50 protein-coding genes, 2 pseudogenes and 1 riboswitch (1 of these 53 cut by a window edge) are annotated in these 57,671 nt (G+C 55.5%); of the genes and pseudogenes, 17 read left to right on the top strand and 35 right to left on the bottom strand.

The genetic code is table 11. The features are described 5' to 3' along the window. The 3 genes and pseudogenes from DB48_RS01355 to tkt form a co-directional block, all read right to left on the bottom strand. Window positions 1–822 carry the 5' portion of a phosphoglycerate kinase gene (locus DB48_RS01355; RefSeq protein ID WP_041508527.1) on the bottom strand. It extends 354 nt beyond the left edge of the window, so only the first 822 of its 1,176 coding nucleotides appear in the window; its start codon is at window positions 820–822; the stop codon falls past the left edge of the window. Between the two features lie 102 nt (window positions 823–924). After that, window positions 925–1,940 (bottom strand): annotated as a pseudogene (gene epd, locus DB48_RS01350) (erythrose-4-phosphate dehydrogenase). A 128-nt stretch (window positions 1,941–2,068) separates the two neighbouring features. After that, window positions 2,069–4,063 carry a transketolase gene (tkt, locus tag DB48_RS01345; protein ID WP_041508526.1) on the bottom strand — a complete coding sequence of 665 codons (1,995 nt, stop codon included), beginning with the start codon at window positions 4,061–4,063 and terminating at the stop codon, window positions 2,069–2,071. Window positions 4,064–4,575: 512 nt separating this feature from the next. On the opposite strand from tkt, the gene metK reads away from it, so the two are divergent. After that, the gene (gene metK / locus DB48_RS01340) at window positions 4,576–5,727 is read left to right on the top strand and encodes a methionine adenosyltransferase (RefSeq protein WP_041508525.1); all 1,152 of its coding nucleotides are present in this window, start codon (window positions 4,576–4,578) and stop codon (window positions 5,725–5,727) included. Between the two features lie 76 nt (window positions 5,728–5,803). On the opposite strand, the gene DB48_RS01335 is transcribed toward metK, so the two are convergent. From DB48_RS01335 to DB48_RS01325, 3 genes are all read right to left on the bottom strand, one after another. After that, window positions 5,804–6,205 carry a VanZ family protein gene (locus tag DB48_RS01335; RefSeq protein ID WP_041508524.1) on the bottom strand — a complete coding sequence of 134 codons (402 nt, stop codon included), beginning with the start codon at window positions 6,203–6,205 and terminating at the stop codon, window positions 5,804–5,806. Window positions 6,206–6,297: 92 nt separating this feature from the next. After that, window positions 6,298–6,762, bottom strand: coding sequence for a hypothetical protein (locus DB48_RS01330; RefSeq protein ID WP_152619072.1), 465 nt, complete (start codon window positions 6,760–6,762; stop codon window positions 6,298–6,300). Window positions 6,763–6,788: 26 nt separating this feature from the next. Beyond that, window positions 6,789–7,340, bottom strand: coding sequence for a GNAT family N-acetyltransferase (locus DB48_RS01325; RefSeq protein ID WP_041508523.1), 552 nt, complete (start codon window positions 7,338–7,340; stop codon window positions 6,789–6,791). 121 nt (window positions 7,341–7,461) lie between these two features. Here DB48_RS01325 and DB48_RS01320 point away from each other — a divergent pair, with 121 nt between their 5' ends. After that, on the top strand, window positions 7,462–8,427 hold the full coding sequence (locus DB48_RS01320) for a deoxycytidine triphosphate deaminase (RefSeq protein ID WP_041508522.1): 966 nt from the start codon (window positions 7,462–7,464) through the stop codon (window positions 8,425–8,427). Between the two features lie 210 nt (window positions 8,428–8,637). Then, window positions 8,638–9,582, top strand: coding sequence for a GGDEF domain-containing protein (locus tag DB48_RS01315; protein ID WP_041508521.1), 945 nt, complete (start codon window positions 8,638–8,640; stop codon window positions 9,580–9,582). A gap of 7 nt (window positions 9,583–9,589) precedes the next feature. Here DB48_RS01315 and DB48_RS01310 read toward each other — a convergent pair whose 3' ends face one another. Then, the gene (locus tag DB48_RS01310; RefSeq protein WP_041508520.1) at window positions 9,590–9,823 is read right to left on the bottom strand and encodes a hypothetical protein; all 234 of its coding nucleotides are present in this window, start codon (window positions 9,821–9,823) and stop codon (window positions 9,590–9,592) included. Window positions 9,824–10,003: 180 nt separating this feature from the next. Here DB48_RS01310 and DB48_RS01305 point away from each other — a divergent pair, with 180 nt between their 5' ends. Next, the gene (locus tag DB48_RS01305; protein WP_041508519.1) at window positions 10,004–10,417 is read left to right on the top strand and encodes an META domain-containing protein; all 414 of its coding nucleotides are present in this window, start codon (window positions 10,004–10,006) and stop codon (window positions 10,415–10,417) included. 79 nt (window positions 10,418–10,496) lie between these two features. Here the strand turns inward: DB48_RS01305 and DB48_RS01300 are convergent, their stop codons facing one another. Together DB48_RS01300 and DB48_RS01295 are read right to left on the bottom strand one after the other, a co-directional pair. Beyond that, window positions 10,497–11,795: a dicarboxylate/amino acid:cation symporter gene (locus DB48_RS01300; RefSeq protein WP_041508662.1), complete on the bottom strand. Its 1,299-nt coding sequence runs from the start codon at window positions 11,793–11,795 to the stop codon at window positions 10,497–10,499. Between the two features lie 152 nt (window positions 11,796–11,947). After that, window positions 11,948–12,253, bottom strand: coding sequence for a DUF4234 domain-containing protein (locus DB48_RS01295; RefSeq protein WP_052813598.1), 306 nt, complete (start codon window positions 12,251–12,253; stop codon window positions 11,948–11,950). 141 nt (window positions 12,254–12,394) lie between these two features. Between DB48_RS01295 and DB48_RS01290 the strand changes: the two genes are divergently transcribed. Continuing rightward, window positions 12,395–12,838, top strand: a complete 444-nt coding sequence (locus DB48_RS01290; RefSeq protein WP_041508518.1) for a GNAT family N-acetyltransferase — start codon at window positions 12,395–12,397, stop codon at window positions 12,836–12,838. Window positions 12,839–12,947: 109 nt separating this feature from the next. Here the strand turns inward: DB48_RS01290 and DB48_RS01285 are convergent, their stop codons facing one another. After that, window positions 12,948–14,315, bottom strand: coding sequence for an L-serine ammonia-lyase (locus DB48_RS01285; RefSeq protein ID WP_041508517.1), 1,368 nt, complete (start codon window positions 14,313–14,315; stop codon window positions 12,948–12,950). A gap of 56 nt (window positions 14,316–14,371) precedes the next feature. Then, a complete protein-coding gene (locus DB48_RS01280) occupies window positions 14,372–15,643 on the bottom strand; it encodes a serine/threonine transporter (RefSeq protein WP_041508516.1) in 1,272 nt (423 codons plus the stop codon). A 443-nt stretch (window positions 15,644–16,086) separates the two neighbouring features. On the opposite strand from DB48_RS01280, the gene yjjX reads away from it, so the two are divergent. The 6 genes from yjjX to DB48_RS01250 all read left to right on the top strand — a co-directional run bounded on the left by yjjX (window position 16,087) and on the right by DB48_RS01250 (window position 21,776). After that, window positions 16,087–16,659 carry an inosine/xanthosine triphosphatase gene (gene yjjX, locus DB48_RS01275; protein WP_041508515.1) on the top strand — a complete coding sequence of 191 codons (573 nt, stop codon included), beginning with the start codon at window positions 16,087–16,089 and terminating at the stop codon, window positions 16,657–16,659. Window positions 16,660–16,829: 170 nt separating this feature from the next. Then, window positions 16,830–17,798 carry a bifunctional helix-turn-helix transcriptional regulator/GNAT family N-acetyltransferase gene (locus tag DB48_RS19785; RefSeq protein ID WP_082035559.1) on the top strand — a complete coding sequence of 323 codons (969 nt, stop codon included), beginning with the start codon at window positions 16,830–16,832 and terminating at the stop codon, window positions 17,796–17,798. A 122-nt stretch (window positions 17,799–17,920) separates the two neighbouring features. Further along, a complete protein-coding gene (locus tag DB48_RS01265; RefSeq protein ID WP_041508514.1) occupies window positions 17,921–18,961 on the top strand; it encodes an NADP(H)-dependent aldo-keto reductase in 1,041 nt (346 codons plus the stop codon). 129 nt (window positions 18,962–19,090) lie between these two features. After that, on the top strand, window positions 19,091–20,302 hold the full coding sequence (locus DB48_RS01260; RefSeq protein ID WP_041508513.1) for a cysteine desulfurase: 1,212 nt from the start codon (window positions 19,091–19,093) through the stop codon (window positions 20,300–20,302). Between the two features lie 31 nt (window positions 20,303–20,333). Then, entirely contained in the window at window positions 20,334–20,822 is a 489-nt protein-coding gene (locus tag DB48_RS01255; protein WP_041508512.1) for a SufE family protein, read from the top strand. 141 nt (window positions 20,823–20,963) lie between these two features. Further along, window positions 20,964–21,776, top strand: a complete 813-nt coding sequence (locus tag DB48_RS01250) for a phosphatase PAP2 family protein (protein ID WP_235375310.1) — start codon at window positions 20,964–20,966, stop codon at window positions 21,774–21,776. A gap of 1 nt (window position 21,777) precedes the next feature. Here the strand turns inward: DB48_RS01250 and DB48_RS01245 are convergent, their stop codons facing one another. The 4 genes from DB48_RS01245 to DB48_RS01230 form a co-directional block, all read right to left on the bottom strand. Then, the gene (locus DB48_RS01245) at window positions 21,778–23,106 is read right to left on the bottom strand and encodes a diguanylate cyclase domain-containing protein (RefSeq protein WP_052813597.1); all 1,329 of its coding nucleotides are present in this window, start codon (window positions 23,104–23,106) and stop codon (window positions 21,778–21,780) included. A gap of 274 nt (window positions 23,107–23,380) precedes the next feature. Further along, window positions 23,381–23,851, bottom strand: coding sequence for a DUF6691 family protein (locus DB48_RS01240; RefSeq protein WP_041508511.1), 471 nt, complete (start codon window positions 23,849–23,851; stop codon window positions 23,381–23,383). A 9-nt stretch (window positions 23,852–23,860) separates the two neighbouring features. After that, window positions 23,861–24,295 carry a YeeE/YedE family protein gene (locus DB48_RS01235; protein WP_041508510.1) on the bottom strand — a complete coding sequence of 145 codons (435 nt, stop codon included), beginning with the start codon at window positions 24,293–24,295 and terminating at the stop codon, window positions 23,861–23,863. A 77-nt stretch (window positions 24,296–24,372) separates the two neighbouring features. Beyond that, entirely contained in the window at window positions 24,373–26,073 is a 1,701-nt protein-coding gene (locus DB48_RS01230) for an FAD-dependent oxidoreductase (RefSeq protein WP_041508509.1), read from the bottom strand. A gap of 248 nt (window positions 26,074–26,321) precedes the next feature. Between DB48_RS01230 and pyrC the strand changes: the two genes are divergently transcribed. Then, complete coding sequence (gene pyrC / locus DB48_RS01225; RefSeq protein ID WP_041508508.1) at window positions 26,322–27,350, top strand: dihydroorotase; 1,029 nt, start codon at window positions 26,322–26,324, stop codon at window positions 27,348–27,350. Window positions 27,351–27,456: 106 nt separating this feature from the next. On the opposite strand, the gene DB48_RS01220 is transcribed toward pyrC, so the two are convergent. From DB48_RS01220 to DB48_RS01140, 17 genes and pseudogenes are all read right to left on the bottom strand, one after another. Further along, on the bottom strand, window positions 27,457–28,830 hold the full coding sequence (locus DB48_RS01220) for a sensor histidine kinase (RefSeq protein ID WP_041508507.1): 1,374 nt from the start codon (window positions 28,828–28,830) through the stop codon (window positions 27,457–27,459). Then, window positions 28,830–30,341, bottom strand: coding sequence for a sigma-54-dependent transcriptional regulator (locus DB48_RS01215; protein ID WP_041508506.1), 1,512 nt, complete (start codon window positions 30,339–30,341; stop codon window positions 28,830–28,832). The genes DB48_RS01220 and DB48_RS01215 overlap by 1 nt, the downstream gene beginning before the upstream one ends. A gap of 120 nt (window positions 30,342–30,461) precedes the next feature. Continuing rightward, window positions 30,462–31,658 (bottom strand): FtsX-like permease family protein, encoded by a 1,197-nt coding sequence (locus DB48_RS01210; RefSeq protein WP_041508505.1) that lies wholly within the window; start codon window positions 31,656–31,658, stop codon window positions 30,462–30,464. Window positions 31,659–31,668: 10 nt separating this feature from the next. Next, window positions 31,669–32,979 carry an ABC transporter permease gene (locus tag DB48_RS01205; protein ID WP_041508504.1) on the bottom strand — a complete coding sequence of 437 codons (1,311 nt, stop codon included), beginning with the start codon at window positions 32,977–32,979 and terminating at the stop codon, window positions 31,669–31,671. An 11-nt stretch (window positions 32,980–32,990) separates the two neighbouring features. Further along, a complete protein-coding gene (locus tag DB48_RS01200; RefSeq protein ID WP_041508503.1) occupies window positions 32,991–33,713 on the bottom strand; it encodes an ABC transporter ATP-binding protein in 723 nt (240 codons plus the stop codon). Window positions 33,714–33,775: 62 nt separating this feature from the next. After that, complete coding sequence (locus DB48_RS01195) at window positions 33,776–34,012, bottom strand: hypothetical protein (protein WP_041508502.1); 237 nt, start codon at window positions 34,010–34,012, stop codon at window positions 33,776–33,778. Window positions 34,013–34,023: 11 nt separating this feature from the next. Continuing rightward, a pseudogene (locus tag DB48_RS01190) lies at window positions 34,024–35,285 on the bottom strand (efflux RND transporter periplasmic adaptor subunit). Window positions 35,286–35,605: 320 nt separating this feature from the next. Then, window positions 35,606–35,989 (bottom strand): MAPEG family protein, encoded by a 384-nt coding sequence (locus DB48_RS01185; RefSeq protein WP_041508501.1) that lies wholly within the window; start codon window positions 35,987–35,989, stop codon window positions 35,606–35,608. 28 nt (window positions 35,990–36,017) lie between these two features. Continuing rightward, window positions 36,018–36,842: a cobalamin-binding protein gene (locus DB48_RS01180; RefSeq protein WP_041508500.1), complete on the bottom strand. Its 825-nt coding sequence runs from the start codon at window positions 36,840–36,842 to the stop codon at window positions 36,018–36,020. Window positions 36,843–37,331: 489 nt separating this feature from the next. Next, window positions 37,332–37,949: a cob(I)yrinic acid a,c-diamide adenosyltransferase gene (gene cobO / locus DB48_RS01175; protein ID WP_041508499.1), complete on the bottom strand. Its 618-nt coding sequence runs from the start codon at window positions 37,947–37,949 to the stop codon at window positions 37,332–37,334. A 37-nt stretch (window positions 37,950–37,986) separates the two neighbouring features. After that, on the bottom strand, window positions 37,987–39,528 hold the full coding sequence (locus DB48_RS01170; protein WP_041508498.1) for a cobyric acid synthase: 1,542 nt from the start codon (window positions 39,526–39,528) through the stop codon (window positions 37,987–37,989). 97 nt (window positions 39,529–39,625) lie between these two features. Next, entirely contained in the window at window positions 39,626–40,162 is a 537-nt protein-coding gene (cobU, locus tag DB48_RS01165) for a bifunctional adenosylcobinamide kinase/adenosylcobinamide-phosphate guanylyltransferase (RefSeq protein WP_041508497.1), read from the bottom strand. After that, window positions 40,159–40,926 carry an adenosylcobinamide-GDP ribazoletransferase gene (locus DB48_RS01160; protein WP_041508496.1) on the bottom strand — a complete coding sequence of 256 codons (768 nt, stop codon included), beginning with the start codon at window positions 40,924–40,926 and terminating at the stop codon, window positions 40,159–40,161. The genes cobU and DB48_RS01160 overlap by 4 nt, the downstream gene beginning before the upstream one ends. Before the next feature lie 42 nt (window positions 40,927–40,968). Next, window positions 40,969–41,997, bottom strand: a complete 1,029-nt coding sequence (gene cobT / locus DB48_RS01155) for a nicotinate-nucleotide--dimethylbenzimidazole phosphoribosyltransferase (protein ID WP_041508495.1) — start codon at window positions 41,995–41,997, stop codon at window positions 40,969–40,971. Window positions 41,998–42,061: 64 nt separating this feature from the next. Continuing rightward, entirely contained in the window at window positions 42,062–43,105 is a 1,044-nt protein-coding gene (locus DB48_RS01150) for a FecCD family ABC transporter permease (RefSeq protein ID WP_052813596.1), read from the bottom strand. Further along, the gene (locus DB48_RS01145; RefSeq protein ID WP_052813614.1) at window positions 43,092–43,967 is read right to left on the bottom strand and encodes an ABC transporter ATP-binding protein; all 876 of its coding nucleotides are present in this window, start codon (window positions 43,965–43,967) and stop codon (window positions 43,092–43,094) included. The genes DB48_RS01150 and DB48_RS01145 overlap by 14 nt, the downstream gene beginning before the upstream one ends. 159 nt (window positions 43,968–44,126) lie before the next feature. After that, window positions 44,127–44,307, bottom strand: a riboswitch (cobalamin riboswitch). A 51-nt stretch (window positions 44,308–44,358) separates the two neighbouring features. Beyond that, window positions 44,359–44,970, bottom strand: a complete 612-nt coding sequence (locus tag DB48_RS01140) for a histidine phosphatase family protein (protein WP_041508494.1) — start codon at window positions 44,968–44,970, stop codon at window positions 44,359–44,361. 608 nt (window positions 44,971–45,578) lie between these two features. On the opposite strand from DB48_RS01140, the gene metH reads away from it, so the two are divergent. After that, complete coding sequence (metH, locus tag DB48_RS01135; RefSeq protein WP_041508493.1) at window positions 45,579–49,301, top strand: methionine synthase; 3,723 nt, start codon at window positions 45,579–45,581, stop codon at window positions 49,299–49,301. Between the two features lie 424 nt (window positions 49,302–49,725). Here the strand turns inward: metH and DB48_RS01130 are convergent, their stop codons facing one another. Continuing rightward, window positions 49,726–49,974, bottom strand: a complete 249-nt coding sequence (locus DB48_RS01130) for a hypothetical protein (protein WP_041508492.1) — start codon at window positions 49,972–49,974, stop codon at window positions 49,726–49,728. Window positions 49,975–50,463: 489 nt separating this feature from the next. Continuing rightward, window positions 50,464–52,308, bottom strand: coding sequence for a hypothetical protein (locus DB48_RS01125; protein ID WP_041508491.1), 1,845 nt, complete (start codon window positions 52,306–52,308; stop codon window positions 50,464–50,466). Between the two features lie 766 nt (window positions 52,309–53,074). On the opposite strand from DB48_RS01125, the gene DB48_RS01120 reads away from it, so the two are divergent. The 4 genes from DB48_RS01120 (at window position 53,075) to DB48_RS01105 (ending at window position 56,892) form a co-directional block, all read left to right on the top strand. Next, window positions 53,075–54,388, top strand: coding sequence for a hypothetical protein (locus DB48_RS01120; RefSeq protein WP_041508490.1), 1,314 nt, complete (start codon window positions 53,075–53,077; stop codon window positions 54,386–54,388). A gap of 213 nt (window positions 54,389–54,601) precedes the next feature. Next, window positions 54,602–55,429 carry an SseB family protein gene (locus DB48_RS01115; RefSeq protein ID WP_041508489.1) on the top strand — a complete coding sequence of 276 codons (828 nt, stop codon included), beginning with the start codon at window positions 54,602–54,604 and terminating at the stop codon, window positions 55,427–55,429. 163 nt (window positions 55,430–55,592) lie between these two features. Continuing rightward, window positions 55,593–56,072, top strand: coding sequence for a YbaK/EbsC family protein (locus tag DB48_RS01110; RefSeq protein ID WP_041508488.1), 480 nt, complete (start codon window positions 55,593–55,595; stop codon window positions 56,070–56,072). 142 nt (window positions 56,073–56,214) lie between these two features. Continuing rightward, window positions 56,215–56,892 (top strand): SDR family NAD(P)-dependent oxidoreductase, encoded by a 678-nt coding sequence (locus DB48_RS01105; RefSeq protein WP_041508487.1) that lies wholly within the window; start codon window positions 56,215–56,217, stop codon window positions 56,890–56,892. 82 nt (window positions 56,893–56,974) lie between these two features. Here DB48_RS01105 and DB48_RS01100 read toward each other — a convergent pair whose 3' ends face one another. Next, the gene (locus DB48_RS01100) at window positions 56,975–57,568 is read right to left on the bottom strand and encodes a hypothetical protein (RefSeq protein WP_041508486.1); all 594 of its coding nucleotides are present in this window, start codon (window positions 57,566–57,568) and stop codon (window positions 56,975–56,977) included. Window positions 57,569–57,671: the final 103 nt, after the last annotated feature.

Below are 57,671 nucleotides of genomic sequence, written 5' to 3'. Positions count from 1 at the left end.
CGCGCTCGCCGTTGGGCTGAACTCACCAGCCACAACCACATCGGTCGGTACTGGGATATCACCGCCACGGCTCTGGGCGTTAGCCACCAGACGCTTGGCTTCGTCGATAAGGTCTGCTTCATAGAGTGACTTACCCACGTTGTGACCGGCTGCGGCGATAAAGGTGTTGGCGATACCGCCACCCACGACCAGCTGGTCAACCACGCCAGAAAGGCTCTCGAGCACGGTCAGCTTGGTCGAGACCTTAGAGCCACCCACGATGGCTACCAAGGGACGCGCAGGGTTGTCCATCGCCTTAGCCAAGGCTTCCAGTTCACCGGCCAGCAGCGGACCCGCGCAGGCCACAGGGGCAAACAGGCCGACACCATGGGTCGACGCCTGAGCGCGGTGAGCGGTGCCGAAGGCATCCATTACATAGACATCACACAGGGCGGCCAGCTTCTTGGCCAGCGCCTCGTCGTTCTTCTTCTCGCCCACGTTGAAGCGCACGTTCTCGAATACCACGACTTCACCGACATTGGCTTCTACGCCGTCGAGATAGTCTTTAGCAAGACGTACCGGGCAGTCCAGCGCCTTGTCCAGGTAATCGACAACCGGCTGCATAGAGTACTCGCTGTTGTACTCGCCTTCGGTCGGACGACCCAGATGAGACATCACCATCACGGCCGCGCCTTTTTCGAGCGCCAGCTTGATGGTTGGCAGAGAGGCACGCAGACGAGCGTCGCTGGTGACCACACCATCGCTTACAGGGACATTGAGGTCTTCACGGATAAGCACGCGCTTGCCCTGAAGATCTAACGCTGACATATTGATAATCGCCATTTCACGTTTCCTTAAAGTTTAAAGTTAAAAATAAAAGTTAAAGCAAAACTGGATTTCCCACCACCGGGACGCTTCACCGGCACTAGGCTAAAAACATTCAAATCAGGCTCTTACGGCCTTTATCATCTCTAAACTGGTGTCCAACATACGGTTGGCAAAGCCCCACTCGTTGTCACACCACAAGAGTAATTTCACCAGGTGGCCGTCGCTCACCCGCGTCTGGGTGCCATCGACGATACTGGATCTGGGATCATGGTTAAAATCGCACGATACCAATGGCGCATTAGTATAGCCCACAACCCCTTGGTATGAGCCATTTGCCGCCTGAGATAATACCTGGTTCACTGTATCGATATCGACACGTTTATCTAAGGTGACCGATAAGTCAATTGCAGTCACATTAATTGTCGGCACGCGCACAGATATCGCCTCAAACTTATCCTTCATCTCGGGCAGGATACGCTCGATCCCTCTGGCCAGCTTGGTATCGACCGGAATGATCGACTGCCCCGCCGCGCGGGTACGTCTGAGGTCGTCATGGTAGGCGTCGTCACCTGTTGATCGTTCATCGCCGAGTGAATCGTGGTGATGGCGCCGCTGCGCACCTTAAAGGCGCGGTCGAGCACCTGGATAATGGGCACCAGGCAGTTGGTAGTGCAAGAGGCGTTGGAGACCACCTGATGCTCCGCCTTAAGATCTTGATGATTCACGCCATAGACTATGGTGGCGTCTACGTCGCCGGATGAGGGGTGGCTGATCAGCACCTGTTTGGCGCCCGCCTTGATATGGGCCTCACAGGCCTGACGGTCGATGAGGGCACCCGTGGCCTCATACACGATATCGATATCCAGGGATTTCCAGGGCAGCTTCTCGGCATCTTCCTCATGCAGCAGCAGGATACGGTCATCCCCTATGGTCATCGTATTGGCGTCGAGTGACGCGGGAGACTGAAAGCGACCATGGGTGGTATCGTATTGGGTCAGATGAAGCATGGCTTCGGGGTTGGCGAGTTCATTAATGGCGACAATCTGGATCTGATCCCGCTTGCCTGATTCATAGAGGGCACGAAGAATCGAGCGGCCAATCCGGCCATAACCATTAATCGCAACTTTAATCATTAATTGCTTCCACTCCTAACACCGTCCTGAGATAGGCTTCTTGATGCGACAACGGCCTATCGTCATCGATAAGCCGAGTCATCATGGCATAGGGCAAATGCTTACCCTATGCCCTTGGTGGCAATGCCTTAAAGTATGGCGTTAGCCTTGGCTACCACGTTTTCCACTGTGAAACCGAAGTGCTTCATCAGTGCGCCGCCTGGTGCAGACTCACCGAAGGTGGTCATGCCGACGATGGCGCCGTCGAAACCAACATACTTATGCCAGTAGTCCACGTGAGCCGCCTCGATAGCGACACGCTTAGTGACTGAAGCAGGCAGTACAGAGGCCTTGTAGTCGGCGTCTTGCGCGTCGAACACGTCGGTTGATGGCATAGAGACCACACGTACCGCCTTGCCCTGTTCGGTCAGCGCCTTAGCAGAATCCAGTGCCAGCTGCACCTCACTACCCGTAGCGATCAGAATAAGATCGGGTGTACCGGCGCAGTCTTGCAACACGTAACCGCCCTTGGCGACGTTAGCCAGTTGCTCTTCGGTGCGTGGCTGTGCAGCTAGACCCTGGCGGCTGAACACCAGTGAAGTCGGCGCGTTACGACGCTCGATAGCCATCTTCCATGCCACGGCGGTTTCAGCCGCATCACATGGACGCCATACCATCATGTTTGGTGTCATGCGCAGGTTAGCCAGCTGCTCAACCGGTTGGTGAGTCGGGCCATCTTCACCTTGACCGATAGAGTCGTGGGTGTATACGAAGATGTTTTGGATGCCCATCAGTGCAGACATGCGTACCGCGTTGCGCGCGTATTCCATGAACATCATGAAGGTCGCGCCATAGTTGATGAAACCACCGTGCAGTGATACACCGTTCATGATGCCGCTCATGCCGAATTCACGCACACCGTAGTAGATGTAGTTACCGGCAGGATCTTCCTGGATACCCTTAGAACCAGACCATAGGGTCAGGTTAGAACCGGCTAGGTCGGCAGAGCCGCCGAGCAGTTCAGGTAGGGCTGCGCCGAAGGCTGCGATGGCATTTTGTGATGCCTTACGGCTGGCAATGTTTTCGCCCTTCTCTTGGCACTCTTTGATGAAGGCCTGTGCTTTTTCTTCGAAATCGGCTGGCAGTTCGCCCGTGATCACGCGGCGCTTATATTCGGCAGCCAGCTCTGGATAAGCGGCTTCATAGGCAGCAAGCTTCTCGTTCCAAGCAGACTCGTTAGCCGCGCCCACTTCTTTAGCATCCCAACCTGCGTACACGTCGGCAGGGATCTCGAATGGACCATGCTCCCAACCCAGGAACTCACGGGCCGCAGCGATTTCGGCATCACCCAGTGGCGCGCCGTGACAGTCGTGGCTGCCAGACTTGTTTGGTGAACCGAAACCGATAATGGTCTTGCAGCAGATCATGCTTGGCTTATCGGTAACAGACTTAGCTTCTTCGATAGCCGCGCGAATCGCGTCGCTGTCATGACCATCGACGCCGGCAATCACGTGCCAGCCGTAAGATTCGAAACGCTTAGCGGTATCGTCGGTGAACCAGCCCTCGACGTGACCGTCGATAGAGATGCCGTTGTCATCCCAGAAGGCAATCAGCTTGCCAAGGCCTAGGGTACCCGCCAGTGAACAGGCCTCGTGAGAGATACCTTCCATCAGACAGCCGTCGCCTAGGAAACAGTAGGTGAAGTGGTCAACGATATCGTGACCAGGACGGTTAAATTGCGCCGCCAGAGTCTTCTCGGCAATCGCCATACCTACCGCGTTGCTGATACCCGCGCCCAGAGGCCCCGTGGTAGTTTCAACGCCTGGTGTGTAACCATACTCAGGGTGACCTGGGGTCTTAGAGTGCAACTGACGGAAGCTCTTTAGCTCATCCATCGGCAGTGCATAACCCGTCAGGTGAAGCAGAGAGTAAATCAGCATAGAGCCGTGGCCGTTAGAAAGGATGAAACGGTCGCGGTCGACCCACTCTGGGTTGTTTGGGTTGTGCTTCAGGAAATCATTCCACAACACTTCGGCGATATCGGCCATACCCAATGGCGCACCTGGGTGACCAGAGTTGGCTTTCTGAACGGCATCCATACTTAACACACGGATAGCGTTTGCGAGTTCTTTACGAGATGACATGCTCTCTCCTGCTGATTTGAATGTTGGGGATTTTGCGGGCCGAATTTGCGGGCAACAATGGGGGCATATTTTCCCCTACTCGCGGATGGGACGCAAATAAAATTCGCCCTTTAGCTTAGATTAAATCCTTCTAGACCCGAAAAACGGCGCTTCTGCCATCTCAGGTAAAACCTCGCTTACCGCCTTAGGGGGAGTCAGGATTTCACTTACCTGCGCCGGAGCAACCCGCACCTCTAGGCCACCCCTCTTGGGCGTCGCGGCGCTAAGCGGCCCTAAGCGATCCTTTGGCAATAAAAAATCGGCGGCTTATAACGGCAATTAAAACTCAACAATAACAACATTTTAAGATGGACTTTTATTTAAACTCATCCGAGGCATTAGAATAATTACCCGGTTTTACTCCACAATTTTCATCGAAAAGGGTGTTATCCGATCTGATTTCCACTAAAATGGCCGTCTAGATGTAGATACTTCTACACATTCGAATTGTTTAAAGACGAGATTTTTCCATTATGGCAAAGCACTTGTTTACCTCTGAGTCGGTCTCAGAAGGTCATCCAGATAAAATCGCCGATCAAATTTCTGATGCGGTACTCGACGCGATCTTAGAACAAGATCCTAAGGCACGTGTGGCGTGCGAAACATACGTCAAAACCGGCATGGTAATGGTCGGTGGTGAGGTGACCACCTCTGCATGGGTCGACATCGAAGAGCTAACCCGTAAGACGGTACGCGAGATCGGCTACACCCACTCGGACATGGGCTTCGACGCCGACTCTTGCGCGGTACTCAACGCCATTGGTAAGCAGTCTCCAGACATCAACCAGGGTGTCGATCGCGCCGATCCTAAAGAGCAAGGCGCCGGTGACCAGGGCCTGATGTTCGGTTACGCCAGCAACGAAACCGACGTACTGATGCCAGCGCCTATCACCTATGCCCACGCACTGGTGAAGCGTCAATCGGAAGTACGCAAAGACAAGACACTGCCTTGGCTGCGTCCAGATGCCAAGAGCCAGGTGACCTTCGCCTACGAAGACAACAAGATCGTCGGCATCGATGCCGTCGTGCTTTCTACTCAGCACTGCGACAGCGTCAGCCAGTCTGATCTGATCGAAGGCGTGATGGAAACCATCATCAAGCCAGTACTGCCTGAGCAGTGGTTGAACAAAGACACCAAGTACTTCATCAACCCAACCGGCCGTTTCGTTATCGGTGGTCCTATGGGTGACTGTGGTCTGACGGGTCGTAAGATCATCGTCGACACCTACGGCGGCATGGCACGTCACGGCGGCGGTGCCTTCTCGGGTAAAGACCCATCGAAAGTTGACCGCAGCGCGGCCTATGCGGCACGTTATGTGGCCAAGAACATAGTGGCAGCCGGTCTGGCGGATCGCTGTGAGATCCAGGTGTCTTACGCTATCGGTGTGGCCGAGCCAACCTCTATCAGCGTCGAAACCTTCGGCACGGGTAAGGTCTCTGAAGAAGTATTGATCGGTCTGGTGCGTCAGCACTTCGATCTGCGTCCATACGGCCTGACCGAGATGCTCGACCTGGCGCGTCCTATCTACAAGTCGACCGCCGCTTACGGTCACTTCGGTCGTAACGAATTTCCTTGGGAACGTACCGACAAGGCAGAGGCGCTACGCGCAGACGCCAAGCTATAAGACTGGTTTTGCCAGTTAGCAAAAAGCCGCCTTTTGGCGGCTTTTTTGTATCTTTGTCAATGAAATAGCATTAGCTTTAACTAGTCGACTCATTGCTAGTAAAGAATCGCTTCTCAAGATAGAGACTCAGCAGGCTAAACAGCATGATACCCACCCCGTCGGCCAGCAGATCATAGCCATCGAAGGTACGACTGGGAAAATACTGCTGACTGCACTCCTCGATAATCACCACAATCGTGACCACCACGGCCCCTAGATAGGGGCGAACCTTGCCGAGGGACACCCGCCTGAAATGACTGCCGACATTGGCAAACAAGGTCAGGGTGCCAAACAAGATCATATGTCCCAGCTTGTCACCGTAGGGAATCGAATGGGCCAACTCAAACAAGGGGTTGCTGCGCCCGGCATCGGCGCTGACGATAAGCCACACCAGGAAACCACCGAATAATACGCCCAGCAGGGCAAAGGTTTTCACCATCACGAAAGACTCATCCTTAACATTCTCACGCCGCTTGCCAGGCGCTCTTCTTGGCGGCTCGCACTCATGCTTAACTCACCCGAGCCAGCGGGCTAACAGTGGTCGAAGTGGGCATACTGCATACACATGAAGCTCAGCTGCTGGGCGTTGAGCAGCGGCACCTCGACCCTTCTGGCCGTCGCCAGTTGCGCCTCAACCGGCCGCGCCATGGGCCGAATCTCGGCGCTATAGGCGTTACTGAAACCACAATCAAACCAGTGCCCATCCCAATTCGCGACATAGATGGCGCGCGGCTCATTGCTCAGCTCGAGACACTCGCAGCCAAGCTCGGCCTGGGCCGCCAAGGCGGCTAACAACTTGAGGTTATCCAAGGCGCTGAGCGAGACGCCCTCATAGGAGGTCAGCAGCTCGGCAAGGCGCGGCGGAAACTCGTTGTTCTTGCTATCTATTGTCTTGCTATTTGTTATCTTGCTATCTGTCATCTTGCTATCTGTCATCTTGCTATCTGGCGTCTTGCTCTTAGGAGTCATCTTGCCCTTCATCTCTTTGCTTGCCATAAGGGTACTCGTTAGCCTCTCAAGGCCTAAGTTGTCGCTGTCGCCAGCAGATAGTAGCCACGGCCGTCGAATTCGAAGAAGTCCAGCACCTGCATGCCTCCCTTCTGGGTATGGGCGGCGAAGGAGCGTTCATTGTCTTCGGCGATGAAGGTAACCATGTAGGGATATTGAGGGGCGACTCGCGTCTTAAGCTCGGCCACCAGCTCGGCAAACAGACCCGTTCCACGCTGAGATGGTGCGATCCAGATGGGGCCATACTGACAGCTATTGCTGGCGCCGACCATGCCTTGGGGCATCTCGAAGCGGCTCGTCTCGAGCCGTTTCACCAGAGAGCGATACAGGGGCCAGTCCCCAAAGAAAGACCAGTGACCGGCGATCACATAGCCGGCGATCTCCCCTCCCCGTTCGGCCAGCAGCAACCAATGCTTCTGAATCAGCTCGGATAACTCCTGGCGACTAAAATGCTGGCCCGTCATCAAAGCGCCGCGTTGCCCTGGAGTCAACTCGGCCTGCCACTCCCTCGCCTCCAATGCGACGAGGGCATCGAGATCGGCACCTGTGGCCAAGCGGATAGTCATGACAGGCCCTCTATACTCAATTGAAACAAGGATATCCCCTTAAATATTCGGGCTATTTGCAAAATAGCTAATCGACGACCACACTTAACAAACTTGAAACACCAATAGGTTAGAGCCGATCATGCTGCCGGAAAACATTCATACGGGTGTGAGTATACTTGAAAACGATAACGCGCAAATCAACTTAGTCAGGTGGATGCATCAATGTGAGCTGATGAAACGCTATTTCGAGGCCGATGTCGCCTTCGTCGCCCAGCAGACGGATCTTGGCTTTGAAATCATCGTCAGCTCCATCAACGACACCCGCAAATTTCTCTCCGGCACCCTGTATAACGAAAAATTCGAGCTCTTCACCCGCCTGTCCAACAGTCAGCCCGAAGGGATCAACCTGGATCTGAGCCGAGAATCCAATGCCGAGCTGCCTAAGGATCTCGCCACCGCCAGCAGCTTGTTGTCCCGGCCAATTCTCTGGCCAGACGGCACCATTTTCGGTTGCCTCTGTGTGGTCAATCCCGGCAGCAGGGAAACCGCCAGCACTAACGCCTTCATGCTGGAACCCTTCCAAATCTTGCTGCAGCAAGATCTGGCGCTACTGTGTCAGAGTCAGCGTATCGAGTCGCTGTCGATGCGCGACCGTGACACAGGCATGTTGAATCACTACGGCTTTATCATGATGGCGCCCAGACAACTCAACCTGGGCAGACGCTTCGGTGCCCATGCAGGCATACTCTTCTTCGAGCTCTATCCCAATCCGCCTATGATAGATGAGATAGAGGACAAACATATCCGGCTACTGGGCAACATCATCCAGGACACCATACGCACCGCCGACATCGCCGCACACTACAGCCACAGCCAGTTCGTGGTGTTGGTCTTCGTCGATGCCGAGCGCGACCTTAGCCATATCAGCCGCAGGGTCGAAAAACTGCTGGCCCAGCAAAACGATCGCCTAAAGCTAGACTCGGGGCACTCCTTCTTCGCTCCCGATTCCTCGGCCAAGTTGGCGCCCATGCTGGAACAGGCCAAGCAGCAGCTCAAGTCCTATCATCAGAGCGAGGAGGCGGTGGAGACGGAGAGCAAGGGCTAATTTCGGCCGTTTCTGTTAGCAAACAGATACCTGCACAGCGGGGCAAAAGAGAAGAGAAAATAGATTTTGCTCGCAAAAATTGAAAATTTACATTCTCACAACATATGATTTTTGAGTATGATGTAAACACTTTGTGTCGTCAGTCTTTAGGCTGATCGACAGAGACTAGCGAGTTATGCAATTAAATAATAACAATAAGAGAGCACTACTATGCTATTAGAATGCGCCGATACCAGCCTCTGGCTCAGGGAAGCCGATCATCCCGCCATTACTCTGCCGCGTTGGCAGCAACAAGTTGATCTACTTAATGAATTTTATCAGGCTCAGGCCAGTGTGGTACTGCAAGGTATCGACGGCGAATATCAGGTCGTCTGTAGTCGCCAGCGCACGGATCTCAACCTTTATGCCGGCACCCAGTTTTATGATGCCAGCCTGACCCACGCTCTGAGCAAGCATACCGCCTACGGCCTGCTGGATCTCACCGAGAGCCAAGATCCCGAGAGTCATCTGGCCCGCTTCGACAGCCTACTGGCCCTGCCCCTCTACTGGTCAGACGGTCAGCCCTTCGGGGTGATGCTGATCTGTGACAGCCAGCGCAGCAAACATTTTCAGCGACTCCTGCCGCTTATGGAAAACGCCAAGGCCCTGATCCAGGCGGAGCTCAAGCATCTGTTCCTGATGCAGCAGATCCAGATGATGTCGGTACAAGACGACCTCACCTGCATGCTCAACCCCTATGGTTTCAACCTGATGGCGCCGAGACAACTCAGCCTCAGCCGTCGTTTCGGTTCCCATGCGGGTATCGTCCTGTTGCAAGATAATACCCAGTACAAGGGACAACTCGAGCAGAGTCATGGACTCAGACAGCTGGCGCGGGTGATACACCACAATATGCGAGATGCCGATGTCTCGGCCCGGATCGAGGATGGCCTGTTTGCCATCTTGGCCTTCGTCGATAGTCAGGCCAACCTCGAATCCCTCACCAAGCGTCTGCTCAAGCAGATCGCCAAGGAAGAGATCAAGGCAGAGATCAGCATAGGCGTGAGCTTCTTCACCCCTACCACACATCTGGCCATAGAACCTATGGTCGAGGCGGCGAGACAGAATCTACATGCCAACCAAAAGCTGACACAGCAGGGTGACGTAAAGGCTTAAGGCAAATTTAGCCTTGGTTATCTTGTTGTGTTTCCGCTTGAGTCTGATCCTGCGCCTTTGCCCATTGAATGAAGAGCACTATGGGGAAAGGCGACATCATCACCAGACCCAGACCTAGCAGGCTAGAGACCAGCAGTATCCCCTGCATCTGCTCAGTCCAAGAGGTCAGGCCATAGATCCCCAGGCCCACCATCACCATCGCGAGTCCCAGCCAGTGGGCCAGTTTTAATCCTGTCATCATCGCTTTATCTTTCCCATATCAGAAGAACTTGCCGTCGGCACAGCTTTTTGTCGGAACAGCAGGGCCGACAGTGGAAACAGCTTACCATGAACAAAATATCATGGAAAAACCCCGATTAAGGCTTTTTAATTAAGAGTAAGCTTGTCAAAATATCTGTCTCACAGAATTGGAAGTTTCCCCATGTTTAAGAAGTTTATTTTTATCGCCGGTACCTTACTCGGCTTATCTGCCTGCCAAAGTACATCTCTCATAGGCGGCGAGGATCTGGATATTTTAGGTAGCTGGCACATAGAGGTCGCCCAGGGTAAGGCCGCCATCGATTATAGCCCGGCTCAGCTGGTGTTTGCCGAAGATGGCGCACTCAGCGGCAATAACAGCTGCAACCAATTTTTCGGTAAGTATCAACTGGACGGCCAGGCGCTGACCCTCTCCCCAGCCGGTAGCACGATGAAAGCCTGTGTCGATGCCCTGATGCAGCAGGAGCATACCGTCATGCAGGCGATGTCTGAGGTGACCCAGGCCGAGTTGGCCAAGGGTAAGCTGCTGCTCAAAGACGCAGACGGTAAGACCCAGCTGGTACTCAGTAAGCAGTAATTGTCGAGATTACCTCCAAAAAAAAACCGCCTTTTAGGCGGTTTTTTTGTCTCTACAAGCTAGGCTTAGCTGTCCAAAATTAGCTATCAAGGCGCTCTGCCAGTATCTGGCTCTGCTCGGCGTTGGCGTTATAGTGCTCCAGGTCAAGCTCGTCCTCTGACTTGGCGATCACTGTGGTGGCCACCAGATCTCCCGACACGTTAACCACGGTGCGCGCCATATCCAGAATACGGTCGATACCCGCGATGATGGCCACCCCTTCCAGCGGCAGACCAACTGTCGTCAGTACCAGGGTCAACATCACCAGACCGGCACCAGGGACACCCGCGGTACCGATAGAGGCCAGGGTCGCGGTGAGAATGATGGTGATATAGTCGACCCAGGTGAGATCGATACCGAAGGCCTGGGCAACAAACAGGGCGGTAACCCCCTGATACAGGGCGGTGCCATCCATGTTGATAGTGGTGCCCAGGGGCAGGACGAAGCTGGAGATCTTCTTGTTGATCCCTAAAGACTCGCTGGCGCATTTCATGCTGGCAGGCAGAGTACCGGCACTGCTCGAGGTGGTATAGGCCACCGCCAATGCATTGCTGATCCCCTTGAAGAACTGCACCGGGTTAAGCTTGGCCACAAAGGTCAGCACCAGGCTGTAGAAGCCTATGATATGCAGGGCGCAGCCGATATAAACCGCCAGGATCACCTTGATGAGCGGCATCAACATGTCCATGCCATATTCGCCTGCCACCCAGGCCATCAGGCCAAATACCCCGTAAGGCGCAAGCTTCATCACCATATCGGTCAGCTTATACATGGCCTCGGCAAGGCTCTCGAACACCTTGATGGCGGGCTTACCGTGATCGCCAATCAACACCAGGGCGATACCCAGTGCCACGGCAAAGACGATCACCTGTAAAATCTGTCCACTGGCCAGCGCCGCGATGGGATTGGTGGGCACTATGTTAATCAGTGTCTCCATAATGGAGGGCACCTCTTTCACCGCACTGTGACTCTCCGCCGAGGTCATCGCCAGCCCGGCGCCGGGCTGCATGAAGTGCCCAACGGCCAGGCCGAGTGTGATGGCGATAGAGGTGGTCCCCAGATAGAAGGCGAAGGATTTAAAGCCGATTCGGCCCATCTTGGCCGTGTCTTGCATCGAAGTCACGCCGACAATCAGGGAACAGAACACCAAGGGGACGATCAACATCTTGATGGTGTTGACAAAAAGCGTACCTATCGGCTTGAGCAGTACCGCCTGCTCACCCAGGCCTAAACCGGTACAAATACCCAGGAGCATACCGATAAGGATTTGTAGCCACAGGGGCACAGACATCCAGCCAGACCAGGCACGGCCCAGCCAAGAAGAGGTTTGTTGACGCATCATTAATAACCTTGAATCGCGAGAGTGGTTTGGTCCTGCCGCCCTTATTCCTTCAGAGCAAGTTGCAATGCTGCAAGCGGCAGACGCAAATGGGAACGGGATAATATCAGAGAAACCTGCAGTAAGCTGTGATTCATATCAAGCGCGGCCCATCAGGCCTCGAAGTAAACTGATTCCTGCTTGGCGTCGACCCTAAAGGTATGTAGGGCGGCAGGGGGCTGCTCGCGCTCGATAAGGTGGCTCCAGTAGGCGTCGTCGAAGCCATGAAACAGGCGCTCCGCCTTGCCCTGGGATTTTAAGATCAGGTGCCACCAGACCAGCCCCCAGACGCCGAGGGTGGCCAGGGTCAGCAGGAAATGTAGCAGATGGTTCACCCTATCCAGCTCCTGACCACGAACCAAGCTATCACGCTGATTTTGATTGATTTTACTAGACTCTCTCTGCTCAGAATCACTCATCTTCTCACCCCATAGACACTTCGCAGCCCCATCTTCAAAGCATAGCAGAGTTAGACTTTAGTCTAAGAGCCAATCGAAAAAATTCTGCCCCGACTCAGCAGAGAAGCATGCTAGAGTATGGCCAAATTTAAGGAGGCGATAATGCAAATAAGAAAAGGCCAACAATCAGATCTCGGCGCATTGGTACAGTTTAACCAGGCCATGGCCAACGAAACCGAGGGGCTCAGCCTAGATCAACAGATCCTCACCCAGGGTGTACAGACACTACTCGAAAACCCTGCCCGCGGCTTCTATCTGGTGGCCGAGGAGGCTGGCGAGATCTTGGGCTCACTCATGGTCACCTTCGAGTGGAGCGACTGGCGCGCCAAAGACTATTACTGGATCCAGAGCGTCTATATCCGCCCAGAGAATCGTCGTCAGGGGATCTACGCCAAACTGTATCAGTCGGTGAAGCAGATTGCCGAGAAGGCTGGCGGCGCCGCCAGCTTCAGACTCTATGTCGAGCAAGAGAATCACAAGGCGCAAAAGACCTATGAGGCCCTCGGCATGAAGCAGAGCTACTACCTGATGTATGAGGAAAAGTAGCGGCTAAGCAAATACCTCACTCAATAAAAAACGCCCCTGAGGGCGTTTTTTTATGGCTCATTTACAGAGATGATGCGCAAGGCTTAAGCAAAAGGCTCATACACAAGCCTTATGCACAGATGCTAGTGACCTTGATCGCCAGGCCGCCCTGGCTGGTCTCGCGGTATTTCACATGCATATCCTTGCCGGTCTCATACATGGTGGCGATCACCTTGTCCAGGCTGACTCTGGGCTCGCTGTTACGGCGTAGCGCCATGCGCGCCGAGTTAATCGCCTTCACCGAGGCGATGGCATTGCGCTCGATACAGGGCACCTGTACCTGACCCGCAACGGGATCGCAGGTCAGCCCTAGGTTGTGCTCCATGCCGATCTCGGCGGCGATACAGACCTGGGCCGGATTACCGCCCATCAGCTCCGCCAAGCCGGCGGCCGCCATAGAGCAGGCAACCCCCACCTCACCCTGACAACCCACCTCGGCGCCAGAGATAGAGGCGTTACGCTTATACAGGCCACCAATTGCCGCGGCGGCGAGGAAGTAGCGGCTGTATTCCTTGGGGCCGACAGGCTGAATGAACTTGTCGAAATAGGCCAGCACGGCCGGGATAATCCCCGCCGCGCCATTGGTGGGCGAGGTCACCACACGGCCACCGGCGGCATTTTCTTCACTCACCGCCAGGGCAAACATGTTGATCCAGTCGACGATCATCATAGGATCCGCCGACAGGCGCTCACCCGTGGCCAGCTGGCGATACAGCGCCGGCGCCCTGCGCGGTACCCTTAACGGGCCGGCCAAGACTCCTTCGGTCTGACAACCGCGTTCGATCGCCTCCTTCATGGTGTGCCACACCGCCTCGAACCCCTCGGCAATGTGGGCCTCGCTATGGAGCGAGCGCTCGTTGGCCATCATGATGGCGCTGATGCTCATGCCCGTCTCCTGGCACAAATCCAGCAGCTCGGTGGCATTGGCAAAGGGATATGGCAAGACCACTTCGTTGGCCGCCGTCATCCCAAAATGCTCCTCGTCGACGATGAAACCGCCGCCGATAGAGTAATAGGTCTTCTTGTAGACGCACTGGGAACCGATGTAGGCGCTCAGGGTCATGCCATTTTCATGCAGCGCCAGCGCCTCGCGATGAAACACCACGGCCTCGGGCGGAAAGTCGACCCCGTGGGCCTCGCTGCCCAGCGGCAGACAGGAGGTCAAGGCCACCTGGCGAATAAACTCGGGCGTCAGGTCGATATCCACCGACTCAGGACTGTTACCCGCCAGCCCCATGATGATGGCGCTATCCGTGTGGTGGCCCTTGCCGGTGAGCGACAGGGAGCCATAGATATCCACCTTGACGCTGGTGATATTCAGCAGTTCTCCACGCTGACGCAGGTCGTCAACAAATCCTTTGGCGGCCTTCATCGGCCCGACAGTGTGCGAGCTGGAGGGACCCACACCTATCTTAAAAATATCAAATGCGCTAACCATAAATACTTCCACAGAGATTCGCCCGACGGTCTACTGCCGGGCGCAACATGAGTCGATTAAGAGAGCATGCCGAAGAGGATGGCCGTCATCGCCAGCAAGCCTGCCAGGATCACGAAGATGTTACTGATGCGACCACGGTAGGCCTTCAGTGCAGGCACCTTATAGACGGCATACATAGGCATGAGGTAGAGGATGGCGGCAATAATAGGACCGCCCAGGGCCTCAATCATCCCCAGGATGCTCGGGTTAATCACGGCAACGCCCCAGATGGTCAGGAACATGAAGCCGAGAATAAACTTATCGACCTTGGCATCAGACACCACTTTGTTGCTGCTGCGCAGCTGCTTGGTGATGATCCCCCTCAGACCCTCGGTGGCACCCAGATAGTGACCGAAGAAAGAGGAAACGATGGCGATCACCGCGATGATAGGGCCGAAGTAGCTCACGAAACCGCTGGCGTGTACGTTGGCCAGGTAAGAGAGGATCGGCAGGTTCTGCGCCTTGGCCTCCGCCAGCTGCGCCGGACTGAGTGACAACACGCAAGAGAAGACGAACAGCATCACGAAGCCCACCAACATCATGCTGGTGTTACGCAGGATCACATCGGCCTTCTTGGCGGCATGGCTACCGTGTTGCTTCTTCAGCGAGACCGAGAACTGCGAGATGGCCGGCGAATGGTTGAAGGCAAACACCAATACCGGAATGGTTAGCCAGACGGTACCTAAGAACTCACCGGCGGCAGGCACTTCCATCAGGGCGTCCATCTTCCAGCTTGGGATCAGGTAGAGCGACATGAAGGCCAGAATCCCCACCAGCGGATACACCAGCAGCTGAGTCACCTTGAGCATAAACTTCTCGCCAGACACCATCACAGACATCATGCCCAGCACTAAGATACCGGCCAACAGGAAGCGTGGCGGCGATGCCATTCCCAGCTGGTTAACGATGAAACTGTCTACCGTGTTGGTGATCCCCACGCCATAGATGAGCACTATGGGGTAGATGGCGAAGAAGTAGAGTAAGGTGATCGCCTTACCGGCGCCGACACCGAAATACTCCTCGACCACATGGGTGATGTCGCTGCCCTGACGCTGAGAGGAGCAGACGAAACGGGACAGGCCCCTGTGAGCCAGATAGGTCATTGGGCCTATGATGACGGCCATCAACACCAGTGGCCAGAAGCCGCCCATGCCCGCATTGATGGGCAGAAACAGGATCCCGGCGCCCACTGCGGTGCCGAAAAGACTCAACATCCAGGTTGTATCGCTGCGAGTCCAACCTTGGCGCTGCGTGAGATTAACATCAGAGATTGTCGCTTCGTTTTGCATAAAATAACCTTATCGATGCTATAGCATCTGAGTGGTCCGACGCCCCGCCATACCGCGCTTTTGCGCCCGGCGAGCACGACTAAAATTCGGGCACAGCATATAGCAGCCGGGTCGCCAGAAATTGATCTGACACCCTTTTTTGTAATGAATTTTCAGAATGAATCGGCTTTGTGAGCCAAATCGAAATTATTACGTTATAAATTTTCATAACGGCAATCTCGCGCTAACCAAAGCGAACCAGAACATCACATCCGCGTTACCCTTTTTCACATCTGTTAAACTAAGGTCATTCAGGCCCAGCCCAGCGCCAGCGGCTTTCGTCGCCACGGGCTGGCATTAACGGGTTAAGGAATTCGCCGCACGCCCAACCTCCGCCGCCATGCATCCCGAGGCGCTTTATGGCAAAATGGCGCCCTGTCGATTCATTCACTTTTGGAATACCCATGCCCAGCGCTCTCAGCCAACAAGCTATCCTTCGCATCACGGTCGGCTCGACCAACCCCGTCAAGATAGGCGCCGCCCGCAATGCCCTCTCCCTGCTGTTTCCCGAAGCCGAGATCCTCTGCCAGGGCATACACGCTCCCTCGGGGGTTGCCGCCCAGCCGATGACGGATACTGAGACCCGCGAGGGCGCCATCAACCGCGCCCGCTACTGCGAGCAACAAGGTACGAAGGATGAGGCATTGGCGGCCGATCTTTATGTTGCCATGGAGGGCGGGGTCGACCTGTTCGATCACGGCGCGGCCACCTACGCCTACATGGCGATCATCCATAGGGGACAACTCAGCATAGGTCGCAGCGCCCAGCTCCCCCTGCCTGCAAGGGTGTACGATGCCCTGGTGGCCGGTGAAGAGCTTGGCGATGTGATGGACAGGCTGTTCAACACGGTCAACATCAAACAGAAGGGGGGGGCTATCGGTCTCTTTACCCAGGGTAAGGCCAGCCGTGAGAGCGTCTATACCCAGGCGATAGTGCTGGCGATGGCTCCGCTATTAAACCCGGCGATCTTCGCCTGATCATCCCTCAGGTGGCGCCACAAGTCTTAATCCAGGTAGGGTGAAACGAGGCAGGTTAGCACCAAGCCGAACCTGCCCAGATGATTACATTAGCAAAAGCTTGCATTTCTCTTTTTAGGGATCTAAGTTAGATGTATATCGCAACTATATAGCTCACTCGGATCCTAACCATGTCACCATCTTGCCCTTCGATAAACGAAGAAGCCTGTCTCCCTCAGGCTGTCGAACTGCCCCAGACCTGCTCTTCGCTGCGCAGCCTGTCGAGGCAATTGGTGAGGCAACTGGGCATGCTCAACTCCGCCTGTGGCGATCAGCCACTGTCGCCGGTGCAGGCCCACGCCTTGATCGAACTCGGCACTCAGGAGCTGTCGATAAAGCAGCTGGCCCTGGCCCTGAATATCGACAAGTCCAATGCCAGCCGCGCCGTGAGCCAACTCTGCGACAAGGGCTTTGCCAAGAGTCGCAACAACCCCAGAGACAGCCGCAGTTCCCTGTGTCAGCTCACTCCCCAGGGCAAGCGTCAGCTCAACCGCCTGAACGAACAACAGAACAAGATGTACCAGGAGATCCTGGCTCAGCTGTCACCTGAGCAGATAACCCAGCTGGAAACCAGCCTGGGCCAATACACCCGCGCCATAGATCTGGCCAACGCCCAGCAGTGCTATGAGATCCGCAGCCTCACCCAGGAAGACAACCCCCATATCGCCAGGGTGATCCGCAATGTCTCCGCCGAATATGGCCTGACCCCAGACAAGGGCTATAGCGTCGCCGACCCTACCCTGGACGATCTCTACGGCGTCTACCAGGGCGAAAAGGCCCACTACTGGGTGGTCGACTACAAGGGCTTAGTGCTGGGCGGTGTCGGTATCGCGCCACTGCCGGGACACGCTGATGTCTGCGAACTGCAGAAGATGTATTTCGACCCCAAGCTCAGGGGTAAGGGCTTTGCCAAACGCATGGCACTACAGGCATTCGAGTTTGCCCGCGCTCAGGGCTTTAGCCAATGCTATCTGGAGACCACTGCCTGCTTAAGCGAGGCGATCAATCTCTATGAGAAGCTCGGCTTCGAGCACCTCGATGCCCCCCTTGGCAACACGGGCCACGATGCCTGTGAAATCCCCATGCTGCTTAAACTTTAGCCGCAAAAATTACAAACAAATCATCAAGATAATTTTTGAGTTAGGGAGAGATAAATTAGCTAGTGTTTCAGATTAAAGCTTGCTAGCCTCAGAGGTAATCCTCGCGCATTCTGGAGATTTGAATGGACTACACAAGACTCCCCCATTCCAGCTTAGACGTCAGTAAAATTTGCCTGGGCACCATGACCTGGGGTGAACAGAATACTCAGGCCGAGGCCTTCGAGCAGCTCGATTACGCCATCGGACAGGGCATCAACTTTATCGATACCGCCGAGATGTATCCCGTGCCGCCTAAGGCCGAGACCCAGGGCGAGACAGAGCGCATCCTGGGCAACTACCTCAAGGCCAGGGGCAAGCGTGACGATCTCATTATTGCCACTAAGGTCGCGGCCCCAGGTGGCAAGAGCGACTATATCCGTCAGAACATGGCGCTGGACTGGCGCAACATCCATCAGGCGGTTAACGACTCCCTGGAGCGATTACAGATAGAGACCATAGATCTCTATCAACTGCACTGGCCGGATCGCAACACCAACTTCTTCGGCGAACTCTTCTACCAAGAGCAAGATGACGAAAAGCTCACCCCCATAGTGGAGACGCTCGAAGCCCTGGCGGATCTGATCAAGGCGGGAAAGATCCGCTACATAGGCGTCTCCAACGAGACCCCATGGGGATTGATGAAGTACCTGCAACTGGCCGAGAAGCACGGCCTGCCGCGCATCATCAGCGTGCAGAATCCCTACAACCTGCTTAACCGCAGCTTCGAGGTGGGCATGGCCGAGATAGCTCACAGGGAAGAACTGCCGCTGCTGGCCTACTCGCCACTGGCATTTGGCGCCCTGAGCGGCAAATACTTAGACGGTCAATGGCCCGAGGGTGCCAGACTCACCCTGTTCAAGCGCTTCGCCCGCTACACAGGCTCGCAGATGGCCCTGGATGCCACCCAGGCCTATGTAGAGCTGGCGCGGGAGTTCAACCTGAGCCCGGCGCAGATGGCATTGGCCTTCGTCAACGGCCGCCGTTTCGTGGGCAGCAACATCATAGGGGCGACTAACCTCTACCAGCTGAAAGAGAATATCGACAGCGCGGCCGTCAGCCTGAGTGACGAGCTGCAGGGCAGAATCGACGAGCTGGCAGACATCTATCGTATCCCCTGCCCCTAAGACCTGATGTTAAGGCCTGAAATTAAAGCCCAGATTGGCCCAAAAGGCTAAATGCAACTTGCATTAGGCGCTGAGATCTCCCAAGATCTGAGCGCCTTTTTTGTTTGAACCACCCAACGGACCCAATCGATGGAATTTAGCCAGCTGCGCAGTCAGTTTCCCGCCCTCACCCAGTCACTCGGCGACTACCCGCTGGTGTATCTGGACACGGCCGCGACCAGTCAGAAGCCCCAGGGGGTGATCGACGCCATGAGTCGCTACTATCAGGCGGACAATGCCAACGTGCACCGCGCAGCCCATCAGCTGTCTGCCCGTGCCACCGGCCAATATGAGGCGGTGCGCGACAAGGTGAAGGCTTTCATTAAGGCAGACCGCCGGGAAGAGATCATCTTTACCCACGGCACCACAGAGGGGATCAACCTGGTGGCACTCGGGTTGGCTGGCCAGCTAAACGCAGGAGATCTCATCCTGCTCGACAGCGCGGCCCACCATGCCAATATCGTCCCCTGGCAGATGCTGGCCAAACAAACCGGCGCCGAGATAGTGCCCATTCCGCTCACCGACGAGGCGCGCCTCGACCAAGACGCCTACCGACAGCTGCTTGCCCGTAAGCCGAGTGTCGTCGCCCTGTGCCATGTCTCCAACGTGCTGGGCACGGTCAATCCCGTTAAGGAGATGATCAGCCAGGCCAAGGCGGTCGGCGCACTCACGCTCATCGACGGTGCCCAGGCGATTGCCCATCTCGAGGTAGATGTGCAGGCCATCGACTGCGACTTTTATCTGTTCTCCGGCCACAAGATGTATGGCCCCACGGGCGTTGGCATCCTCTATGGCCGCTTCGAGCAACTCGACCGGCTCGAGCCCCTGCTGACCGGCGGCGAGATGATTAAGCAGGTGAGCTTCGAAGCCACAGAATTTAATATCCTGCCCAATCGTCTCGAGGCCGGCACCCCGCCCATTGCCGAGGTCATAGGCCTGGGCGCCGCCATCGATTTCATCCAGTCACTGCCGCGCGAGGCCGTCAGGGCGCACGAACAGGCTCTGCTCAAACGGCTGCAGGCCGAGCTCAAGCAACTTGGGGGGATCACCCTCTATGGTGCCCACGGCGACAATGTCGGCGCCGTGGCCTTTAACCTTAGCGGCGAGCATCATCAGGATGTGGGGATCTTATTGGATCAGCAGGGAATCGCCGTGCGCTGTGGCCATCACTGTGCCATGCCACTGATGCAGGCCCTGGGCCTTTCAGGCTGCTGCCGCGCCTCTCTCGGCGTGTATAGCACGGATGAAGATATCAATCGCTTCATCCAGGCGCTAGAATCGGTAAAAGACCTCTTGCTCTAACGAGCCACAGTATTAATTGAACGAGTTCCAAATGAGTGACAGTCAGGTAAGTAAAAGCCAGTTAAATGAAAGCCAGCTAAGCCCATCCACAGAGGCCTTTACCGGCCTGACACTGGATCCCCAGGAGATACTGCCAAGCTTCACCCAGGCCGCCAACTGGCAGGAGCGCTACCGCGCCCTCATGCTCTTGGGTAAACGCCTGCCGCCACTGGCTGAGGCGCTAAGGCAGGAATCGGCTCAGGTCAGGGGCTGCGAGAGCAATGCCTGGCTCTATCACAGAGAGATAGAGGGTAAACACTACTACCTGGCCGACAGCGATGCCCGCATCGTCAAGGGGCTAATAGCCCTGCTGCTCACAGCAGTACAGGGGCAAGACAGGCAGACCATAGCCGCGCTCGATCTCAATGCCTATTTCGATCAGCTAGGGCTCAGCGGCCAGCTGAGTCCATCGCGCACCAACGGCGTATTGGCACTGGCCGAGGCGATCAAGGCCGCCGCCGTGGAATCGAGCAAGCGCTAAGGTCTATACTCGGTTCAAAACCGGCTGCGTCCAAGCGGCCGGGCAATCCACATAATATTCACGCTCCCCTCCCTAGACTGTTTCCCTAACCGCTATTTTTATCTTTGCACCTGAGCTTAGGTGCCGATGGGACACTTTGCTATGTCGATTGCCAAACCGGTGACAGAGCCGATGACAGAGCCGATGACAGAGCCGATGACTGAGTCGATTAGCCTGCCAGTAGACACGCCAACCTCACCCGCCTTCTGGCGTCATCACCTCATGCTACCCGCCATCTGCTTCCTGCTGGCGGTCAGCCTCATCGAGCTATTCCACCTGGATATCGCCCTGGGGCAATGGCTGTTTCGCCTCGAAGGTGGCGTCGACGGCTGGCCGCTACGCAATGCCTGGCTTACCGAGAAGCTAATCCATGTCGGCGGGCGCAACTTTGTGATCTTACTGGGGGTGATAGTGCTTAGCCTGTTGGGGCTAAGCTATAAGAAACCGGCACTGAAGGCCTATCGCAGGGGCCTGGCCTTCCTCTTCATGAGCGTGCTGACTAGCGTACTCTTGGTGAGACTCGGCAAGTCCTTGGTACACCTGGACTGTCCCTGGCACCTGAAAATCTTCGGCGGTATCGCCGATTATTTCTCGCTATTCTCGGGTCAGTTTGATGCCGACTCGCCGGGTCAATGTTTTCCCGCCGGTCACTCCAGCGGCGGCTACGCCTGGGTGGCACTCTATTTCTTCGCCCTGGCCTATGGCCCAAGGTTTCGTTGGATTGGCTTAGGCTTTGGCCTGCTGCTGGGGCTCACCTTCGGCATCGCCCAACAGCTCAGGGGCGCTCACTTCATCTCACACGATGTGTGGACGCTCACCATCTCCTGGTTCTCGGCGCTCGCCTGGTATTACGCCCTCTTCCTGCGCCGTCGGCAGGCGTTATCGGTCAGCCCGGCACTGCAGACGGCCAGCTAGCTCAATGGACCAGACGATGGCCGAGATCGGCTCTATGATCCGGCCCCAGATGATATTGGTTATCGCCCCGCCCCTTGGCGATATACATGGCCTGATCGGCCACATGTAACAAGGCATCCATATGCTTGGCATGATCCGGATAGATGGCAAAGCCGATGCTGGCCTGTATGCCCCTGCCAGTCTGGCTCACCGGCTCGCCGAAGCATTCAAACAACGCCTTAGCCAGGCGCGCGACCACTTCATCCAGCTCAGCGTCAGTCGGCCATTGGGGCAGTAGCATCACAAACTCATCGCCGCCGATGCGAGCCACCAAATCCTTTGGCCCCTGAAGGCTCTGCAACCTGGTCGCCGCCGTCATCAGCACCCTGTCTCCCACCTGATGCCCCAGAGTATCGTTGATCTGCTTAAACTGATTGAGATCGATGAAGATCAGTCCCAGACGACCATCTCGCGCCGCCGCCTCGCCAATCGCCTCACTCAGGCGAACCTCAAGCTGCAGCCGGTTGGGCAGTCCGGTTAAAGGGTCCTGGTGGGCCATCTGCTCCAGCTTATGATGCAAGGCCTTCTCCTGGGTGATATCACGCACCACACCCACCATCTTCACCACTTGTCCCTCGCTATCCTTCACCAGGTTGCCCGTCTCGCGCATCCAGTGCACAGAGCCGTCGGGCCAGACGATGCGATACTCCTCGTCATGATTCTCCCCCGTGGCGATGCAGCGCGCCTCACCCGCCTTGACCTTGTCGCGATCCTCGGGATGCACACGTGAATAGAAGAACTCATAGCTGGGCGTCACCTCGCCTAGCTTATAGCCGAAGATGCCGTAGATGGCATCGGACCAATAGAGGGTGTCTGTACCTACCTGCCAGTCCCAGGTGCCTATCTTGGCGAAATACTGGCTGTGGTGATAGCGGGCGATATCCTGGCGAATGTCCTGTTCCAGGTCGTGATGACGCACCAACAGGAGCAGCCCCTTGGGCTCACGAGCCAGGCGGGTAAAGCTTAAGATCTCTTGGCCCAGATTCATGCTGGTGCCAAGCTGACGGTCGGCAAACACTTGCAACTGCTCGCCGCTGGAATCCTTGAGCCAGAGGCTGAGCGGTTGGCCCTTGATATCGCTGCCCTCGCCCTTCATCAAGGTGGCGGCGCGAGGGTTATGGGCCAAGATCCTGGCGCTGTCATCGATAAGAATGAGTCCATCGTCGACTGAGCTTGCCAAGGCGGCAAAGTCGACAGCGCGGCGGCGCAGAAGATTAAGGGTCGCCAAAGCCGCTAAGGCGATGGCCAGAAGAAGGATGAGGGCTAACAGTGGCTGCGGTATCTCTGACATGGCACCGACCAGACTCAGACCGGCGCCAACAGCCGAAGGGCTAACGCCACTAATATAACCAGCGCCACTAATACCACTAACGCCTCTAACGCCTCTAACGCCTCTAACGCCACTAAGAACGAGAAAGAGAACGCAGACCTATCCCTAAACAGCAAGCAGTGCATAGCAGGCTCCAGCAGACTAGATGGCCAACCTTGGCCTTATCAATTATCTACCTATAAGCTAAGCATCAAAGCGTGAGGCTGCCAAGCACTTTTATATAAAAATAAGCCGCTTAGATCTGGATTGGGCCAGACTCCCTACGTGCGATCGTTCTCTTAATCAGCCTACCCAGGTAAACCCCCAGCACCATGGCGGCCATGAACGCCAGCGCCATGGGATCTAGGCTGGCCAGGTTAACCACCGCGGGGCCAGGGCAGATGCCTAACATGCCCCAGCCCAGGCCAAACAAGGCGGCGCCCAGCACTAGCTGCCCATCGATACGGGTGTTGCCAGGCAGATGGTATTGACTGTCCAGCACCGGGCCTTGCTTACGCGCGGCTCTGGGTTTGACCCACAAGAGATAGACGGGCAGATAGATGCTCAAGGCGCTGCCCATCACCAGCATCAGGCTCGGGTCCCACTCACCGCTGACCACACGACTGATATCTAAGAAACCAAGCACCTTTGCAGGATCGGCAAGCCCAGAGAGCAGCAGACCGGCACCAAACAGCAACCCGGACAGTAACGCCATTAAATTACGCATAGCCCCCTCCTAACTCAGTAGCACGGCGGCGATGACGCCCACCAGCATAAAGAGTAACGATGCCGCGATGGAGCGCGGCGACAGGCGTCCCATGCCGCAGATGCAATGACCACTGGTACAGCCATTACCCAGAGAACTGCCCAGGCCCACCAGCAGCCCCGCCAGCAAGAGGGTCGGCAAGGCGATTCCCCTGGCACTAATCACCACAGGTTCGATAGCCAGCCACGCCTCCAAGGGGGCGGCCAGCAGCAGACCGCTCAGCACCATTCCGGCAAGAAAATAGACCTGCCAGCCTATGGCCGAGCCCGTCGATTCACTGCGCCACAAGGCGCCGGATATGATGCCACTGACACCCGCGATACGGCCATTGACGACCATGAGAAGGCTTGCCGCCAAGCCAATTAACAGACCACCGCACAGGGCGATAGCGAATGATGAAAACATCGAGTACCTCTTTCATCTGTCGCACAAGGAAGGGACGGGGCAAGGTGCCCCGGCCTGAGAACTTTAAAGACTGAAGCTTACACGCGGGCAAACATATAGGTGCGATAGCCGCCGACCAGGTTGCGTGCCCGGTAGCCGTTGTTGACCAGCTGACGATAGGCCACGTTGCCCCTTAGCCCCACCTGACAGAAGATGATGATCTCCTTGTCTTTAGGCAGCTCATGCATGCGATCACGCAGCTCATCCACCGGAATGTTGAGAGCGCCTTCCAGGCCACCATTTTTCAGCTCGCCCGGATTACGCACATCCAGCAGCAGCTGATCCTGATTAAGATCATCTATCTGATCGAAGTGGATCGGAGTCGCGTCGCCCTTGATGATGTTGCTGGCCACGAAGGCCGCCTGATTGATCACATCCTTGGCGCTACCGTATGGGGGCGCGTAGCTAAGCTCCAGGTGCTGCAGCTGCTCGACCGTCATGCCGGCGCGCTGGGCCACCGCCATCACGTCGATCCGCTTGTCGATACCATCCTTACCCACCGCCTGGGCACCTAAGATAGTGCCCTTGACGGGATCGAACAGCAGCTTGAAGGAGACCACCTCGGCGCCGGGATAGTAGCTGGCATGGCTGGCGGTGTGTACGTACACCTTCTCATAGTCGATGCCCGCCTGCTTGAGCTGCTTCTCGTTCTTACCCGTGGCGGCAACAGCCAGATCGAATACCTTGCAGATCGCCGTGCCCTGGGTGCCCTGATAGTGTTCCTGTCGACCAAACATGTTATCGGCCGCCATGCGCCCCTGGCGATTCGCCGGACCAGCAAGTGGCACCAGACAGGCCTGGCCGGTCACGAAGTCTTGCTCTTCGACGGCGTCCCCTACCGCATAGATGGCGGGGTCACTGGTCTGCATCATGGCGTTTACTTTGATGCCACCGAGCTCACCGATGGCCAGACCTGCGTCGCGCGCCAGCTGAGTCTCGGGGCGCACGCCAATGGCCATGATCAACAGATCCGTATCTAAGGTTTGGCCGTCGCTCAGGGTCAGGCTGAGGTGACCCTTGATGTGTTGATGGCTGGTCTCTTCACCGGCGGCCTCGCTGGCCAGATGGGTCTGCGGTTGATACTCAACGGCCGATAGTGCCGTACCCAGGCGCAGATCCACGCCCTGCTCACGGATCGCCTGATGGGCAAAGCCCGCCATCTCACGATCCACCGGGGTCATCACCTGATCGGCGAGCTCCAGCAGCGTGGTCTTGATGCCCAGATGATGTAAGGATTCCATCATCTCAAGGCCGATAAAGCCGCCGCCGACGACGGTGGCATGCTCGACATTGTTCATCTGGATCGTCTGCAGAATCCTATCCATGTCGGGAATGTTACGCAGGGAATGGGTCAGAGGATTATCGACACCAGGAATAGGCGGCACTATGGGCGCCGCACCTGGGCTTAACAGCAGGGCGTCATAACTTTCCCGATATTCGCTGCCATCACTCAAGCGTCTTACGGTCGCCTGCTTGGCGACGCGGTCGATAGCCACGACCTCATGCTGGACACGCACATCCACATTGAATCTGGCCTTGAAACTCTCTGGGGTCTGCAATACCAGGGCGCTGCGCTGGGCTATTTCACCACTGATATGATAGGGCAGGCCGCAGTTGGCAAAGGAGACATACTCGCCACGCTCAAACATAATGATTTCAGCGGTTTCGCTGAGTCTGCGCGCCCTTGCCGCCGCCGAGGCGCCACCGGCGACGCCACCTATGATCAGTATCTTCTTCATCTCAATGCTTCTCCTACTGCACTAAACAGACCTTGGCCGTGAGTGTATTACATTCACCATTACATGCAAATTCCTTTTATTAGAAAAATCTAAGCGAATAGTGAAAACAGTGATCTCGGTGGCATAGTGAGCATAGTAAGATTAAATCTTGACCACCTTTGCTTGGGGGATAAAACCAAGATAGCCCTTTACAGGCCCTGGCCAGCCACATAAGATCCAGCCAGTCCACGCAAAAGAAAGAGTCCTCGATGACCAAATTAACCATTACCCGACCCGATGACTGGCATGTTCACCTGCGCGATGGTGACGTGCTAACCGATACCGTAAGAGACACTGGCCGCTATATGGGCCGTGCCATCATCATGCCTAACCTGGTGCCACCGGCCACCAATGTCGACTCGGCACTGGCCTACTATGAGCGCATCAAGGCGGTCTGCACCACCAACTTCGAGCCATTGATGGTGCTCTATCTGACCGACAACACCACACCCGATGACATCCGCGCCGCCAAGGCTTCGGGTAAGGTGGTTGCCGCCAAGCTCTATCCTGCGGGTGCCACCACCAACTCTGACTCGGGTGTAACCGATGTGAAAAACATCTACCCTGTGCTGGAAGCGATGCAGGAAGTCGGCATGCTCTTCCTGGTACACGGCGAAGTCACGGATTCGAGCATCGACATCTTCGATCGTGAAGCCACCTTCATCGAAAACACCCTCAAGCAGGTGGTCGCCGACTTCCCGTCGCTAAAGATAGTGCTGGAACATATCACCACCAAGGACGCGGTAGATTTCGTCATGAATGCGCCGGACAATGTGGCCGCTACCATCACGGCCCATCACCTGCTGTATAACCGTAACCATATGCTGGCCGGTGGTATTCGTCCTCACTTCTACTGTCTGCCTATCCTCAAGCGCAACACCCACCAGCAGGCCCTGCTGGCGGCTGCGGCCAGTGGCAGCAAGAAGTTCTTCCTGGGCACAGATTCGGCGCCACACGCCAAGGATCGCAAAGAGGCCGCCTGTGGCTGCGCCGGCTCCTACACGGCTCATGCCGCCATCGAGCTCTACGCCGAGGCCTTCGAGTCGGTGGGCGCCCTGGACAAGCTGGAAGCCTTTGCCAGCTTCAACGGCCCTGACTTCTACGGCCTGCCGCGCAACGCAGACACCATCACTCTGGTCAAGCGCAGCTGGGAGGTGCCCGCCACCTATCCGCTGGGTGACACGGGCGTAGTGCCGATCCGCGCCGGCGAAACCATTGAGTGGCAGGTAGAAGACTAACCCGCTCGACTAACCCACTCGACTAAACAGCTCTAGATAAAAAGAAAAACACCGCCAATCGGCGGTGTTTTTTATTGCTTAACGATTTTTTCTGTCAGCAAAAGCCTTAGGCGCTTGCCTGCTCCATCGGCTGGGCGGCATCATCAGGCAGCCAGATGCGCACCGTCAGCCCCTTGAGTTCACGGTTATGCAGGCTGATACGGCCATCGTGGGCCTCGATGATCTCCCTGCACAGAGGCAGGCCAAGACCCGTTCCCGATTGCTTAGTGGAATAGAATGGCAATAGCGCCTGGGTCAGCACCTCGGGGGACATGCCGCTGCCGCCATCACAGATCTCGATACTCACCCCGTCACTGCCATCACTCAGGCGCTGGGCCCTGACGCTGAGGCTGATCGCCTCTGCCGGCGATCCCGACTCATGGGCGTTCTTAAGCAGATTAAGCAGCACCTGCTCCAGCTGAATCAGGTCGAAATAGCCACAGCCCTGGGGCAGCTCCCCCACCAAGCTGAAGCTGAAATGCTCCGCCAACTGGGCAACCAGCTTATGCCAATCCACCTCACTCTTCTTCGGCAGCGGCAGCTTGGCGAAGCGGGCATAGTTGAAGATAAACTGGCTCAAATGGCTGGTCCTATCCTCTATGGTATCGAAGATCAGCTTGAGTTTAGGATCATCCAGCGGCTCGGTCAGCTTGCGTCCTGAGTTCACCATGGAGGCGATGGGCGCCACCGAATTGTTGAGCTCGTGGCTGATGATGCGGATCACCTTCTTCCACACCGCCACCTCCTGACGGTTCAGCTCACGGGTCATCTGCTTGAGCAGGATCAGGTGATGATACTGGCCGTTGAGCAGGAAGCGGCCACGGGAGAGATGCCAGGTCTCATCTTCGCCGCCCTCCTCCACACTTGCCAGGGTAAACAGGCCGCCCTTGGGATTGTTGACCGCGCCGGCCAGCTCCTCGCTGACACCATCGAGCAGCTCATCTAGCATGCTGCCCTCTATCCTTGCCCCCTTGGCAAACAGGTGGCGGGCAGCGTCGTTGGCGTAGATGATCCGCTGACGGTCATCGAGCAACACCATCACATTGGGCGAGCTTTGAATCACCTTGTCCAGCAGCAACTCACGCTGATAGATATACTGGCGCTCGCGGCGCAGCACCGCAGCCGACTCGTTAAACAGGCTGGCCAGCGCCTTGAGCTGACTGTCGCCGCTCACAGGGATGTTGACGCTGAAATCATTGTCCTTGATGTTGAGTAGCCCCACCTCCAGCGCCTTAAGACTGGTGGATAGCCCGCGGGTCAGCCAGCGGCTTAATAGCCAGGCCAGCCCGCCAGACAATAGGAAGCAGGCCGCCAGCAGCTCAGGCGCGACCTTGTGGTACAGCTCGGGCGCCAGCCAATTGAGCAGCAGGACAAACAGGCCGATCGCCAGTTGGCTGGCAATCACATTGCCCCAAATGAGTTTAGTGCGCAGCGCAGGCATTATTTCTCTATCCCAAATTTTTCCATGCGGCGATAGAGCGCCTGACGACTCAGCCCCAGGGACTTGGCCACCCGGGCGATCACCCCGTTATGCTCCGCCAGGGCCAGCTCGATATCGGCCCCGGTGGGCTCGTAGGCTTGAGGCCTGTTAACTTCAGGCTGGGACTCGGTGGGAGTCGAGACTTGCGCCCCCCCGCCCTGTTGCAGAGGCTGCTGCTGAGCGGATTGCAGAGCCGATTGCTGAGCCGATTGCTGAGCATTAGCCTGCTGCGCAGTGACCGAACTCGGCGTGGACTCAGAGGCGGTGGCTGACGCGCCGCTCACAGGTTTTGAGCCGCTCACAGGCTTTAAACCAAAGTCGGCCATGGTCAGCGTCGGGCTGGCGGCCAGAATGACCGCCCGCTTACAGGCATTCTCCAGCTCGCGCACATTGCCGGGCCAGGGATAGCTCACCAGCGCCTCCTGGGTGGGTTTGCTCAGGCTAAAGTCCTGACCGATGAAGTGATTCACCAGGGGCAGAATATCGTCCTGGCGTTGATTCAGGGGCGGTAGCGCCAGCTCGATCACATTGAGACGGTAGAAGAGATCCTCACGAAAACGGCCGCTGGCGATATCCTCGGCCAAATCAGCGTTGGTGGCGCTGATCACCCGCACCTTAACCTTACGGGTCTGATGGCTGCCCAAGCGCTCGAACTCGCCGGTCTGCAACACCCGCAGCAGCTTCACCTGACCCGACAGCGGCAGGTTACCTATCTCGTCGAGAAACAGGGTGCCACCGTCGGCCGCCTCGAAGCGACCGATACGTGCCTTGTTGGCACCGGTAAAGGCGCCGGCCTCGGCGCCAAACAGCTCGGCCTCCAGCAGCTCCATGGGCAGGGCGCCAATATTCACCTTGATGAAGGGCTTATGCTTGAGGGGCGAGTTGGCGTGCAGTATGTCTGCCAGCTTGTCCTTACCGGCACCGTTTGGCCCAGTGATCAACACAGAGACATCGGACTTGGCGATCTGTAACGCCAGATCGATGCAGCGCTGCATGGCGCCACTACCGAAGACGATGCCGCAGAGATCGGCATCTTTGATCGCGGACATCCGCTGGTGCTCGGAGCGGGCCAGCTGAGAGTTTTGCCGCGACAGGGCGTGCAGGGAGATCAGGTTATTGACGCTGTTGAGCAGCTTATCATCGTCCCAGGGCTTGCCCATGTAATCGGCGGCGCCCTCTTTAACCAGCTCTACCGCCAGTTCCAACTGAGTCCAGGCGGTCAGGAGTATGATAGGCAATTGCGGCTGACTGGCGCGGATATCGTAGAACAGGCGCTTGCCCTCCTCGCCCGAGGTGGTGTCCTGAGTGAAGTTCATGTCCTGGATCACCAGGGCGATCTCCTGCTCCGCCACCAGGCGCAGCGCCTCTTCGGGAGAGAAACAACTTAGGGTCTTAAATCCATTGAGTTCGAGCATCAAAGACAATGCACTGCATACAGCCTGATTGTCGTCGACGATGAGAATCGTATCCATATATTCTTATTTTCACATAAAAACAACAAACTAACCGAAAGCGCTGCCGATGAAAAGGGCAAACGCTTTCGGTGTCTCTTGTTTAGCGCCCTGAGTTAGCGCCCTGAGTTAAAGACCAGGCTAGACGCTGCGGGTCGCCATGGCCGGCGAGATGTTGGCCGCCTTGCGCGCCGGCAATACCACGGCAATGGTGGTCACCAGCATCATACCCACTACCGTCACGACCGGATAGAAGAGGTTGAGCTGCGGCAGGTCATAGTACTTCATCAGCTGTTGTCCAAGCAGTACCGCCAGACAGGCACCTAACACCCCGCCCGAGATACAGATGAGGTAGTTCTCCACCAAGAAGAGGCGAAGGATATCCCCCTTGGTAGCGCCTAGCGCGCGGCGGGTACCTATCTGCTTGGTGCGACGCTGGATGTTGAACATCACCATACCTGTCAGCCCCAGACTCGTGATCAACAGCAGCAAGACCACCATCATGGAGAGCACGGTTATCATCAGCTCATGGTCACTGTAGGAGCGCTTCTTCACTTCGGCGACAGACTGGAAGTCGTCGATCACCCGGTTAGGATTCTCCTTCATCAGCGCCTTAACGATGGCATCCTGCAGCGCCTCATGTTGGCTGGCCGCGGCGCGCACCATATAGCTGTAACCGGCAAAGTCGACGTTGTGGATCACACTGTATTCCAGATCGTCGCTGTCGACCCAGGCCCCCTGAAACTTCTCCACCACGCCTATCACCTCAAGCTGCTCATCATCGACATAGAGCAACTTGCCGATGGCCGACTCACCCGGCCATACCGCCTCACCAAATGCCTTGGAGATGATCGCCAGCTTACCGGGATCGTTGACGCTCGTGTTGATCTCATCGGCGTAAAAGTTACGCCCCTCGATAAGCTTGAGCCCAAGCGTCTTAACCGTATGCTCTGTGCCCAGGTACATGGCAAACTGTGGCGTCGACTTGGCCGTCTCAGGATCAGGCCCCAGGTTGAGGGTGCTCGACCAACCACTGCCGCTCAGGGGCAACATGTTAGTGGAGGTGGCCGCCTGCACGTTTGGCAAAGCGCGCAGGATCTGCTGATCGATCTTATTCTGCTGTTCGCCATCTATGCTGGGGTCGAAGTTAAACACACTAAAGGTCAACACCTCCTCTTCGGCGATGCCAGAGTCACGCTGCATCATCTCAAGACGCTCATGGATGATGAAGCTGGCGTTGGCGACTATGGCCACCGACAAAACTATCTGTACCAGCAGCAATACCGGGCCACTCTTACTGCGGAGTAAACTGCTAAAAATTGGTTTAATATTAAGCATTTTCAATCCCTTATTGGCTCTTCAAATAGACGCTTGGTTTAGTGCGGCACACTACCCAGGCAGGATAGAGTCCGGCCAGCAGTGCGGTGCCTACTGCGATACTAGGGGTGATCAACCACATGCTCATGGAGAGATGGGTCAGTCCCTCGGCGACGCCGAAGCGTGCCGACAGGGCATAGAGGGCGCCCCAGGCCCATAAGAGTCCTACCAGGCCACCAAACAGGCCGATGACGCCCACTTCTACCATGTACTGAGAGAAGATCTGTGCCCGGCTGGCGCCGATGGCGCGTCTGACACCCACCTCCGGCGCACGCTTAAGAAACTTGGTCAGCATCAGGCCGAGGATATTCACCAGGCAGACGCTGAGGAACAGGGCGCTCAGTCCCACCAGAATCTTGTTATCTTCCGGTACCACATGGCTGCGCTCCAACCAGCCGTCAACATCTGACATGAGCATAGAGTCGACAGGTGACTTGTTATCGGTGAAACGACCCAGCTCCTTCTGCTGCTCGACATAGTTGGCCAAGTAGTTCTTATAGGCCGCGCGATCTTCGGCGCTCGGCAGATAGGTCCAAAACTCCAGCCACACCTTCTCCGAATTCAACCTGTCCTGATAGTTGTTCATCGGCTCATGTTTCCAACCTGAGGAGTTACCCCAGACGCTAAATTCCTCGGTTGCCGACAGCGAAAAGGGAATATAGATCTGCTCCGATTTGGCGAAGGCGCCACTGGTCGGATCGTAATACTTAGGCTGAGGATTCCAGTCGCCGATCACCCCCACCACCTGATAGGGCTTGCGGTTGAGGTAGATGGTCTTGCCGACGCTATTCTCGCCGCCAAACAACTTCTGGTTGAGCTTCTCGCCAATCACCGCCTGATAGGCAGGATCTAGGTCCACCGCCTTGTCCCAGCGATTACCATAGATGAAGGGCACCTCAAACATCTTGAAGAAATCGCCGTCGGTCACCCTGATGCCTTGCAGTCTGGGCAGTACCTCTGGGTTGTCTGTCTGCACCGCCATGCCGCTACGGAACATGGCCACCTGGGCCTTGGCCACATTGCCCTTACGCAGGTTCATTGCATCCTGGTAGGTGATCAGACGATGAAAGTCATCCCAGGTGTCCGGCCCCTGCGACCAGAGCTGAATGGCATTGAGCTGCTCCGAGCGCTCACCGGCAGGGTTATAGGCCATCATAGAGTAGACATTGAGCGTAGTGATGGTGATGCCTATCCCCACAGAGATGGCCAGCACCATGAGCAGTGACAGAATCGGCGTCTTGCGGATGCTGCGCCAGGCCAGATCGACATAGTATAGAAACATGCTCACTCTCCTTAGCTGGCCACTTTTTCGGCCGTATCGACCAGGTGCGACTGGCCGCCCTGGTACAGGGTGAAGTCACACACCTGACCGTCGACGATCTGAATATTGCGCTGGGCGCGGCGCGCCAGCTCGGGATCATGGGTCACCATGATGATGGTGGTGCCCGCCTTGTTGATCTCTTCTAAAAGCTCCATCACCTGACGAGCCATCAGGCTGTCCAAATTACCTGTTGGCTCGTCGGCGAGGAGAAATCTTGGTTCGCCAGCCAGGGCGCGGGCAATCGCCACACGCTGCTGCTGACCACCGGAAAGTTGTGATGGCAGATGCTTCATACGCGCGCCCAGGCCTACCTGCTCCAGCGCGGCCTTCACCCGGCGCTGACGCTCCTTGCCGCTGAAGCCGCGGTAGCGCAGTGGCACCTCGACATTCTCCGCCAGGTTAAGATCGGGGATAAGATTAAAGCCCTGAAAGATAAAGCCTATCTTCTCGTTGCGAATGGCAGCCGCCTTGTTGTCGCTCAGGTTGGAGATGTTGACATCGTCCAGATGATATTCGCCGTTGGTAAAGCCCTCTAGCAGGCCGGCAATGTTGAGAAAGGTGGTCTTTCCCGAACCAGACGGCCCGGTGACGGCGACAAACTCGCCTTCTTTCACCTCGAGATTGAAATCCCGTAACGCATGGGTTTCCACCAAATCCGTTTTAAACACCTTGTTGATATTTTTCATCGTTAACATGGGTTGTTTCCTTTGTTTCTTGTATCGCGTTATTCAGTTTGTTATTTCGCCTATACCTACAACTAAGACAATCGAGCCAATAACCATTGAGTTAAATCACCGCCAACTCTGGCGACGTCGGGAAGTTGGTTGCTATCGACGGCCTGCCCATGCATGCCTGTCGCTTCGATAATGTTGAGCCCAAGCAGAAACCAGTCTGAGGCATTCTGGGTATAGACCTGAGTCGCCACCAGCAGGAGTAATAGGGCCAGGCTTGCGACCACTCGCTGCGGATTAAGGCTCGTTATCAGGGACTTCATCGCTTCGCTCCTTAGCGTATCAATACTTGCGCGGCGTTCTTAAAGGCGTCGGTGGAGGAGATGATCCACTGCTCACCCACCTCGCCGCCCGAGACCACCTCTATGTGGCTCATGCTGCGGCACCCAGCTGGATCTCGGTGCGCTCGGCCAGATCGCCCTTGACCGCATAGACCAAAGTGCCGCCACCACTGTTGACGAAGGGGCCACGCTTAACCATGAGCACATCGGGGCGGTTTTCCAGCAGGACGCGGGCCGACAGGCGCTGGTTCTGGCGCAGGTGCAGCGAATCTTGCTGCGCGAAGCGCACTCGGGTGGTCACCTCACGGTTGCGCACCTCGGGAGAGATGGCCGACAGCTTGCCCATCACCAGTTGGCCGCCGAAGTTCAGCTCGACATCCATGCCCAGACCCAGCTCGTCGGCGTAGGACTCTGGCACCGCCAGTTCGGCCTCGAAGGCGCTCAGGTCCACAACGGTCAATATGGGCTGGCTCTGGCCGATGCGGGCCTTCTGCTCGGTCAGCCAGTTACCTATGATGCCGCCGACGGGCGCGGTGATATTCAGCGCCGCCACCTGACGTTCGAGCTCGGCAACCACCAGTGCCTGGCGATCCACCTCAGAGGCCTTGTTCTTCAACTCGAAGCTCAAGGTGTCTTTCATCAGCTCGGCTTCCTGCTGGGCGTGGGCAAAGAGCAGCTTGGCCTTGTGTAGCTCATCCTTGCTCTTCTCATAATCTATCTTGGAGATCAGGCTGGACTCGATCAGCTGGTCGCCACGACGGCTCTCACGATCCGCCGCCTCCAGATCCACCTTGGCCATGTCCAGGGTCTGTATCGCCTTGAGTTGGTCGCGGCGGGCATCGAGGCGGGCACGCTCAAGGCTGCTCTGCATCCCTTCCAGCAGCGCCTGTTGCTGCTTGAGGCTATTGGTCAGGCTGTGGCTCTCTATGGTTGCCACTACCTGGCCCTGCTCCACCTTGTCACCCGGGTTGGCGATTAGGGTAACCGTGCCCTTCTCGGGGGCGTATAGGATGGGGGCGTTGGCGGCGACTATCTTGCCGGTCGAGGCGATGTCACGTACTAGGGTGCCACGCTCAAGGGTGGCAAAACGCAGCTCACTACGGTCGATAGACTCGCTCACGCTGCTGCCGCTGACGCTGGCCCATACCAGACCAGAAACCAGGAGTACGCCTGCGCCGATAGTGACAGGCCATTTGATACGACGTCCCAGGCTGGGGGCAACTTGCTTATCTTGTGCGCTGGTATCTTTAATCATTGTTTATCCCTAACAGTGTCCGTTACTCGACCGAGTCGATTTCTGCCCATTAGGATTACAATTGCTGTGCCAACTTTTATATTTATTAATTATCAATAAGTTAATTAAGAGCGTCCGTTCATCGCTCGATGAAAGTGTCCGCGGACACCCGCAAAAGTGTCCGGTCATTTTCCCCGGGTGTCCGCAAATGAGTAAAAGCGGACAGATGGGGAGATGTGAAAGAGAACGAGGGCCTAAATAATGCCCTCTCACCACCTGTACAGGACGGTTTAGAGGGCTAATGCTAATAGAGGGCTGATAAGGGACTAGCCTATAGAGGCTTAAAACGCCCGGGCGAAGATGGCGAAGGCGGCGATAACGGCCACAAACCAGGAGAGGGAGCGCAGCGTGCTCTTGTCCAGCAGATAGAGAAGGTGGTAGGCGAATCTGGCCAGCACGTGCACCAGGGCCAACAGGCCGACTGTATCGTCCACCTTGTCCCGCGCTATCACGGTCAGCGCCGCCACGGCGAAGATAAGCAGGGACTCGAAGGCGTTCTGGTGGGCCGCCAAGGCCCGGGCACCAAAGCCAGTGAGTTGCGCCTGCTGGGTCCTGGGATAGGCGTTGTCATAGCCCCCCTGTTTGGCCATCGCCATGGCCACTGGCACCTTGGCTAAGTAGGGTAGCAACATGGCCAGGAGTAGGCAGGCCAGTAACATAGTCATCGACGTTCTCCTTATTTTATATCGAAAATTATCTCGCCCGATCCAGGGCTTGGCACAGAGATTCAACCCCTAAGATGGCCCTTGGCGTGGCGCGATGCAAGAGGTCGGCATCCAGTTGATAGATATTATGCTGCTTCACCGCCGGGATCTCCTGCCAGGCCGACCAGTCGATGCCACGCACATTGCCCTCATCCTGACTCTGCAGAATCACCTGAGGACGCTTGAGCAGCACCGCCTCCAGGCTCACCTGGGGATACTCGTTACCTGCATCGATAAACACATTCTCGCCATGACAGACCTCGATGATCTGCTCTATCCAGCTCCCCTTGGAAACCGTCATCAGAGGCACTGACCAGAGCTGGTAGAAGACGCTCACCGGCGCCTTGGCGCGGTACTCCTCTCTCAGCGTCTTAAGGCCAATCAGATACTGCTCGGCAACCCGCTGCGCCTCAACCTCCTTGCCGGTCAACTTACCCAGCGCCAGCAGATCCTCCGCCACTGCCTCCAACGTCTTAGGGTCGCTGTCATAGATGGGGTAACCCAGCTGACTCAGGCGCTCGATATCCTCACGCTTATTGCCGCCACCCCAGATGACGATAAGATCAGGGTCTAACTCGATCACTCGCTCTATCTGCACGCCATAGTAACCGCCGATACGCGGGATCGCCTTGGCCGCATCGGGAAAATCCGCGTGATCTGTAGTCGCAACCACCCTGTCACCCGCCCCTATGCTAAATAGCATCTCCACCCCATGGGGCGACAAGGCGATGATCCGCTTCGCAGGCGCCGCCATAAGCCCAGGCACACACAGCAACAAGGCCAACATTAGCCACAGCTTAACCCTTATCTTCATCGATTCCTTTTCCCTTTCCATATTAAGCTGACAGAACAATAACTTGTTCGCAATCAAACATTTCAACCCGCCATCCCAATCAATTTTTCACAGAGATCGCCGCGGTGGCTAAGCCGTCGATTTTCTACTGACATGAGCATATATAAGTATGTGATTGGCAGTAGAAATGAAGACAATAACGCCACCGTGGTGAGCTCGAAGAAAATCCACTCGCCCATTTCAATCTGTTTGCTTCTGTGGCCAAACCGTCAAGCTGGCTCAGCCCATGAGCATACACGAGTATGTGATTGGGTGAACCGGCGCAGACAATACCGCCACAGGAGCAAACAGGCAGAAATCCAAATTGCGTAATGAAGCCTATATCCTTCATTTCAATCTGTTTGCTTCTGTGGCTAAGCCGTCAAGCAGGCTCAGCCCATGAGCATACATGAGTATGTGATTGGGTGAACCGGCGCAGACAATACCGCCACAGGAGCAAACAGGCAGAAATCAGTAATCGAAGCCGAGCTGAGCTTTAACGCCGTCCTCAAATGCATGCTTAATCGGCTGCACCTCACTCACGGTATCCGCCAACTCCAGAATCGCCCTGTGACAGGCTCGCCCAGTGATGATCACATGCTGCATGGGCGGGCGATTTTTCAGCGCCGCCAGCACCCTTTCCAGTTCCAGGTAGTGATAACTCACCATGTAGGTCAGCTCGTCCAGCAGCACTATGTCTATGGTGTCGTCTTTAAGCAAAGTCTCGGCGGCCTCCCAGGCGCTCAGCGCCGCCAGGGTGTCGGCCTCTCTGTCCTGGGTCTCCCAGGTGAAGCCAGTAGCCATCACATGAAACTCGACGCCTACCTGCTCCAGCACGGCGCGCTCACCGCAGGGCCAGTTGCCCTTGATAAACTGCACCACGGCAGCCTTCTTTCCATGGCCCACGGCGCGAGTGATATTGCCAAAACCGGCGGTGGTCTTGCCCTTGCCATTGCCCGTCATTACCAGCAGCACGCCCTTCTCTGTCTGGGCCTGGGCGATCTTGGCATCAACCGCCTCTTTTACCTTCTGCTGGCGCGCCTTATGACGTTCGGCCTTGTCGTTTGCCGCCTGGTTATCCGCGCTCATCTTTACTCCTTTCATTACTCATTAGTCTCAAAACCCTTTAGTTACCACTCGCGAGGATCGCGCCCAGCCTGCTCATATCCAGATGCTCGACCAGGGTATCGGCCAGGCGATCCAGCTGTGCCTGTTTGATGGCCTGCGGGTCTATGGTGGACACTGCCGATAGCCCGGCCCACTCTAGCAGCAATGCACAGGCCTCGGGGCTGTCGAACAGACCATGCAAATAGCTGCCAAATATCTGCCCATCTTGCGACAAACAGCCCTCGGTGAAATGCTTACCCTCGTCACTCACTAGGGTGAGGGGCTTGGTCGCCTTAGATAACAGGCTGGAGCGACCACAATGGATCTCATAGCCAGTGACATCAGCCTTCCCGCCCGCCAGACTGAGGCCGCCGCTCACCTGGGCCAGCCGCTTATTGGGCGTCAGCTCTGTGACTATGGGCAGCAGACCGAGGCCGTCGCTGTCGCCCGCCTCGCCCTCGACCCCTTGCGGGTCTTCGATTGCCAGGCCCAGCATCTGATAACCGCCGCAGATGCCGATTAACTTGCCGCCATACCTGAGATGGCGCTTAATGGCGCGATCCCAGCCCTTATCCACCAGGGTTGCCAGGTCCTGACGCACGCTCTTGCTGCCGGGCAGGATGATGAGATCCGCTTCTATCGGCTGACCATCGAAGGCCTCATTGATGTTTTGATAGCGAAAGTCAACATCCGGATGCAACCTGAGGGGATCGAAATCCGTGTGATTACTGATGCGGGGCAAGACCAGCACCAAGACCCGAAAACGGCTATTCGCCTGGGTCACCTGGCGTGCATCCAGGGCATCTTCGGCGTCCAGATGCAGATCGTTAAGGTAGGGCAAGACGCCGAGCACAGGCTTGTCTATCTCGGCCTCCAGCCAATCCAGGCCAGATTGCAGCAGAGCGATATCGCCGCGAAAACGGTTGATCACCACGCCCTTGACCCTAGCCCGCTCAGATGCCGACAGCAGCGCCAGTGTGCCGACTATGTGGGCGAACACCCCGCCCTTGTCGATGTCGGCGATCAGTATCACCGGGCAGTCTACCGCCTCGGCAAAGCCCATGTTGGCGATATCCCCCTCGCGCAGGTTGATCTCCGCCGGACTGCCCGCCCCTTCCACCAGCACCAACTCATATTGCCGCTGCAGGCGCGATAGCGAATCGAGCACCGCCGCCATCGCCTTGGTGCGATAGCCCTGACTGTCCTTGCCGAAATAGGCCTGTCCATCCATGTGCGACAGTGCCTTGCCCTGCACTATCACCTGTGAGCTGGTATCCGAATTTGGCTTGAGCAGAATGGGATTAAAATCGGTATGGGGCGCCAGATAACAGGCCTCGGCCTGCAGCGCCTGGGCGCGGCCTATCTCGCCGCCATCTGAGGTGACCGCGCTGTTGAGCGCCATGTTTTGCGGCTTGAAGGGGGCGACCCTTCGTCCCTCGCGGGCAAAGTAGCGACACAGGCCCGCCACCAGGGTACTCTTACCCGCGTCCGAGGTGGTGCCCTGCACCATCAAGATACTCGCCTTGGCCTCACGCTGGGCGCTGGTATTATCGACTGACATTCGCTGTTTTATCCTATCTTGTTACCTGGTTGCCTGGCTGCCTTGTTGCTTAGCTGCTTAGTTGCCTTGTTGCCTAGCTGCTTAGCTGCTTAGTTGCCTAGGAGGCTGACGCCGCGCCCTTGAGATGCAGCGGCAGACCTGCACTCACCAGCACCACACTATCTGCCAGCTCGGCTATCGCCTGATGCAGCCAGCCCGCCTCGTCGACGAAGCGGCGACTCAATGGGTCGGCCGGCACTACGCCCCAGCCCACCTCGTTACTGATCAGCACTATGCTCCCCGGCGCACTCTGCAAGCTGCGTAGCAGCGCCGCCTTGGCCTGTTGCCAGTCCCCCTGCAATAGCTGATTGCTGAGCCAGAGGGTGAGGCAATCGACTAAGATCACCCGCTTCTCCCTGGCGTGATTGTCGATGCAGGCACTCAAGTCTAGCGGACACTCCAGAGTCTGCCAGGGAAGACCGTCCCAACGGCGCTCATCCTGATGGCGGGCGATGCGCGCTTGCATCTCCTCATCCAGCCCCTGGGCGGTCGCCACAAACAGACACTCATACCCCTTGGCCACATAGTCGGCCACCAGGGCCACACCATGGCGCGACTTGCCGCTGCGGGCACCGCCCAGCACAAGGTGTATCATAGGCTGATCACCAGGATGAAGAGGTAGCAGACCAGCTCACTCACCTGCTGCACAGCGCCCAGGACATCGCCGGTATAGCCGCCGATCTGACGTCGACAGCCACGCACCAACAGCTGCCTGACCACCAGTAACAACAGACAGAGCGAGATCGCCGAGGCGATGCCGCTGAGCCAGAGGGTCAGCACACCTGTGAGCAGCAAGATCCCCAGCTCGTTCAGCGTCTGCGACTGGGCCAGTGGCTTGCTCTTACTGCTGCTATCATCACGAACATAGGTCTCGGTGAAGATCAAGGAAGCCGCCACCATGCGGCTCAGGCAGTGACCCACCACCAGCGCCGCGATCACCAGGTCGCCGTCGAACAGGGCTATCTCGCTCAGTAATACAAATTTCAGCAGCAACCCCATCACCAGCGCCAGCACGCCATAGGTGCCGATGCGCGAGTCTTTCATTATGGTGAGCTTATCCTGCACCTGCCAGCCACCGCCGAAACCGTCGGCGGTATCGGCCAGGCCGTCCTCATGAAAGCCGCCGGTGAGCAGCAACCCCGTCAGCATGGCAAACAGCACGGCCACACTATTGGGCAGTATCTGTATGGTCAGGCCATAGATCAGGGCACAGAGCCCCCCCACCACCACGCCTACCAGGGCAAAGTAGCGGCTGGCCTGATTGAGGCGCTCGTTGTCGACCTCCACCCATGCAGGCATGGGGATGCGGGTAAAGAAGCCCATGGCGATAAAAAACAGGTTTAACTCTCTGGCGAACATCTAAGCCTTTCCTTATTGCTAACCCTCAAATGGCTATTGCCGCTAAATCGAAATGCCCATGTCTTCGAGGGAGGCCATCTCGTTATAAAACTTGGCCGCCGCCAGCACCAGAGGCACGGCCAAGGCCGCCCCGGTCCCCTCGCCCAGACGCATACCCAGAGAGAGCAGCGGCCTGGCGTTGAGGTGCTCAAGCATCAGCCTATGGCCGCGCTCGTCCGACTCGTGGGCGAAGATCATATAGTCCCTTGCCTGAGGCGCTATCGTCACCGCCGCCAGGGCCGCCGCCGTGGCAATAAAGCCGTCAATCAGCACCAGCATCTTCAGCTCGGCCGCTGCTAGGATGGCACCTGTCATCTGCACTATCTCGAACCCACCCAGACAGGCCAATACCCCATAGGGATCGCCCAGTTGCTCACGGTGCAGAAACAGCGCCTGCTCCACCAGCATCTGCTTGCGCGCCAGGGTGGCAGCATCTATACCTGTGCCCCGGCCGACACACTCGGCCGCCTCGCGCCCGAGCAGCGCCGCCATGATGGCCGCCGCCGAGCTGGTGTTGCCTATGCCCATCTCGCCAAAGGCGATCAGGTTGCAGCCACGTCTATGGTGCAGGGCAACACGCTCCTTAGCCATGGCAAAGCCCTGCTTGACCGCGCCCAGGGTCATGGCGCTCTCGCGATGGATAGCACCTGTGCCTGCCCCTAGCCGCTGATTGATGAGCGCCGGTTGATCGGTGATCTCAAGGGCGATGCCACAGTCGATCACCTCCATGGTGACGTCGGCCTGAGCACAGAAGAGATTAATTGCCGCGCCGCCTTGCAGGAAGTTCATCACCATCTGAGTGGTCACCTCGCTGGGGGCGATAGAGACCCCCGAGGCGGCGATGCCATGATCGCCGGCAAACACCAGTAGGGTCGGCGCGCTGATCTGCGGCTTATCGGGGCCCAGCACCCGGGCGATAGTCATCGCCAGGGATTCCAGCTCTCCCAAGGCCCCCAGGGGTTTAGTCTTGCTGTCGATGCGCGCCTGTATCCTGGCATCGAACTCTCTGCTTACCTCGACTACTTCAAACATACAGCTCCCTCATACATACAACTCACCCTAGTTCTTTCGCATCACTCAATATTCGCATCAGGGGCTAACGTCGCCGCTTGCCACCCAGAATAAACAGGAAGAAGAGGCTACCTATCACAGCCGTGATGATCCCCACGGGCAGCTCCTGGTAACTCAGCAGACACCTGGCCAGCACATCCACCCAGATCATAAACAGGCCACCCACCAGCGCCGTGAGCATGAGCGCGAAGCGCCCCGGTAGCAGCTGGCGCACCATATGGGGCACCATCAGGCCGACAAAGCCTATGCCACCACAATTTGCCACCAGCACGGCGGTGATCAGGGAGCAGAGCAGCAGGCTGATCAGCCGCAGGCGCTGCACCCGGATCCCTAAGGTATGGGCGGTCTCGTCTCCCGCCTGTATGGCGAGGATCTGCCGCTTCAGCAGCAGTAGTACGACGCTGGCACCAAGCACCACCAGCCAGGGCAACCAGAGCATAGACCAACTGGCCTTGGCGAAACTGCCCAGGCTCCAAAACAGCACAGAGGCGGCCGATTGCGGCCCGGAGAAATAGAGCATCAAACTGGCAAGCGCCCCAAACAGGAAGGAGATCGCCACCCCAGAGAGCAGCATGCGCTCTATCTGAGTGTTCAGATCCCGCCCACACAGGGCCAGCACCATCATCACCGCCAGGCTGGCACCGATGAAGGCCCCCAGCGGCAGGCCGACGCTGGCCAGGGCACCGGTTGCGCCGCCCAGCAGGGTGATCACCACCACGGCTCCCAGCGAGGCGCCCGAGGAGATACCAAACAGATAGGGGTCGGCTAAGGGGTTGCGGGTCACCGTCTGTAACACGGCGCCCGCTAAGGCCAGGCCGAACCCGGCGATAAAGGCCAGCAAGATGCGTGGCAGACGCAGCTCTATGATGATCCTCGCGGTCACGCCGCCGGGGTCGGCGCCGCTCAGCTTGGCCAGCAGCAGCTCCAGCACCTCGGCAACGCCTATCTGCGCCGCGCCGAAACTCACCGCCAGCACCGGGGTCGCCAGGGTCAAGAGCCCCAGACAGACGAAGGCCAGTTGCTGCAAGGCGCCATATCGCCCGCCCTGACTCAGACTAGCGCTCAGCATGAGTCGCCTCCTTTATCTCGCTAGGCTCGTCATCTCGGTGAGCACCCGGCAGACTGTTGTGATAGCCATAGAAATAGTGGATCTGCGGGTTACCATGCTGAGGATGGGGCGCTACCTGACAGCAGACGCCGAACACCTTGGCGATCTGCGCCTCGCTCAGCACCTGCTTTGGGCTTCCCTGCGCCACGGCCCGGCCCTGATCCAGCAGCAACAGGTGATCGCACAGGGCGCTGGCGAGGTTCAGGTCGTGAATCGAGATCACCACAGTGATCCGCAAGGTCTTGAGCAGCTCGAGGATCTGGATCTGATAACGAATATCCAGGTGGTTGGTGGGTTCGTCGAGGATCAGCAACTTGGGCTGCTGCACTATGGCGCGGGCGATAAGCGCCCGCTGCTTCTCGCCGCCGGAGAGGGAGGCATAGGTCTGCCCGGCGCGCTCCTTAAGCCCTACGGTTTCCAGCGCCTGACTCACTGCTAGACGGTCAGCCTTGGTCGTCAGAGAGAACGCCTGCTTGTGAGGCGTGAGTCCGAGGGCCACCAGCTGGGCCGTTGTCATATCGAAATGTTGCGGCGTATCCTGCAGCACCACGGCCACCTCACGGGCAAAGGCCCTGGCACTCAGGCTGGCAATGGGCTGACCAAACAGAGTGATCTCCCCCTGGCTCGGGGTGAGAAAACGATAGAGGCAACGCAGCAGGCTGGACTTACCGGCGCCGTTGGGGCCTATGATCCCCAGCATCTTGCCCTCGGGCAGCGCCAGGTTCACCTGGGACAGTATGGCGCGCTCGCCGCAGCACCAGCCGAGGTCGCGCACCGACAGCGCCACCTTCGCGTCTAAGCCATTATATAAGCCGTCGCCTATGCCATCGCCAAGGTCATGCGCGGGGAGTGGATCTTGATCTGTGCGGGCGTTCAACTACACGCCCTCCGAACGACTCACGCCGAGGCGCCATCGCCCTTGGGCCTGTTGCGGCCCCGAGGAATTCTTCATCTTTTGCTTCCCTCAAGTCACCCGCTTGAGATAGTGGTTAGAGAGTAGGCAGGTATCCTGACTCGTGGCGGCCAAAGGATAATACCAGTTGGCGGGCACACTCACAGTTGCGGGCACAGTTTGGGCTAGCGGCGCTCGGCCTTCCCCAATTCCCTATTAAGTCCGAGTTCTCGCCTTAGCGATCTCGACACCATACTCCCGGCGCAGGCGGTCCCTGTGCCCGGTTATTATGCTAAATTTTGCCGCCGACACAAGGCCGGACTCACTCGGCATCATGCCAGTGCAGACGCCAGAAACTTTCTCCCGTCTTATCGCGGTAATGGCTTACCTTGACCACGCTGGCGTAATCCAGACTCAAGCGGGTATAGAAACCCACCGCGCGCTCGACTCCGAGCGCCTTGGCCATCAGGTGACGAATCACTCCACCGTGGGTGATGAGCAAGAGCGTCTCGCCGCTGTGCTGGTGCACAAGTTGCTCGACCACCTCGTCGACACGCTGTTCGAACGCCGCCATGGGCTCGCCCTCGGGCAATGGATTGGCCCAAGGGTCTTGCCAGTAGGCGGTGAGCTCGGCGCCATGGTCTGCATGCAGCTCAGGAATCGGCTGACCGTCCCAGCGGCCGAAGTAAACCTCCTTCAATCCGGCGTCCAGCGCCACCTTGACCTGATTCTTGCTGGTCAGATGCTCGGCAAATACCCGGCAGCGAGACAGCGGCGAGCTGATCACCCTGTCTACCGCCTCGGGCAGCTTGGCATAGGCCAGCTGCATCTGGGCGAAACCTATCTCGGTAAGCGGTTGATCGCTGTGTCCGCGAAGCAGGTTGCCGCCTTCGCATTCACCGTGGCGCATCAAATAGAGTGTCGTTTGCGTCATAACCCCAGCATTAAACCTTTTCAAGTTGAGTCGTTATCAGCATACGCCCAGGGAGACTCGCTTGGCAATGAAAGATGAATAAGGTATTGAAAAACTTTCAAAATAATCAAGCTTTCGGATAAGACCACAGCGCCTTAACCCTTACACCCAGCGCCCCGTCTCCCTCGAAGTAAAACCAGATTTAAGCTTAGGGAAGTTGCGAATAAGTCGTCATAGTACTCTGGCTTACACAGCAATTGGCGTTCAAGGCGTCTGACGCAGGGCATGCCGGGGCCTGTCCAAGTCAGATAACGCAGAGAGCCGGTTGCTGTGAAAGCCCCGAAGGGCGTGGCTTACAAGCCTATCTGCTATGTTGTGCTTCTTACAAAGGACTTGAGCCATTTGCTGCGAACCACGCCTTGCATCTAGGTCTGTAAGCCGGCGCAGAGCACATGGGACCTGTTCGCACCTTCCCCTATACTCTTTTGACTTGCCCTGAGTATTATAAGTCGATTAGTATAGACGTCTATACGTTTATACATCCAAAAGTAAAATAAAACGTCGACCCTCAGGCAGAGCCCTTAAGAAGAGTCAGATTAGGCACAGGTCAGTTGAAGTAGGTAAAAGTTATGGCGACCCAATCCCCCGTTCGAAACGTAAGGCAGATTAACGATGCGATCCGCGCGCGGCTCAATAAGGAAATTTTGATCCTCGACGGCGCCATGGGCACCATGATCCAGAACCACAAACTCGAAGAGGCCGACTTTCGCGGCGAGCGCTTCAAGCAGTGGCCCTGCGATCTCAAGGGCAACAACGACCTGCTGGTACTGACCCAACCCGAGCTGATCAAGCAGATCCACAAGGATTACCTGCTGGCCGGCGCCGATATCATAGAGACCAACACCTTCAACGCCACCCGCGTGGCCATGGCCGACTATGAGATGCAGGACCTGTCGAAGGAGATCAACCTCGAAGGTGCCCGTCTGGCCCGCGCCGCCTGCGATGAAGTCGCCGCCGAGACCGGCCGCGAGGTGTATGTCGCCGGGGTACTCGGCCCCACCAACCGCACCTGTTCCATTAGCCCGGATGTCAACGACCCTGGCTATCGCAACATCTATTTCGACGACTTGGTAGCGGCCTACCTGGAATCGACCCAGGCCCTTATCGAAGGTGGCGCCGACATCATCATGGTGGAGACCATCTTCGATACCCTCAACGCCAAGGCGGCGCTGTTTGCCATCGAGACCCTGTTCGACCAGCTGGGCCAGCGCCTGCCGGTGATGATCTCGGGCACCATTACCGATGCCTCGGGCCGTACCCTAACGGGGCAAACCACTGAAGCCTTCTACAACTCGCTGCGCCATGTGAAGCCGCTGTCTATCGGCCTCAACTGCGCCCTGGGGCCACAGGAGCTGCGCCCCTATGTCGAGGAGCTGTCGAAGATCGCCGAGTGTTATGTGTCGGCCCACCCCAACGCAGGCCTACCCAACGAGTTTGGCGGCTACGACGAGACGCCGGAGCAGATGGCCGAGGTCATTGGCCCCTGGGCCCAGGAAGGCTTGCTCAACATCATCGGCGGCTGCTGTGGCACTACACCGGAACATATCAAGGCGATACGCGCTGCCGTCATCAAGCATAGCGCCCGTCAATTGCCGAATCTGCCGGTGGCCTGTCGCCTGTCGGGCCTTGAGCCACTGACCATAGACGCCGACTCCCTGTTTGTGAACGTGGGTGAGCGTACCAATGTCACCGGCTCGGCCAAGTTTCTCAGGCTTATCAAGACGGGCGAATATGAAGAGGCCCTGTCGGTCGCCCGGGATCAGGTGGAGAACGGCGCCCAGATCATCGACATCAACATGGATGAAGGCATGCTCGATGGCGTCGAGGTGATGCAGAAGTTCCTCAACCTTATCGCCTCCGAGCCGGACATCAGCCGGGTGCCCATCATGATCGACTCCTCCAAATGGGAGGTGATCGAGGCCGGGCTCAAGTGCATCCAGGGCAAGGGCGTGGTCAACTCCATCTCCCTCAAGGAGGGTGAAGAGAAGTTTATCGAGCAGGCCACCCTGGTGAAGCGCTACGGCGCCGCGGCCATCATCATGGCCTTCGACGAAGTCGGCCAGGCCGATACCAAGGCGCGCAAGATAGAGATCTGTACCCGCGCCTACAGGGTATTGGTGGATAAGGTAGGCTTCCCGCCGGAAGATATTATCTTCGACCCCAACATCTTCGCCATCGCCACCGGCATCGACGAGCATGACAACTATGCGGTGGACTTCATCGAGGCCACGCGCGAGATCAAGCGCACCCTGCCCCATGCGATGATCTCAGGCGGCGTGTCTAACGTCTCCTTCTCCTTCCGCGGCAACAACCCGGTACGTGAGGCGATCCACGCCGTGTTCCTCTATCACGCCATTCAGGCGGGAATGGACATGGGCATAGTCAACGCCGGACAGCTGGCGATCTATGACGATATCGACCCTGAGCTAAAGGCCAAGGTGGAGGCAGTGGTGCAAAACCTGCCCTGCCCAGTTAAAGATTCAAACAACACAGAACAACTGCTTGAGATCGCCGAGCAATATCGTGGCGATGGTGCGGCGGGCGCCAAGAAGGAAGATCTCGAGTGGCGCAGCTGGCCGGTCAACAAGCGTCTGGAGCACGCGCTGGTCAAGGGGATCACAGAGTTTATCGACCAGGACACCGAAGAGGCACGCCAGCAGGCCAGCCGTCCGTTGGACGTGATCGAGGGCCCGCTGATGGACGGCATGAACGTGGTGGGCGATCTGTTTGGCTCGGGCAAGATGTTCCTGCCCCAGGTGGTGAAATCCGCGCGGGTGATGAAGAAGGCCGTGGCCTATCTTAACCCCTTCATCGAGGCCGAGAAGGTCGAAGGCCAGTCCAACGGCAAGATCCTCATGGTCACGGTAAAGGGTGATGTGCACGACATAGGCAAGAACATCGTCGGCGTGGTGCTGGCCTGTAACGGCTATGAGGTGGTGGATCTCGGCGTCATGGTGCCGGTCGAGAAGATCATCGAGGTCGCCAAGGCGGAAAATGTCGATATCATCGGCATGTCGGGGCTGATCACCCCGAGTCTGGATGAGATGGTGCACAATGTGAAAGCTTTCCATAAGGCGGGGTTGAATGTCCCCTCCATCATAGGCGGCGCCACCTGCTCTAAGATCCACACCGCGGTGAAAATCGCCCCCCATGCACCCGAGGGCGCCATCTATATCGCCGACGCCTCACGCGCCGTGCCCATGGTGGCCAAGCTGATCAACGATGACACACGTCAGGCGACCATAGACGCCGCCTATGACGAATACCAGGAGATGCGCGACAAGCGTAACTCACAGGCCAAGCGCAAGCAGATAGTCTCTATTGAGGCGGCGCGGGAGAACCGCTGCCAGCAGGACTGGCAGAGCCATAAGCCTTTCGTGCCGAATCGGCTCGGCAGACAGGTGTTTAATGACTACCCGCTGGAAGACCTGGTCGATCGCATCGACTGGACCCCCTTCTTCCGTAGCTGGGAACTGCACGGTCACTTCCCCAAGATCCTCGACGACGAGGTGGTGGGCGAAGAGGCGCGCAAGCTCTACCAAGATGCCAAGGCAATGCTCAACACCATAATCAATGAGAAGTGGCTCACGGCGAAGGCGGTCATCGGCCTCTTCCCTGCCAACACGGTCAACTTCGATGATATCGAGATCTACAAGGATGAATCACGCAGCGAACTCGAGATGACCACCCACCATCTGCGGATGCAGATAGAGCGGGTGGGCAACGACAACTTCTGTCTCGCCGACTTCGTCGCACCGAAAGACTCGGGCGTCGCCGACTACATGGGCGGCTTCGCCGTCACCGCCGGCCACGGCATCGACGAGCATGTGGCCCGCTTCGAAGCCAACCACGACGACTACAGCGCCATCATGCTCAAGTGTCTGGCCGACCGTCTGGCCGAGGCCTTCGCCGAGCGGATGCACGAACGGGTGCGTAAGGAGTTCTGGGGCTACGCCGCCGACGAGAACCTGGATAACGAGGCGCTGATCCGCGAGAAATACAAGGGCATACGCCCGGCTCCCGGCTACCCCGCCTGCCCGGATCACACGGAGAAAGGCCTGCTGTGGGAGCTGCTTAAGCCCGACGAGACCATAGATCTCAAGATCACCGAGAGCTACGCCATGTTCCCCACCGCCGCCGTCTCCGGCTGGTACTTCGCCCACCCGCAGTCACGTTACTTCGGCGTGACCAACATAGGTAAAGATCAGGTGGAGGATTATGCCAAACGTAAGGGGATGAGTGTGGAGGAAACCGAGCGGTGGTTGGCACCGGTGTTGGATTACGATATTTAGTGGAGAGGGTTACTGCGTAAACCTTATTACGCTTTGATGAGCCAAGCTTTGCTTGGCTAGCACTCGAAGCCTGCCAGTCTTCACTTAGCTTGCCTATACAGCCTTACGGCCGAGGTTAGTCGTGGGGTTCCATTTCACACCGCTTGGTGGATACGGCCTTGCGGCCGAGGTAAGTCGTGGGTCTTCAACCCACACCCGACCAAGAAGGGGATCAACAGCAATCCCCCTCTTGCATCTCCCCTGCCGCCCCAGACGAAGTTGTAATCCTTCGTGTCTTTTTGAAAATCCCTATCGCCTCATATTCGCCATCCATGGCTCATCTGAGACTATTTCGGCATCCATGCCTCAATCACGTGATTTTCTGCAATCCACTCCGGCAACTTCAATGGGGACTTGTTGTAGCATCTAACCTATTCTGAAGGGGTCAGTCACCCTGGTCATTGGTAACTAACAGGATATCTTTTTGGGCTAAAAACCTTTCAAGAACAATAAAAGGAATAGCCACAACCAGAGCATAAACTATCGAATTTAGGAGACTTTGAGTGATAATGCCCAAAAACGAGCTGGGATACAGACTAGAAAATATCATCCCAGATAGGATAATACTCGCCATAGCGATATAAAGAGTTAGCCCAACGCTATTCAGTCTTTTACTCTCTGGTTCTTTAGCCATAAAACCTCCTTATTTATACCCACTAGTCACCACTTTACAGGTGAATACATCCTTATAATTGCAGCATAAGATTGAGACAACTCAACACTTACAGCAAAACAGACAGAACACAGCTTATAGAAATTCAAGGCTTAAGTCAGGCTTCAGTTAAACTTGGCCTCACGAATCCATACGGCCTTGCGGCCGAGGTAAGTCGTGGGTCTTCAACCCACACCCGAGCAAGAAGGGGATCAACAGCAATCCCCCTCTTGCATCTCCCCTGCCGCCCCTGACGAAGTTGTTTGTCCTCATACTCCAATAAAAATCGCCTAACGACTCGAATGGGACTCCTGTCCCCCCGAGCCTTGACCATCATCCATGATGGGCACACGGCATTTTCATCTGCGTATTTCGGCAACTTCGATGGGGAATTGCTGTAGCTTTAACCCTCATTGAGATGAATAGTTGCAACTTACAAAAATTACCAATCCAGCATTAAAAATCCAACACCTAGATATTTTTTGCAATCAACTCTGCCTTTAATAAGCCACCTTTGGTTAACAACTTTGCCGAAAACTTAGGATTACGGCGAGATCTGTAAGCGTCATAGATCATCTTCAATCCTTCAGCTTCCAATAGTGAGATATTAATTTCGGTATCCATTTCAGCACTTTCAACAAAATCCTGAGAAAAACTAGGGGCAATAATCAATACCTGAGCAACTCTTTTCCCTTGGTTTTCACAGCGATTTACGTATGACTTAACCTGTCTGGATGTCGTCGCATATTTTGCAAAATCACCATTTTTAAAAGTTTTAGCCTCACCAATAATGACATCATCATCACTTAAAGATATAACAATATCTGCTTTATCTTTAGCTGTATTAATTGATTTTCTAACATCTTCATCAACAACCAAATTCAAATTCTCAAAAATCTCCTTGGTTATTTCCTCAAACTTAACACCAACTTCCGCCTCTGATATATCAATAGCAGCTTTTCTCAAGGCAGCTAAATCTCTTCTAGCCAGAGCAGGATAGTTCTCTATCAACTTTTCATTTGCATTAGCAAAAGACTCCAAAATTAACTGCCTTGGATTTCCTCTTTTAGACAGCGACATCTTGTCTCTAACTACTTTTACTTGTTCATTGCTAAGCAAATAGAGTATATCCACAGGAGTAATGCTTAAAGCCCTTAACTTCTCTGTATCAATATCCTCTGACTCTTCCAGTTCAAACTCTGCTCTGAGTAAAGATTCGAAATCAGGAAAATGAGTTTGTAGTGTTACATAAAGTTCTTTGAATCCTGCAGCACTAAGGCACTCGAACTCTTGGTTAGTTGAATTATTTAACTTAGATACAATAACATTGATTCTATCATCCAACGTAGCGCCAATTTTATCTACATTAAGATCTAAGTCATGTATTAGCGACTTTAACCGATCCTTCCTTTGATTAAGGGCTTCACCGGGATTAAATATATCTCGTTGAAGGATATTTCTAATGGGGATTCTAGAATGAATTATTTCACTAATTTTTTTATAACGCTCAACACCTCTAATCTTCTTATTATAGTGTTTAAATACATTTGACAATTCTGCATCAGACAGAGATCTAAGTATTCTCAATGTATGTTTGTTAGCCAACTCTTTACCCTGAAGCTCATTTAAAATAGCAACGACTTCATCCGCAACTAACACTTCCGAGCGTTTCCTATTGATAAATAAAACCCCCATCTCCCTCAGAGAATTCAGCCCTTCTAATACATTATTTTGAGGTATGGGATTAATCAGATGTTCTATTGCAGAAGCCTCATCCATAGATATCCCTAGACGATCAGCCAATGTATTTAAGATACTTCTTTCATCATCAGTAATTCTTGCCTCTCGATTGATTTTCTCATCATTAAGAAATGCAACACTAAAGCAATCATGATAAATGGCTAACTGTCTTCCCCTGCACATATCTTCAGAGTCTTTGCTTTGTTCAATCAAACTTCTGATCTCTATTGCAGAATCATTTAAATCCTTCCACTCTTTATTATACAAATGCTCAATCCATGAGATACGAGCAATACAATTTCCATCTCGAGTAAGAATATTTATCAAAAGACCAATTTGGGCATCTGACATAGCAATTTGTTCTTGAATAGACTCTTTATAGATACAAGAAACCAAAGCAAACAATGAAGTGATTTCGCTGCCAGAAGCATTCTTTATCTGTCCATCGATCTTGCTTACTGATCTCGCTAATTGCTTATCATTTGGCAATGCACTGGTACATAATTTATCTAAACATGAAATAAACTTAGATTTTTCAACCTGATTAATACTTGATAAAACTTGGGATAATTTCATAGATATCTCGACTCTCTACAATAGGCTTCTAGATAGCAATGAGACAACTACAATTTAACTATCCAAAGCCTTAAAAAACCTAAAATGATTGCAAAGAATGAGATACGTTCAATGGGAGGCAATTGAGAACTATTTCCTATTCGTCGTCTTCCATGAAATTAACTTAAGATATAATTACCTAAGTGTACCAATTCATCCCTGCAACACTTTTTATCGACAACATTCAACATAGCGTTCGAAAAATAAGCTGTCCAGATATTTTGCGACAGAACCGCCAGTTAAGTTAAAGCTAAAGTTATAATAGTTGTCGAAAATTACCGGTTGTGGCTACAGTAAATCCCCATCGAAGTTGCCGAAGGACGTTGGAATAAATCGAGTGAGACGGGCACGGATGCCCGACTAGCTTCCGCAGGTGCATGGATGCATCCTTCGGAAGCGGTAGCGATTTGTCCATAAGCACGAGGCTCCTAACCAATGCAGTTAACTTCGTCTGGGGCGGCACGGGGAGATGCAAGAGGGGGATTGCTGGAGATCCCCCTCTTGCCCTGGTGTGGAACGGAGTTCCACGACTTTCTTCGGTCACCAGACCGACACTCCCTAGCTGTCGAGTTAAACTCTAATACACAGTGATTAATCAAAGTTCTAACTGTTTAGGCTTTCTAAAAAACAAACAAAATGATAACCTAAATATCTAAATTAACTAACAAAACAAGCGAATGTTAATTTAGAAAATAATGAATTAAAACTAATTTTTCAGGGACGACATATGAAGCTCTTAAAAGGGATGCCCCTCCTTTTGTCAGGAATATTGCTGACTGCCTGCGGTGGTGGTTCAGACGAAACAGATAACAATCCAAATTCAGCCACACCTGCTGCCCATATATTCGGTGAGTTTAAAACTACCGCCACTCAATGCGGCTATAGCGTTGCCAATACAGATGTTACGCTTGTTGTTCATAAGGCTGACGGCTCGGTTCTAAGTCAACATCAAGTAGATGCTCAGGGGAAGTTTGATATCTCATGGCCCAGTGATGCCAAACATCTCACCACTGTTTGGCAAGACAACGAAAATTACAATATCGATACAACACTCAATTTGAATGTGAGTGATATGGGAATTCAAGGTTTCTATTCGGACACCTTGAATGAAAACTGCATCTGCCAGGATGTAAGCATAGATTATAGTGACATCGGAGCGGCTTATCCTAATCACCAATTGCAGATAAACAATTCCGTCAAAGATACATGGGCGCTCGACAATTATCATGTATGCCGAGCTCCTCAGGAAACCTTTCCACCTTTAGATTTACTGTTATTGCCGACTAGCGATACCAACGAAGAAGCCTACGGTGCAATATACCAAATCCCAACTGATCAAAGTGTTATCGCTATCTCAGCGGACATCTTCACCGAAGATAGGAATCAGGCCAAAAAGGTTAATTACTCAAACGCAAACTTGGACGCGACCGCTATTTATGCGTTTGGTTCAAACGACAATGGACGAACACACTTCCAGTTCCAGCAATTAGATTACTATAACCTTCAACCAGATCTTTACGTTCTTCCGAAACTAAATCCAAAGAACTTCATTCAAGCCTATAGAGACGTTCAACTTCGTAACGACCCAGAATCTTTAGTTTGGTACTATGGTGGGCGTAGACACCTTGTCAACGATCCCGATGAAAACCAAGAGATTGTGCTACCAGAAAACGAGTTCGAATTGCTACAAACAATGACTGATATTGCGGCCAATTCAAACTCAGCACTAAACTATGACTTCACAAACCTCAACACCGAATATCAAGCCCTGCAGCTTCGTATTGTTAGTACCAACTTGGACTGGACAATATTTGCCGATCTGAGTGGCGTCATTCCCGACCTAAAATTACCGAATGCAATGGAAGAGAACTTATCGACACAAGTTGAAAGCGTCAATCTCACACTGTTTGGTTATTTTCATGCAAAAGGTATGAACAACATTCGAGAGGCCTGGGCTAAAGAGTCTAGAAGTGACAGTAAAATTCGCCCTGACTATTTTGACAACTATGTTGTAGAGTCAATCTCAACCGAAATTAGATAACCTCCTATTACCCGCCCTGATGACGGTATGTTTACCTATACCGTCATCGATTTCATGTACAAGCTTCAACCCTAGCCCCAACGAAAATAACACCTCCCCTCTCGCTATTCAGTTTTGTTATCAATCAGGCTAGACCCGACTAACACCTTGATCTACTATGCCCACTCACCAGGATGTCTGGTCTATACCAGCTGGCAACAAGGATTAGCGAAAATGGAAGTTACACTCACCCCGAGCAATGCACTCGAAACCGCCCTGCAGGCGGCACTTGCCGATCACACCCAGGCCAAAGCCCTCTATGAACACCTGATTAAGGCCCGGCTCTACCTGCTGAGCGACGGCCAGGAAGATCCTCAGGCCGATGGCACAACAGAGCTCTCCATCATGCAATGGCACATCCCTGTCAGCGATGATCAGGTGCACTACTTCGTCCCGCTGTTTACCTCCCAGGAGGCGGTCGATCAGGCCAAGGTGGTTATGGAAGCAGAGGGCAGCGAATTTCACGGTCAGATAGAGATAGATGCGCCTCAAGCATTTCAGCTGCTGCTGACCAATCAGATGGATATGGCGCTCAACCCCAATAGCAATCTATCGAAAGTCGTCAGCAGCGATGAGATCCGCTATATGTTGCTGCCCGACATGGCGCTACTCCCCCAGGGCAATCACCTCCTGCTGCTAGGCAAGGTACTGGCAAGCGACCTGCCCATGTTCGGCGCGGTGCGCCAAATATTGGCTAACTACCCCAGCGTCAAGGCGGGCTATTTCATCGAAACGAGCGAGCTAGATATCCGCCGCGGCGGCACAGACAGTGCCTTCACCCTGGCACTCACCCTGGAGGGAGACAGAATTAGCGATGATTTCAGCCGCATTCGCAGCGATTGCCGCAACCTGCATAGAGAGATTGAGCTTCATGGCTGGGAGATACGCCCCTACCTGTTAAGAAGTGACAAACATGATGAGATAAGCGACTTCTGCCTGAAGAAGCTTGAGCCCTTCTACCGCCCTTCATTGTTGAGCAAAATTAAGACCTGGTTTAGCTGATCGGCAAGCCAGGCTTGGCGGGTGACTTAATCGATGAAAAGCGCTGCTCAGTCAGCAGAAAAAACGACATCAAGCCAGCGGTGAAAAGTGCACTCAGCCAGCATTGGAGCCTGGCTGGACTATACTTATCGATAACGTTTCACAACGTTAACGAGGCAAGTATATGAGTATTTCAAACCGGTTAAATCACTATCTGGCTGAGCATGAGGTGAACTATGAGATAGTGCTGCACCGCCACAGCCACAACTCTATCAGCTCGGCGATTGCCGCCCAGCTGGCCCCCGCCCAAGTCGCCAAAGGGGTGATATTGGAAGATCATCAGGGACGCAGGATCATGGCGGTACTGCCCACCAATCATAAGATCAACCTCAAGGCGTTGGGTGACAAGCTCAACCGCGATCTGCATCTGGTGAAGGAGCAAACCGTCTATCAGATGTTTGACGATTGCGAACACGGCGCCATCCCCTCCCTCGGCGCGGCCTATAACATAGAGACCATCTATGATGACCTGCTGATCGAGGCCAAGGAACTCTACCTCGAGGCCGGCGACCACACCAGCCTGGTCAGGCTCAGCCGGGAAGACTTCATCAAGCTGATCAAAGACGCTAAACACCTGAGGTTTAGCTATCAGAGCATCCACTAGCACTGACTCATCAGGGAAGCGGCGGCTTCCCTTTTTTTGTCCGGGCTTCCATTAATCCTTCTCACACCCCACAGCTTCTGGCATCTGGGCTAAGTTGCGGCATAATAGGCCGACCTAACCAAGCTTAATGAGTGAATGGATCATGATACTAATTACCGGAGCCAGCAGCGGCCTGGGCGCAGCCCTCGCCAGGCGTTATGCCAACATGGGGGAGCAGGTAGTGATCTCGGGGCGCGATCAAGCCAGGCTTGCCAGCGTAGCGCAGAGCAGCAGCGGCCTTCATCCTCTGAGTGCCGACCTCTGCAACGAGCAGAGCGTAGCGACCCTGTTAGATGGCGTCGATGCCATGAGCGGCGCCTCACCACTTAGCACCGTGATTCACTGCGCCGGCAGCGGCTACTTCGGCCCCATCGCCGAGCAGCAGGCCGATGAGATAGCCAAATTACTGCAAAACAACGTCACCTCCAGCATCTTGCTGGTACGCGAGCTGGTTAGGCGCTATCGAGACACGCCGCTGAATCTGGTGGTAGTGATGTCCACGGCCGCCCAGCAAGCCAAGGCGGGGGAGTCGACCTACTGCGCGGCCAAATGGGCGGTGCGCGGCTTCATCGAGTCGGTGCGCCAGGAACTCAAGGGTAAGCCGATGAAGATCATCGCTGTCTATCCCGGCGGCATGGATACCGGCTTCTGGCCCAGCAGCGGCAAGTCCCTCGACACCTCGAGCTTCATGAGCGCCGAGGAGGCCGCCGAGATGCTACAGGGAGCCCTAAGGGCCACCGAACATGGCCATATCGCCGATATCACCATCGCCAGAGGCTAGCTGTTCGAGATTGAGCGAACCCAAAACAAAGGCTCGGCCTGAATAAACAGTGCCGAGCCTCGCTTAAGAGCTTACTAGCAGATCACTTACGCTTGTAGATGGCTTCCATCTCGGCGGCCATGGCCTCTGCCTCTTCCAGCTGCAACTTGTGTTGTTTCTCGCCTAGCTCGATAAGTTGTTGCTCTAAATCCGCCAATTGCTCCTGCTCGGCCTGGGTGAGCTCTGGCTTATCCTGCAGGGCAAAGATGGCGTCATGGATCTTATCCATCTCCATATCCAGGGCCTCGATAGCATCGGGATTCTCGCCGTCCTGACTATCCAGCTCATCCAGCCAGGCATTAAACTGCTCACGTGAGGCGCCCACGCCCTCGGCGGTCTGGTCGATGAAACAGTCAGACAAGGCCTCGGCGTTCTCTTCTGTCATGCGCTCATACTTATCGAAGCAGCTCTTCATGGCGTGGCGATAACCGCGCTCCAGCTTGCCGCTGTCGATGCCAGACACCTGCTCCATGGCGATAAAGTCGCCGTCGGCTTTCATCTGCGAGACATTAAATTCGATAAGCTTATCGACATCCACCTCCATGCCAGCCAAGCCATAAGCATCAGGCGGTGGAAGGTTGGCGCCCTGGGCGCTGGTGAGGATAAAAAACAGCGGTAGTAAGAATCTTGCTTTCATGATTAATCCCTTAATCTAGTGTAATAGCTTAGTCTGGTGTAACAGCTTAGTCTGGTGTAATAACTTAGTCAGCCAGGCGGTGACCTCCTTGTTGCCGCCATAA

This window comes from Shewanella sp. cp20, assembly GCF_000832025.1.
GTDB lineage: Bacteria > Pseudomonadota > Gammaproteobacteria > Enterobacterales > Shewanellaceae > Shewanella.
The sequence above is the reverse complement of the archived record's forward strand: the minus strand, read 5'-3'. Positions and strand labels throughout refer to the sequence as shown.

Coding starts and splice junctions, on each gene's coding strand:
- tkt (WP_041508526.1), bottom strand. CDS start 4,063: ATGTCATCTCGTAAAGAACTCGCAAACGCTATCCGTGTGTTAAGTATG.
- metK (WP_041508525.1), top strand. CDS start 4,576: ATGGCAAAGCACTTGTTTACCTCTGAGTCGGTCTCAGAAGGTCATCCA.
- DB48_RS01335 (WP_041508524.1), bottom strand. CDS start 6,205: ATGGTGAAAACCTTTGCCCTGCTGGGCGTATTATTCGGTGGTTTCCTG.
- DB48_RS01330 (WP_152619072.1), bottom strand. CDS start 6,762: ATGGCAAGCAAAGAGATGAAGGGCAAGATGACTCCTAAGAGCAAGACG.
- DB48_RS01325 (WP_041508523.1), bottom strand. CDS start 7,340: ATGACTATCCGCTTGGCCACAGGTGCCGATCTCGATGCCCTCGTCGCA.
- DB48_RS01320 (WP_041508522.1), top strand. CDS start 7,462: ATGCTGCCGGAAAACATTCATACGGGTGTGAGTATACTTGAAAACGAT.
- DB48_RS01315 (WP_041508521.1), top strand. CDS start 8,638: ATGCTATTAGAATGCGCCGATACCAGCCTCTGGCTCAGGGAAGCCGAT.
- DB48_RS01310 (WP_041508520.1), bottom strand. CDS start 9,823: ATGATGACAGGATTAAAACTGGCCCACTGGCTGGGACTCGCGATGGTG.
- DB48_RS01305 (WP_041508519.1), top strand. CDS start 10,004: ATGTTTAAGAAGTTTATTTTTATCGCCGGTACCTTACTCGGCTTATCT.
- DB48_RS01300 (WP_041508662.1), bottom strand. CDS start 11,795: ATGCGTCAACAAACCTCTTCTTGGCTGGGCCGTGCCTGGTCTGGCTGG.
- DB48_RS01295 (WP_052813598.1), bottom strand. CDS start 12,253: ATGAGTGATTCTGAGCAGAGAGAGTCTAGTAAAATCAATCAAAATCAG.
- DB48_RS01290 (WP_041508518.1), top strand. CDS start 12,395: ATGCAAATAAGAAAAGGCCAACAATCAGATCTCGGCGCATTGGTACAG.
- DB48_RS01285 (WP_041508517.1), bottom strand. CDS start 14,315: ATGGTTAGCGCATTTGATATTTTTAAGATAGGTGTGGGTCCCTCCAGC.
- DB48_RS01280 (WP_041508516.1), bottom strand. CDS start 15,643: ATGCAAAACGAAGCGACAATCTCTGATGTTAATCTCACGCAGCGCCAA.
- yjjX (WP_041508515.1), top strand. CDS start 16,087: ATGCCCAGCGCTCTCAGCCAACAAGCTATCCTTCGCATCACGGTCGGC.
- DB48_RS19785 (WP_082035559.1), top strand. CDS start 16,830: ATGTCACCATCTTGCCCTTCGATAAACGAAGAAGCCTGTCTCCCTCAG.
- DB48_RS01265 (WP_041508514.1), top strand. CDS start 17,921: ATGGACTACACAAGACTCCCCCATTCCAGCTTAGACGTCAGTAAAATT.
- DB48_RS01260 (WP_041508513.1), top strand. CDS start 19,091: ATGGAATTTAGCCAGCTGCGCAGTCAGTTTCCCGCCCTCACCCAGTCA.
- DB48_RS01255 (WP_041508512.1), top strand. CDS start 20,334: ATGAGTGACAGTCAGGTAAGTAAAAGCCAGTTAAATGAAAGCCAGCTA.
- DB48_RS01250 (WP_235375310.1), top strand. CDS start 20,964: ATGTCGATTGCCAAACCGGTGACAGAGCCGATGACAGAGCCGATGACA.
- DB48_RS01245 (WP_052813597.1), bottom strand. CDS start 23,106: ATGTCAGAGATACCGCAGCCACTGTTAGCCCTCATCCTTCTTCTGGCC.
- DB48_RS01240 (WP_041508511.1), bottom strand. CDS start 23,851: ATGCGTAATTTAATGGCGTTACTGTCCGGGTTGCTGTTTGGTGCCGGT.
- DB48_RS01235 (WP_041508510.1), bottom strand. CDS start 24,295: ATGTTTTCATCATTCGCTATCGCCCTGTGCGGTGGTCTGTTAATTGGC.
- DB48_RS01230 (WP_041508509.1), bottom strand. CDS start 26,073: ATGAAGAAGATACTGATCATAGGTGGCGTCGCCGGTGGCGCCTCGGCG.
- pyrC (WP_041508508.1), top strand. CDS start 26,322: ATGACCAAATTAACCATTACCCGACCCGATGACTGGCATGTTCACCTG.
- DB48_RS01220 (WP_041508507.1), bottom strand. CDS start 28,830: ATGCCTGCGCTGCGCACTAAACTCATTTGGGGCAATGTGATTGCCAGC.
- DB48_RS01215 (WP_041508506.1), bottom strand. CDS start 30,341: ATGGATACGATTCTCATCGTCGACGACAATCAGGCTGTATGCAGTGCA.
- DB48_RS01210 (WP_041508505.1), bottom strand. CDS start 31,658: ATGCTTAATATTAAACCAATTTTTAGCAGTTTACTCCGCAGTAAGAGT.
- DB48_RS01205 (WP_041508504.1), bottom strand. CDS start 32,979: ATGTTTCTATACTATGTCGATCTGGCCTGGCGCAGCATCCGCAAGACG.
- DB48_RS01200 (WP_041508503.1), bottom strand. CDS start 33,713: ATGTTAACGATGAAAAATATCAACAAGGTGTTTAAAACGGATTTGGTG.
- DB48_RS01195 (WP_041508502.1), bottom strand. CDS start 34,012: ATGAAGTCCCTGATAACGAGCCTTAATCCGCAGCGAGTGGTCGCAAGC.
- DB48_RS01185 (WP_041508501.1), bottom strand. CDS start 35,989: ATGACTATGTTACTGGCCTGCCTACTCCTGGCCATGTTGCTACCCTAC.
- DB48_RS01180 (WP_041508500.1), bottom strand. CDS start 36,842: ATGAAGATAAGGGTTAAGCTGTGGCTAATGTTGGCCTTGTTGCTGTGT.
- cobO (WP_041508499.1), bottom strand. CDS start 37,949: ATGAGCGCGGATAACCAGGCGGCAAACGACAAGGCCGAACGTCATAAG.
- DB48_RS01170 (WP_041508498.1), bottom strand. CDS start 39,528: ATGTCAGTCGATAATACCAGCGCCCAGCGTGAGGCCAAGGCGAGTATC.
- cobU (WP_041508497.1), bottom strand. CDS start 40,162: ATGATACACCTTGTGCTGGGCGGTGCCCGCAGCGGCAAGTCGCGCCAT.
- DB48_RS01160 (WP_041508496.1), bottom strand. CDS start 40,926: ATGTTCGCCAGAGAGTTAAACCTGTTTTTTATCGCCATGGGCTTCTTT.
- cobT (WP_041508495.1), bottom strand. CDS start 41,997: ATGTTTGAAGTAGTCGAGGTAAGCAGAGAGTTCGATGCCAGGATACAG.
- DB48_RS01150 (WP_052813596.1), bottom strand. CDS start 43,105: ATGCTGAGCGCTAGTCTGAGTCAGGGCGGGCGATATGGCGCCTTGCAG.
- DB48_RS01140 (WP_041508494.1), bottom strand. CDS start 44,970: ATGACGCAAACGACACTCTATTTGATGCGCCACGGTGAATGCGAAGGC.
- metH (WP_041508493.1), top strand. CDS start 45,579: ATGGCGACCCAATCCCCCGTTCGAAACGTAAGGCAGATTAACGATGCG.
- DB48_RS01130 (WP_041508492.1), bottom strand. CDS start 49,974: ATGGCTAAAGAACCAGAGAGTAAAAGACTGAATAGCGTTGGGCTAACT.
- DB48_RS01125 (WP_041508491.1), bottom strand. CDS start 52,308: ATGAAATTATCCCAAGTTTTATCAAGTATTAATCAGGTTGAAAAATCT.
- DB48_RS01120 (WP_041508490.1), top strand. CDS start 53,075: ATGAAGCTCTTAAAAGGGATGCCCCTCCTTTTGTCAGGAATATTGCTG.
- DB48_RS01115 (WP_041508489.1), top strand. CDS start 54,602: ATGGAAGTTACACTCACCCCGAGCAATGCACTCGAAACCGCCCTGCAG.
- DB48_RS01110 (WP_041508488.1), top strand. CDS start 55,593: ATGAGTATTTCAAACCGGTTAAATCACTATCTGGCTGAGCATGAGGTG.
- DB48_RS01105 (WP_041508487.1), top strand. CDS start 56,215: ATGATACTAATTACCGGAGCCAGCAGCGGCCTGGGCGCAGCCCTCGCC.
- DB48_RS01100 (WP_041508486.1), bottom strand. CDS start 57,568: ATGAAAGCAAGATTCTTACTACCGCTGTTTTTTATCCTCACCAGCGCC.